Raw genomic sequence first — 48,517 nt, forward strand, 5'->3', positions numbered from 1 at the left:
ACGCTCCTCCAGCCGAAGAAGTAATGCCGAAGAAGTCATACGACACTGCCCATGCGGCATGCCGACGCGTCGAATGAAGCGTCCTTTCAGAAGATGATCCGGAAACAAAAAATGCACACGAACCCCGAGTCTCTTTGCAGCATGGAAATCCAGATAATCGATCTGGACGGTCAGACACTGCGTGTCGCAACCTGGCGCGGCAGCGATGCGTCGCCGCCGCTCCTTATCTTCAACGGCATCGGCGCCAACCTCGAACTGGTGGAGCCGTTTGTCACGGCGCTCGAAGACGTGAGCGTCATCATCTTCGACGTTCCCGGCGTCGGCGGTTCGCCCGCGCCGGTCGTGCCGTATCGCTTTTCGACGTTGTCCGTGCTGGCGGACAAGCTGCTGACGCGGCTCGGCTACGAGGGTGCCGTCGACGTGCTCGGCGTTTCGTGGGGCGGCGCGCTGGCGCAGCAGTTCGCGCATCTGTACCCGGAGCGCTGCCGCAGGCTCATTCTCGCGGCAACCTCACCCGGCGTCATCATGGTGCCGGGCAAGCTATCGGTCTTGTCGAAGCTGATCGGGCCGCGCCGCTATACCGATCCCACCTACCTGCAACGGGTGGGCGCGGATATCTACGGGGGCGCTTACCGGCGTGATCCGTCCTTGCTGAAGGCGCATAGCCAGCATATTCAGCCGCCGCGCGGCCGCGGCTACCTCTATCAGCTACTGGCGGCTACGGGCTGGAGCAGTCTGCTATGGCTCGGTGCATTGCGCCAGACGACCCTGGTCATGCACGGCAACGACGACCCGATCGTGCCGCTCACCAACGCGAAGATTCTCGCGGCCCGTATCCCCAATGCGACGCTCTATGTGATCGATGACGGTCACCTGTTTCTCATCTCGCGCGCGACTGAAGTCGCGCCGGTGGTGCGCAGGTTTCTCCGGCAGGAGGCGAGTTGAGTTTCTCTGCGCACGGTAGCGATGGCGAGCGGGCGGCCATTGCGAATGCACACGAAGACCGTAAGGCAAGCGGTTTGACGCGCATGCGGCGGACGGCGACCTGCCTGCTCGTCTGCATGATTGCGTTGCTGTTCGCGTGTGTTGCCTGGCAGGCGGAGCATGCATGGCTTGCGTGGCCGCGAGCGTTTGCTGAGGCCGGCACGGTCGGCGCGATCGCTGACTGGTACGCCGTCGTCGCGTTGTTCCGTCGTCCTTTAGGGCTGCGGATTCCACATACGGCGATCATTCCGCAAAACCAGCAGCGCATTGCCGAGAGCCTCGGCAAGTTCGTCGAAGAAAATTTTCTGACGCCGGAACTCATCGTCGACAGGCTTAGCGGCCACGATGCCGCGCAGGCGCTCGCCCGTTGGCTGGAGCAGCCGGCGAACAGCCGCGGGGTGGCCGATATCGTTGCGGATGCCGTGGCAGGATTGCTCGATGGCATTGACGAAGCGGATGCGCAGTGGTTTTTCGACCGTCTGGTGATACCGCAGTTGCGTACGTTCGATGTATCCCGAGTAGCCGGCGACGTCATCAAAGTACTGACTGAAAGCGAGCGGCATCAGCCGTGGCTGGTTCGCGGACTTGAAGTGCTGGAGAAATGGCTCACGGCGAACGTCGGCATGATCAAGGCCAAATTCAGCGAGGCCTCGAGATACACACCCGCGCAGCTTGACACGTATATCGTCAGTAAATTTATCGAGGGCATCGTCGCGCTCCTCCGTGAAGTGGCGGCGAATCCGGATCATGAACTGCGTCACCAGTTCGATGAGACCCTTGAGGGCCTGAGCGTGCAGTTGCAAACATCGGCCGTGCATCGACGTTTCGGCAAGTCGCTGATGCGTGACTGCATCCGTTATTTCAGGCATGCAGACCACCATCGCGTGCTGCTGGAGCGTTTGCGCATGCGTGTGATCGCCGATCTCAGTCACGAGCAATCGGCTGTGCGCGATGCGATGACAAGCATGCTGGCTTCGCTCGGCAAGCGGATCAGCCGTGAACCCGCGGTTCAACACAAACTGAACGCGTGGTGGCTCGCGCTTGCGCGCGAACTCGTCGTGCGCTATGGGCGCCAGCTCTCCGTGCTGATCACCGAGGTCGTAAAAGGCTGGAATGCGGATGAAGTGAGCCGGAAGATCGAGGCGGAAATCGGCCGTGATCTTCAGTACGTGCGGATCAACGGCACATTCGTGGGCGGCATGGTCGGCGTGCTGATTCATGCCGCCACACTTGTCGTCATGCGTTAAGACGTAAGTGCGCTAGCCGGTCGCGACCAGACCCAGTGCCTGCGCGCGCGCAACGGCGTGTGCGCGCTTGTCGACATCCAGTTTCACGAAGACGTTCTTGACATGAGTCTTGACGGTTTCAGGCGCAATCCCCAAGGTGCGCGCGATCTCCTTGTTCGACTGCCCTTGAGCAATCAGCTCGACGATGCTGCGCTCCCGCGCGCTCAACGGCTCCCGTTCCATGTCGCGCCTCGGCGTGACGGGCTCGTAGAGCGCTCGCCAGCCGTCCAGCAGACGATCGATATAGGCGACGATGTCTTTCGTCTGCGGGGTGGAGCGCGTGTCGTCGCGAACCGCCTGTAGGAGCGGCCCGATTTCGGGCCCCTGGTCGAGAATCGAGCGGTAGATACCGCTATTGGCGCTCAGGACTTCGCGAAAGATTTCGACGGCGCGGGTCTGGTTGTTCGCGCGCAACCAGATCAGCGCGATCACGGTGCGCAAACGCAGCGCGAGATAGTCGCCGTGCCGGCTTTCGACGCCCTGCAAAGCGGATGTCAACGCCTCAAGGGCTTCTTCGGTCTGGTTCCTGGCGATCGCCACCCAGGCCGCCGCGATCGCGCGGTAGGTTTCAATCTCCGGCGAAACGGCATGCTCAGCGGGACAATGGGCGTCTGCCAACTGGTCCAGTTGCACGACACAGGCCGACGCTTCCGTCACTCTGCCTTCAGCCAGATAGAGCCGTCCGCGCTCGACGAGAACACCAGCAATCAGCCGGTCCCAGCGGCGTGCGTAACCGAGGGCCTGCGCCTGATCCAGCAGCGCATAGGCTCGCTCGGCGTCGGAACGCGCGATAGCGATCCGGACCAGCACGCGGTAAGCGATCAAGGTGCTATCGAGCAGCACCGCCAGGTCGATCACCGGCATGAGATCGACCAGCAACGCCTCCGCCTCATCGAGCCGTCCCTGCTCGTACCAGATCTGCGCAATCATGGGCGCGCACAAAGCGGCCGAGATGGATTTCGGACCGGCATGGCGCTCGGCGAGCTGGATCGACTCGGTGAAATAGCGCTCGGCGAGCGTGAAGTGCATCTGCTGCATCTCCGCATGGCCGAGCAGGCATAGCCGGTAGACCGAGGCGAACACGTTGCGCTGGTCTTCCTCGAGCGAATAGGGGATCCACGGTGTCGCGTACAGTGCTTGCAGATTGCCTGATTTCCAATGCGCGAAGCGTACGACGTTGGAGACGACGTTGGTGGTCCAACTATCTGTCGACGACCGTTCAAGGCACGCCTGCGCGATCGCCAGCGCGCGCGGCGCGTCGTCCTGCAGCGCGGCCACCACTGAGCGGATCGCCTGGCACTCCCAGCGAATGTTGTCGGCGGTGTCGCTCGAACCCGGTCCCGTGTCGCGCTCGATCTCATCGAGGATCGCAAGCGCTTCGTCAAAACGCATCGCCAGCGCCATCCCCCATGCAATCGCGAGCGTGATCGTGACCTGACCGCGCATCAGATGCGCCGGGAACTGCCGTTGCCAGCCGAGCAGCGTGAGCAGGTCGCCCTTCGTGACGAGCGCCATTGCGCAGTGAGCCATCAGGGAGACAGCGTCTTCCGTATCGCCCGCGGCGATCGCGTGCTTGACGGCGTCTGTCCAGCGCGACTCTTTGGCGTACCACTGGCACGCACGACGATGCAGGCTTACCACCTGATCGGGATTCTGGGTTTCGAGCCGCTTATGCAGGTACTCGCCCATGAGATGGTGATAGCGGAACCAGCGTCCGTCGATATCGAGCGGTTCGAGCAGCAACTGGCGTGCGGAGATCGCATCCAGCATGCCTTGTGCCGCCGCCATGCCGGTTACCGCTTCGCATAGCGGTGCGGTCAGACGGTCGAGTATCGACGTGCGCTGCATGAACTCGACCATCTCGGCCGGCAAACGCTTGAGCATGTCTTCAAGGTACGCAGCGAACGGCCGGGACGCGCCGGACGGCGCGCTCACGTCCCAATCCGGTTTGCCTTCGTCACGCGATAGCACTGAGGCCGAAATGCGCAGCGCCGCCGCCCAGCCTTCCGTGCTCGCGAACAACGACTTGACGCGGGCAGCGCGCAGCTCGCCTGGGCATTCATGTTCGACAAAGCTGCGCGTTTCGTCGAAGTTGAAACGCAGTGTCGACGCGTCGATTTCCAGAAGCTCGTTGCCCGCTCTCAGATTGGCGAGCGGCAGCGGTGGATCGGTACGCGTGCAGACCACGACATGCACGTTCGAGGGTGCATTCACGATGAAGTACGACATGGCGTCGTGAATGGCGGGCAGGCTGATCAGGTGATAGTCGTCGACGAACAGATAGACCTCGTCGTCGACGTCGACGAGTTCGTTGATCAGTGTCGATACCACTGAATGCGCCGGTACGAGTGACGCCTCGGTAGTCAGGCTGACCGCGGACACGCCGACGCTTGTGCAGGCGTTGCGCAATGCCTGCGCCAGGTGATGGAAGAAGCGCGCGGGTTCGTCGTCTTCCGTGTCGAGCGAGAGCCACGCGACATAGGCGCCGCTTGCATTCAGGCCGTTGAGCCACGTGAGCGCGAGCGATGTCTTGCCAAAACCGGCGGGCGCCTTGATGACCGTGAGCCGTTTGTATTCCGCCTTCCCGGCAAGAGAGACGAGGCGCGGCCGGTCTATCAAACCGGCAGGCAGGCGCGGCGGAAACACCTTGGTTGCGAGAAAGAGAGGCGGCCTGATCGGGGACGGCGCTTCTATCACGTGCATTAGTTGCTCCGGGCGTTCGGGTTGACCCTGGCTGCCGTTCCCCCTCCATGCAATTGCGTTCCCCTGTACGGGGGATGTTGCATAGCGTCGCGCCGGGACACCATGGATTCCATAGAAATCATACGCCCAACCACCTCGCAGGAGGAGACATGTCAACCGCAACGAATCACATTGCAGCGCACAAACTTGGTCCGCTCGGCGCGCAGCCCGAACTCTCCGTGATGAACCAGATGGTCCAGCAGAGCGTGCATCGCTACGCAGAAGAAGTCATGCGTCCGATCGGCGTCAAGCTCGATCGCATGACACCCGAGGAGGTGATCGCCAAGGGCTCGCCCTATTGGGAGGCGCGCGAGAAGTTCGTCGGGCTCGGTTTCGGGGTTGATGGGCTGCTCGAGCTCGAACCCGCCGAACGGGCGACGACGATGAGCATCCTGTTCGAAGAACTCGGCTGGGGCGATTCGGGACTCGCGATCACCTACGGCGCAGGCTTGCTGCCCGCACTGATGAGCGCCGTGTCCGGCAACCCGTTTTGCCGTGCGCTCGCGCCGGACGAGAAGCTCGGCTGCTGGGCCATCACTGAACCCGATCACGGCTCCGACATGCTCGACGCCAACGGCATGATCTTTCATCCGCAGGGCTCGTACGGCCGGCCTAACTGCGTGGCGACGCTGCGCGGCGACGAGGTGATCATCAACGGGCAGAAGTCGGCGTGGGTGTCGAACGGTATCGCCGCCGACGTGTGCATTCTCTATTGCGCGGCGGACAGCGGCAACGGCGCCGACACGAAACGCGGCGCGGTGGTGATCGTGCCGCTCGACGCCAAAGGCGTCTCGCGCGGCAAGCCACTTGACAAGATCGGCCAGCGCGCGCTCAACCAGGGCGAACTGTTCTTTGAGAACGTTACGTTGTCGAAGGAGCATCTCCTCGCCGGTCCCGACCAGTACGTCGACGCGGTCTATGCGATTCACACGTTCGCCAACGCGATCATGGCCAACGTGTTTGCCGGCACTGCGCGCGCCGCGTTCGAGCTCGCACTCGCTTACGCGCATGAACGCAAGCAGGGTGGCCTGCCGATCATCCGCCATCAGTCGGTCGCGTCGCGGCTCTTTCATATGTTTCGCAAGGTCGAGGCCGCCCGTGCGCTCGCGCAGCGTGTCGTGCACTACAACTTCACCGCGGCGCAGCCTTCGCTGCACGCGGCGATGACGGCGAAGGTCACCGCGACCCAGACCGCGTTCGAAGTGGCCAACGACGCGCTGCAGATCTTCTGCGGCAATGGGCTCACCCGCGAGTATCCGATCGAAAAGATCTGGCGCGACGCACGCGCTTCGATGATCGAAGACGGCTGCAACGAAGTGCTGGCGATCAAGGGTGGCTACTACCTGATCGACCCCGAGCTGCTTTGAACGGCACGACGCGTCCACGCAATCCTATGACAACCTGAAGGAGACGACGAAATGGCAACGACATACGAAGTGGTCCTCTATGGAGCGAGTGGCTACACCGGGAAGCTCACGGCATGGAAGCTCGCTGAACGCGGCATTCCGTTCATTGCCGCCGGGCGCAGCAAGGAGCGGCTCGAAGAAGAACTCGCGAAGGTGCCCGAACTCGCGGGACACGACTATCAGTGCGTGGCGGTTCAGCACGAGACAGGCGCGCTCACCGAATTCTTCAAGGGCAAGAAGGTGGTGATCAATATCGTCGGGCCGTTCATGCAGCTCGGGCGCCCGGTGGTCGAGGCGAGTCTCGCGGCCGGTTGCAACTACTTCGACACCACCGGCGAAACCGACTGGATGTCGCTGTTGAAGCGCACGTATGGCGAGTCCTTCGCGGCCCGCGGTCTGGCGCTGTGCCCCGGCAATTCGTACATGTGGGCCGAAGGCAATCTCGCGGCGGAGATCGCCCTGGAAACTCCCGGAATCGACACGCTCGACGTGCTCTATCTCGGCGACTCGGAAGTGAGCGTCGCCTCGACGATGTCGTTTCTGCGGATGTGCACGCAGCCGCAGTACTACCTGCGCAACAAGCAACTGGTGCAGTGGCCGTGGGCCACGCCGTATCAGGTTCACGTGCCGGGTGAACACATGCTGCTGAATGCGTTGCCATGGAGCGGTGGCGGCGAGCCGGTCTGGTACCAGGATGACCCGCGCGCGCGCAACTGCCAGACGCTCGTGTCGTTCAGAAATCAGGAACGCTTTCTCGCGGTGGTCGGCCTGCTGAAGAAATTCGAGGAAGAGTGCCGCCACCTCGATCCCGCCAAACAGGAAGAGGTCACCAACGAGTGGGGCAAGGCCGTGACGCAGGTCGAGCCTCCGCGCGAAAACCCGGACGTGAATCGCTGCACGTTGTCGTGCCAGGGGCGCGGCAATACGAATTCCGTCAGCGTGATTCTGCGCGGCAACTCGCCTTATGCGCAAACCGGCGTGCTCGGAGCCGAGGCAGCGCGACGCGTGCTGCGCGGGCAATTGCACGCAGTGGGTTTCGTTTCGCCGGCGCAGGCGTTCGGCGCGCGCAACCTGGTCGCGGCGCAGGCCGAGGAAGGTTACCTCGCCTATGAGGTCAAGAGCGTTTGACGACGAATCGGAATGCTCGCGCCGGCGGCTTGCGGCGCGTTCCCCCTCGCGGTGGAGATCGATATGGGTAACGAAGTGTATATCGCGGGCGTCGGCATGACGCCCTTCGGCAAGCATCTGGAAACCAGCGTGAAGCAGCTCACGCGCGCGGCAGTGGAAGACGCCCTCGCGGATGCAGGCTGTGACAAGTCGCAGTTGCAGGGCGCGTTTTTCGGCAACTCCACGCAGGGGCACATGGAAGGCCAGCACATGATTCGCGGCCAGCTTGCGCTGCGGGCGATGGGCATCGACAAGGTCGCGGTGATCAACGTCGAGAACGCCTGCGCGAGCGCCAGCACCGCGTTTCATCTCGCGGTCAACTACGTGAAAGCCGGTGCCGCCGACATCGTGCTCGCGGTGGGCGCCGAGAAGATGTTTTCCACGGACAAGGCGCGCACCTTCAGCGCTTTCGACGGTGCGTGGGATGTGCATGACACGGAGAACGGCAAGCGCCGGTTGCTCGAGATGGGCGAGGGCATCGAGCCGCCAGAGGGCAGCGTCTCGACGAAACCGTACAGCGTGTTCATGGATATCTACGCGTCGATGGGCCGGATGCACATGCGCGAATACGGCACTACCCAGCGGCAGTTTGCCGCCGTGTCGGCCAAGAACCACGGACATTCGGTTCACAACCCGCTCGCGCAGTACCGGCAGGCTTACTCGATCGACGAGATTCTCGGCGCACCGCCGATCACCTATCCGCTCACCCTGCCGATGTGTTCGCCCGTCAGCGATGGCGCGGCCGCGGCGATCGTGTGCAGCGAAGCCGGCCTCGCGCTGTTGCGTGGACGGCGCTCGCGCGCCATTCGTGTGCTGGCGTCCGTGCTGCAAACGGGCAGCGACCGGCCGGCCACGGCACTCGACCGGCATCTGGTCCGGCAGGGCTCGTTGCGCGCGTATGAGCAGGCGGGCGTCGCGCCGCAGGATGTCTCGGTCGCCGAGGTCCACGACGCGACGGCGATCGGCGAAATCATCCAGTCCGAAGTGCTTGGGTTGTGCGAGCCGGGCATGGGCGGGGTGGCTGCCGAACGAGGCGAGACGACGATAGGCGGGCGGATTCCGATCAATCCGTCGGGCGGCCTCGAATCGAAGGGGCATCCGATCGGCGCGACAGGACTCGGCCAGATTTACGAACTGGTGACCCAGTTACGCGGTGAGACGGGCGCTCGCCAGGTGGAGGGCGCGCGCATCGCGATCGCGGAGAACGGCGGCGGACTGTGCGGCGTGGAAGAGGCCGTTGCCAGCATCACGATTCTCGGACGCTGAGGCTGCATCGTGAGGCCGCATTGTGAAACCGCGACAGATTCCGCGCACGCGCAAGACCGAACCGCATCTGCAAGGAGAGAGGGCGCCATGAGCACCACACCCGAAACCACGTTGGCCGCGTTGCTCGCCAACCGTGTCGAGACCATGCCGGATCTCGACGTGTTGACCGTCGAAGGCGCCGGCGTGCGGCCCGACGAGGTGCGCACTTACCGGCACCTATGGGAGAACGGCCAGCGGCTCGCACAGGTGTTGATCGAGCAGGGCCTGCAACCCGGTGAGCATTTCGCGCTGCTGATGGCCAATCACGCGGAATTTATCGACGCAATGGTCGCGGCCTCGATTTCGGGCACGGTGTTCGTGCCGATCGATCCGCGCGCACGCGGCGAGAAGCTCGCCTTCATGCTCGACAGCCCGGGCTGCCGCGGCGTTATCGCCGCTGACTACGCGCTCGACAACCTGCTTGCCGTGCGCGCTTCCCTCCCCAAACTGTCCTGGGTGATCGGGCTCGAAACGGACGAGGGCGCGAAGCCGCTCGCCGATTTCCCCGGTGTGTTGTCGTACTGTGCGTTGCTGCCGGAGCAGGTGCCCGAATTGCCGATCGTGGCCCGCAATCCCGACAGCGCGATGCAGTTGATTTTCACGTCCGGCACCACTGGCGATCCGAAGGGCATCGTCATGACGCATCGCCGCTATTGCGGCACCTCGGCGGCGGTGTCGGCGCTGTTTGGCTATGTGCCCGGCGACCGGCCGTATTCGGGGCTGTCGCTTACGCATGCCAACGCGCAGATCGTGACGCTGGGCGCCTCGCTCACCGCCGGCATGCGCGCCGTGCTGTCGCGCCGCTTTACGAAGTCGCGTCTGTGGGACATCACCCGCAAGTACCGCTGTACGACGTTCACGCTGCTCGGTGGCATGACCACGGCGGTCTACAGCGAACCAAACAAGCCTGATGACGCCGACAACCCCGTGCGCTTCGTGATTTCCGCGGGGATGCCCGCGGCGATCTGGAGGGACTTCGAGAAACGCTTCGGTATCCAGATCGTCGAATTCTACGGCGCGGCGGAAGGCGGCATCACGGTCAAGCCGCTCGGGGTCGGCCCGGTGGGCAGTATCGGCAAGCCTGCGCCGATTCTCAGGCACCGCATTGTCGACGACGACGGTAACGACTGCGCGCCCGGCGTGCCCGGCGAACTGCTGTTCCGTCCGGCCGACGGCTCGCCGTTCAAGGTCGAATACTTCGGCAATCCGGAAGCGTCGGCGAAGAAGTGCAGGGACGGCTGGCTGTACATGGGGGACGTCGTACGCGAAGACGAGAACGGTTGGCTCTTCTTCGAATACCGCAAAGGCGGCGGCATTCGCCACAACGGCGAGTTCATCAATCCGGCGCCGATCGAGAAAGTGATCGCCGAATCCGGTCTGGTCGAAGACGTCTACGTGTACGGCGTGAAGGCCGCGTCGGGCGCGCCCGGCGAAAAGGATGTGGTCGCGGCGGTGGTGCCCAAGGACGCAGCCCGTTTCGACCCGCAGCAGATATTCCGCGCATGCCGCGCGAAGCTGGAAGCGAGTTCGGTCGTCTCCTGGTTGCAGGTGGTGCCGGAGATCCCGAAGACAGCGTCGGAAAAACCGCTTGAACGCTATCTGGTCGACATGTTCGACGGCCAGCGTAACAGCGTGTTCGCCGAGACGCCGTGACGGTGTGACGGTGCGCGGCAAACCCTAAGCAATTTTCAAATGGAGTAGGCAATGAAAGTACTTGTTCCTGTCAAGCGCGTCGTCGACGCGAATGTGAGGGTCCGCGTCAAGGCCGACGGCAGCGCCGTCGACATTGCCAACGTGAAGCTCTCGATGAACCCCTTCGACGAAATCAGTGTTGAAGAGGCCGTGCGCCTCAAGGAAGCCGGCGTGGTGAGCGAAGTGATCGCGGTTTCGTGTGGCGTGCAGGCGTGCCAGGAAACGCTGCGCACCGCGCTGGCGACGGGCGCCGATCGCGCCATCCTCGTCGACACGGACGTGGAGTTACAGCCGCTTGCGGTCGCGAAGCTGCTGAAGGCGCTAGTGGATAAGCAGCAACCGCAACTGGTGCTGCTCGGCAAGCAGGCGATCGACGACGACTCGAACCAGGTCGGCCAGATGCTCGCGGCGCTGCTCGGCTGGCCGCAGGCGACCTTCGCCTCGAAGGTCGCGATCGAAGCGGGCAAGGCCACGGTCACGCGCGAGATCGACGGCGGCCTCGAAACGATCGAAGTCGATCTGCCGGCAGTCATTACCGCCGATCTCCGCTTGAACACGCCGCGCTACGCCACGCTGCCCAACATCATGAAGGCGAAGAAGAAACCGCTCGATGTGGTGACGCCGGACGCGCTCGGTGTCGACGTCAAGCCGCGGCTCACCACGCTCGGGCTCGCGGAGCCCGCCAAACGCGAGGCAGGCATTCGCGTCGCCGATGCAGCCGAACTGGTCGACAAGCTGCACAACGTCGCCCACGTCATCTAACACAAGGGGAGAAAAATGCCCGTACTCGTTATTGCTGAGCACGACAATCAGACGCTCAAGACAGCGACCCTGAACGCCGTTACCGCCGCCGCCCGACTCGGCGACGATATTCATGTTCTCGTGGCCGGCTCGCAAAGCGCGGCAGTCGCCGAACAGGCGGCCCGCATTGCCGGCGTCACGCGAGTTCGTTTCGCCGACGCCGCGCACTACGGCCATGCGCTGGCCGAGAATCTGGCGGCGCTCGTCGTGAAGATCGCGGCTGACTATAGCCACGTGATCGCACCCGCTACCACGACCGCGAAGAACGTGATGCCGCGTGTCGCTGCGTTGCTCGACGTGGCGCAGATCTCCGAGATCAGCGCCGTCGAATCCGCCGATACGTTCGTACGCCCCATCTACGCGGGCAACGTGCTGGCAAAGGTGCGAAGCGCCGACCCGATCAAGGTGATTACCGTTCGCACGACGGCCTTCGCGGCCGCGCCCGCCGAAGGGGGTGCCGCCGCGATCGACGCGTTGGAGCCGGCTGCCGAGGTTCCAGGCTCGCGCTTCGTGAGCCACCAGCTCACCCGCTCGGAACGCCCGGAATTGACGTCCGCGCAGCGCGTGATCTCCGGCGGCCGCGGCATGGGGTCCGGCGAAAACTTCGCGCTGATCGATGACATTGCTAACAAGCTTAACGCGGCGGTCGGCGCATCGCGCGCCGCGGTCGATGCCGGCTTCGCGCCCAACGATTATCAGGTGGGTCAGACCGGCAAGGTCATCGCCCCGCAGTTGTATATCGCGGTCGGCATCTCCGGCGCGATCCAGCATCTGGCCGGGATGAAGGACTCGAAGGTGATCGTCGCGATCAATAAGGACGAGGAGGCGCCGATTTTTCAGGTCGCCGATTACTGGATCGTGGGCGACCTCTTCAAGGTGTTGCCGGAGTTGTCCGGCGAACTGGACAAATTACAACAGGCTTAATGCGGGAGCACATGATGAGCACTTATATTGCGCCGCTGCGCGACATGCGTTTCGTGATGACGGAACTGGCGGAACTCGGCGAGTTGTCTTCGCTGCCGGGCTACGAGGAGGCGACCCCGGAACTCGCCGAGGCGGTACTCGAGGAGGCCGCAAGACTTGCGACGGAAGTGCTTGCGTCGCTCAACAAGCCGGGCGACGAACAGGGCGCGCGGCTGACGCCTGACGGCGTGGTGGCCGCCGACGGTTTCTCTGCTGCCTACGGGCAGTTCGTTGCCGGCGGTTGGAGCGGCCTGAGCGGCGACCCCGAGTTCGGTGGCCAGGGCCTGCCCGAACTCCTGCAGGCGGCAACCGTGGAGATGTGGAACTCGTCGAACATGGCGTTTGCGCTGTGTCCTCTGTTGACCGCTGGCGCCACCGAAGCGTTGCGGCAACATGGTTCGGACGAGTTGAAAGCACGCTATCTGCCGAAGATGGTCAGCGGCGAGTGGACCGGCACGATGAACCTGACCGAACCGCAAGCCGGTTCGGACCTCGCCGCCGTGCGCACCAAGGCCGTACCTGACGGCGATCACTATCGCCTCGCCGGCCAGAAGATCTTCATCACGTGGGGCGATCACGACATGACGGATAACGTGATTCACCTCGTGCTGGCGCGCACGCCCGACGCGCCCGAAGGCGTGCGCGGCATCTCGCTGTTCCTCGTGCCGAAATTCCTGCTCAACGCCGATGATTCGCCGGGTGCGCGCAACGACGTGCACTGCGTGTCTCTCGAACACAAACTCGGCATTCACGCGAGTCCGACCTGTGTGATGAGCTTCGGCGATCAGGGCGGGGCGATTGGCTATCTGGTGGGGCAGGAGAACAAAGGCCTCGCGCATATGTTCACGATGATGAACGAGGCGCGTCAGAAGGTGGGTATCCAGGGGCTCGCGATCGCGGAACGTGCTTATCAGCAGGCCCGTGAATACGCGAAGGAACGCGTCCAGGGACGGCTCGCGTCCAGCAAATCGGGTGGCGCGGTGGCCATCATTCATCACCCGGATGTGCGGCGCATGTTGATGACGATGAAGTCCCAGATCGAAGCGATGCGTGCCTTCGCATACGTGATGGCGGCGGACATGGACCGCGCGCACCGTGACCCGGATGCCGCTGAGCGCGCACGTCGCCAAGTGCGTGTCGATCTTCTGATTCCCGTGTTGAAGGCATGGTGCACGGAGCTGGGCGTCGAGATCGCATCGACGGGCGTGCAGGTGCATGGCGGCATGGGTTACATCGAAGAGACGGGCGCGTGCCAGTTCCTGCGCGACGCACGGATCGCGCCGATCTACGAAGGCACCACAGGCATTCAGGCGGCGGACCTTGCCGGTCGCAAGCTCGCATCAGATCAGGGCGCGGGGATGGCCGACCTGGTTGCGGAGATACGTGAGGCTGCGCTGGAGCTCACGCGCAGCACGGATACGCAAGTGGCGTCCGTGGGCGCGGCGCTCGCGGCCGGTGTACAGGCGCTTGAAGACGCCACCGCCTGGATGCTGCAAGCCCTGGTGACCCAGCCCGATGCCGCGCTTGCCAGTTCCGTCGATTACCTGATGCTCACCGGCTACGTGTGCGGCGGCTGGCAGATGGGGCGCGCAGCGCTCGTAGCAGCAGCGAAAAGCGCAGCGAATGAGGATCCGGACTTTCATCGCACCAAGCTCGCCACCGCGCGCTTCTACGCCGACAAGATCCTGCCCAAAGCGAATGCGCTTCTGGAAGCGATCCGCAACGGGGCGTCGGGCGGGGCGAGCCTCCCAATCGAGCAGTTCTGAGCGGCGCTACACGAGGTGCTGCGAGAACCGGCGTCGATGAAAAACTATTGATACGCAATACGAAATAAAGTGGAGGGGATATGTTTAAAAAACTTGCATGCCTTGCATTAATACCAGGCGCGATATGTACCAGCAACGCGATGGCGCAGAGCGCCGGCAGTCTCATCACCAGCGCGGGTGGCGTTTGGCTCGACTTTGCCCCGTCGTCCGCCACCTCGCTGCAGAGCAGTTCGGCTTTGGGCACCTTCACGTCAACGGGCACGGGTGGTCAGATACATAACACGTTCACCCTGGAGCTCTCGAACACGTATTTCGTCACGGACAACATTGCCGTTGACCTGGCGGCGGGCATACCACCCAAGCTCCAGCTCTTTGCGCAGGGCAACGCCGCACCATTCGGTGCTGGCGGGCCCAAGCTCAATCTGGGGAATCTGCAGCCGCTTGCTACCACCCGGTCGTGGTCGCCCATTCTGTTCCTGAAGTATTTCTTCTTCGACGCGCAGGCGAAGCTGCGTCCGTTCGTCGGCGTCGGCGTGAACTACACCTGGTTCTCGCATACCAATCTCAACTCGACATTCGGTGGCGCGTTGCAGCAGATTGCGGGGCCGGGGGGGCAGGTGACGGCATCGCTCAGTCCGTCGTGGAATCCCGCGTTCGTCGCGGGTGCGTCTTACAACATCAGCAAGAACTGGTACGCGACCGCGTCGGTGACCTATCTGTCTCTCAAGACAAATGCGACGGTCAATGCCGTGGCTGCCAACGGTCAGACGGTGTTGTCGAACAAGACGCGCATCACGGCGGATCCGGTGATCGTGTTTCTTGGACTGGGATACCGGTTTTAGCGGGATTGGCGGGCAGATGTTCTGGTTGCGGCCGCCCTGCGCGGTCTTCGGGACGAGCGCGGACAGGTGCGCTTTTGCCAGAACCGGTTTGGTTCCGGTCGAGCCCGCGTCGGAGATGAGTTGAAGTCACGGAAGAGGGCGCTGCGGCGCCCTTTTTTCGTGTGCCGGGCATGCTCAAAAGCCTGGGCATTTCGCTGCGTCGGGCAGTGCTTCCAGCGTCCTGAGCGATTCCACGTTGTCATCGATACTGTATGAATGTACAGTATCGTGCGTGGACGGCACAGTGAGTGCAAGTTCATTGGGCGTGAACGGGCGCGGGATGCGGGGGTGTGCTGAATCTCGCCTCGCCCCATCGAGTCGTGAAAAATTTTCCGATGCGTGAGCTAGCCCGCATCGATGCGAGGAGTTTCATCGAAATGTCTGCGTCACCCATTCAGGCGCGCCATGCCTGAGCAACTCTGGCTGCCCGGACTCGAGGCGCCGCCTGTGCCGACCGACGGCCTGTTCTTCGCCGTCTTTCCGGATATGCGCACGGCAACTGGAATCGCGAAGCTGGCACAACAGCTTTGCTCAGAGACACGCTCGAAGAGCAAACCGCTCGCGGCCAACCGTTTGCATGTCACGTTGCTACACCTCGGGAATTTCGCGGGCGGCTTGCCGCCGGCGCGGGTGAATGCAGCCATGAACGCGGCAGCGTCGATCAGCATGGAGCCCTTTAGTGTAGAGTTCGACAGTGCGGTCAGTTTTGCAATTAAGCCGCGGCCGGGGCCGCTGGTGTTGGGTGGGGGCGAGGGCGTCATTGGACTCCACGCGCTTCACGATGCACTTGGACTGGCATTGCAGAACGCTGGATTTGGGGATCGTGCGGTCTCGCCGAATACGCCGTACACCCCGCACGTGACCCTTGCTTACGGCATGCCCCCGATCGCGACACGTCCTGTCGAAGCCGTCAGTTGGAACGTGCGTGAGTTTGCGCTGGTGCACAGCCTGCTCGGCCGTACCCGGCATGTCGTTCTGGCGCGTTGGGCATTGGCAGCCGGGTGAATGTACGGGTTCGCGTCGGCCTTCGGGATGCGTGGCGATGCAGGAGCGGCTCGTTCACGATGAATCGCGGAGACGTTGCGCCGGACTAGAACCGCACGCCGGTTGCGCAGCCGCCGGCAAAGCCGCCGCCGCTTCCACCTGCGCCTCCGCAGAACACGCCGCAGCCTGATAGCGTGACCGCCATGGCAATAGCGATCATTGTCGTGCGTAGATATCGTGTGAAGGCATGCTTTCGAAGCCGCGCTGTCAATGCGCTCAGGCGCGGATCGCAGCGTGCGGCGCAAGTGGGAAGTGCTGGATCGAAGTGATGGTCGGTGATTCCGGATTGCATAACGTAAGTAGACTCCATGAACGCGGCAATGGCAGGGCCGAGTGGCCGTTTTTGCGGTGCAGGCCGAAAGATATTCGTAAGTTTTTCGGTGCGAAGCAGCGGCGCCGGCAACCCTCCACCCTAATTCACACCATGCGCCCCTCAAATACGCAGAATCTGAAAACCAGGGGGATTCGTCGGTCAGACAGTCAAAACCGTCGCGCGCTCCCTGATAGAATGCTTGGGCCGCAACGTAGTGGACTGCAGATGAAATTGCTTGATGCGTTAGTCGAACAGCGTATTGCCGCCGCAGCCGCGCGCGGTGAGTTCGATGATTTGCCGGGCGCGGGCGCGCCGCTGCCTTTCGAGGACGATGCACTGGTCCCGGAGGAAGTGCGCGTCGCCAACCGGATTGTGAAGAATGCGGGCTTCGTGCCGCCGGCTGTCGAGCAGCTGCGCGCCTTGCGCGACCTGCAGGCGGAGCTCAATGCTGTGAGCGACCAGACCACCCGCTGCCGTCTCCAGGCGCGCATGCTGGCGCTCGATATGGCGCTTGAATCGCTGCGCGGCGGCCCGCTGGTCCTGCCGCGCGAGTATTGCCGCCGCATTGCCGAGCGGCTCTCGGAGCGCGTCGGCAACCTCACTATGGCCGATGCGGGTTCGCAGTGAGCGAGCCGCTTGCCCGCTGCGCCTCGCGAGATCCGGGGTCTGTCGAGTCCCGCGAATCGGCTGAGGCGGCAACACTGCCGGCTGGCCACGCCGGGTCCGTTGATTCCGATGCGCCAGCGTCCGCGGCGGCCGCCACGATGCTGATCGATACCCCCACACCTGACGAATCACCCGCACCGCCTGTGTCGGAGCGTGATCGTCGCTTCATGGCGCTCGCCCAGGCCGCAGCCGAAGAGGCTCGCGCAGCGGGCGAAGTGCCGGTCGGCGCGGTGCTCGTGCGGGGCGACGAAGTCATCGCCAAAGGATTCAATCATCCGATCGGTGCGCACGACCCGTCGGCGCATGCGGAAATGATCGCCTTGCGCGCCGCCGCGCAAGCTGTCGAAAACTATCGTCTGCCGGGCTGCGAGCTCTATGTGACGCTGGAACCTTGCCTGATGTGCGCCGGTGCGATCATGCACGCGCGGATCGCACGCGTTGTGTTCGGAGCGCGCGATCCGAAAACCGGCGCGTGCGGCAGTGTCGTCGACGCATTTGCGAATCCGCAGTTGAACCACCACACCACGGTGACTGGCGGCGTGCTCGAAACCGAATGCGGTGCAGCGCTGAAATCGTTCTTCGCCGAGCGGCGGCGCGCAAGCCGTGAAGCACGCGCGGCGGCACGGGGCGGAGCGCACGTCGTTGCAAGCGGCGAAGCACGCCCGGACGCGCACACCGAAACGCACACCACAGCATGCAGCGAAGCACACGCTGAAGCCCATCCCGACGCAGGCATCGACGCACGCGCCGAAGCAGGCAACGAACCGGGGCCGCCTGAGCCGCTCTAAAACAACAACGTCCAACAGGTCTTGCCAATGACCGTCCATCGCACCATTGAGTTGATCGCGCCGTCCGGATATCCGCATGATGCCGAGGTGTTGCACCGCGCGTTGCACCGCCTGCATGCGCAGGGGCATCGCGTCGAAGGTGTGGAGGCGACGAAGCGCCGTTACCAGCGCTTCGCCGGCACCGACGGCGAGCGTGCCGCCGATCTGAACCGGCTGGCGGACCCCTCGCGTGCGTTGCCCGACATCGTGCTCGCCGTGCGTGGTGGCTACGGCGCAGCGCGCATCCTTCATGGACTCGACTACGAAGGGCTGCAACGGCGGCTGACCGATCAGCCGGTCGCGCTAGTGGGGCATAGCGATTTCACCGCGGTGCAGCTTGCTTTGCTGGCACGCGCCGGTTTGAAAACTTTCGGCGGGCCGATGCTGATGAGCGACTTCGGTGCGGAAGATCTGAGCGAGTTCACCATGCAGCACTTCTGGTCCGCGCTGACCCGGCCGACCATGACGGTGACGAGCAATGTGCCGCAAGCGCAGACTGCCGATGTGACGGGCATGTTGTGGGGCGGCAATCTGGCGGTGGTGACATCGCTGATCGGCACACCGTACATGCCGCCGGTGCAGGGCGGCATTTTGTTCCTCGAAGACATCAACGAGCAGCCGTTCCGGCTCGAGCGGATGCTTTATCAATTACACCTCTCGGGCATCCTCGCGCAGCAGCAGGCGCTTGTGCTCGGCGATTTCTCCGGCGGCAAATCGTACGAGTACGACAATGGCTACGATCTGCATGCAATGATCGAGCAGGTGCGCTCGGTAATCGGGATTCCGGTCATTACCGGTCTGCAATTCGGCCATGTTCCCAACATGCTGACGCTGCCGGTCGGCGCGGACGCGCACCTCGTCGCCAATGCGCATGGGTTCAAACTGTCACTATCGGGCTATCCGACCCTTGCCTGAACGGCGCGGAGTAGGGAGGCGGGCGTTTGCCCGCTTTCTTTTTGAGCCTGCAACGCAACTAACGGTCAATTATTCAGGGCGACTCTCAACAGAACGGCCCCATGGAGGTCCCTCACTTTGTTGACAAAAACCGTCTCCAATAGACGACCATCCCATACATTAATTAAACTGGTAGTGAAGCTGAGTAAGGCCTGTGCGGGCTGTCCGCCAAGCCACGCTATGGCCCGGGCGTCTGGATTGTCGAAATTCAAGACAAAAATTGTTGACAATCTTTATGTCCATCCTATGATGACAACCATACCGAGACGCACATCATGTCCGACACAGATTCCGCCGCCGCGAATGGTCCGAAAGCCGAAACGATCGCCGAGCGCATCCGCGCTGCGATCCTCGAGCATCGGCTCGCGCCTGGCGCCAAGCTGACAGAAGCACAGTTATGCGAAGTATTCGGCGTGAAGCGCGGCCCGATCCGGCAGGCGCTCGCGCAACTGGCCACCGACCACCTCGTTGACCTCGAACCGAATCGAGGTGCGTTTGTTGCCAGCCCGTCGCTGCAGGAAGTGCATGAAGTGTTCGAAATGCGCCGGATCATCGAACTGGCCGTGGTTGAAAAGATTTGCGGCGGTCATGGCCTGCGCCGTTTGAAGAGCATCGGCAGCATGATCGGCCGTGAACGCAAAGCGTTCGAAACACGTGATTTTCCGGCGTGGATTCGCCTGTCGGGCGAGTTCCATACCGAGTTGGCCGGGCTCACCGGCAACGCCGTGCTGTGCGATTGCCTGAACGGATTGGTGGCGCGCTCCACGCTGATTTCAGCACTGTACGAGTCGCTCGGACGCAGCCCTTGCTCGTTCGAAGATCATGAAGCGATTCTCGCCGCGCTCGACGCCGGCGATGCCAAAGAGGCGGCGGCATTGATGTCGCGCCATTTGCAAAGCGTCGAGTTGAAGATGCTGGAGCGCCCCGCACGTGGCGCGGCCGATCTGCATGAAGTGTTTGGCGCCCTTGGCGGCGCGTCGAAGGAAGCAGCTAGACCCAAGTCCGCGCCAGGCTGAGGCAAGCGGCCGGTGTGCGCCCGTTGCTGGTGCGCGCCGCACTGAATTGAACTGAACCGAATCAGGCGTTGCAAGGCGGCTCTGCGTGAGCGCTGCCGGCTTGCGCACGCGTGGCCGTCACGGGATGACAGCCTTGGAGTAGTAGCGCATCGCCGGGAATTCGCGGCGACAGGCGGTGCGATAACCACAAGTACATCAAGTACGGAGACATCCGCGGCACGGTTAATCAGTCGGCTCGAAGCTCCCGTTTTCCAATCGGGGAGAAGAGGGTCGCTGGCATGGCCGATGCAACGTCCTTCGATTCGCTATCGATGGTCCCTATCCCAAGGAGGAATCATGGCCCAGTTCAGTGCAGCGCCCGGCAATCCCGCAATTCCCAGTTACGCAGACGGCGGCGCGCCCAGCGATCCGTCGATGCCAGCAGGCTACAGCGAAAGGCTGTACAACGAAGATCTGGCGCCGCTGCGTCATCAGACCTGGGGTGCGTACAACATCTTCGCGTTCTGGATGTCGGACGTGCACAGCGTAGGCGGCTATGTGTTCGCGGGCAGTCTGTTCGCGCTTGGGCTGACGAGCTGGCAGGTGCTGATCGCGCTGCTGGTCGGCATTACGATTGTCAACCTGCTCTGCAACCTGATTGCCAAACCGAGTCAGGCGAACGGCGTGCCTTATCCGGTGGCCTGCCGCGCAACGTTCGGCGTGCTTGGCGCGAATATTCCTGCGGTGATTCGCGGCTTGATTGCGGTGGCATGGTACGGAATCCAAACTTATTTGGCTTCGAGCGCACTGGTAATCGTGGTGTTGAAATTCGTCCCGCAGTTGTTGCCGTACGCGGACCTGCATCACCATGGTTTTATGGGCCTATCGACACTTGGCTGGGCCGGTTTCATGTTGCTGTGGGTTCTTCAGGCACTGGTGTTCTGGCACGGCATGGAGACCATCAAGAAGTTTATCGACTTCGCAGGTCCCGCGGTCTATGTGGTGATGTTCATTCTCGCGGGCTACATGGTGTATCGCGCAGGATGGCGAAACATCGGCATCAACCTGGGCGGTGTCAAATATCATGGAATGGAAGTGGTGCCGGTGATGATCACGGCAACCTCGCTGGTGGTCTCGTACTTCTCCGGACCGATGCTGAATTTCGGCGACTTCTCCCGCTACGCCAAGAGTTTTCGCAGCGTGCGCCGCGGTAATTTCTGGGGCTTGCCGGTCAACTTCCTCGCCTTCTCGCTGGTGACGGTGGTTACAACCGCGGCGACGCTGCCGGTGTTTGGCCAACTGATCACGGACCCGGTCGAAACGGTGGGTCGTATCGACTATCCGACCGCGGTGATTCTTGGTGCATTGACCTTCACGATTGCGACCATCGGCATCAACATCGTCGCTAACTTCGTGTCGCCGGCCTTCGACTTCTCGAACGTCGCGCCGCGTTTGATCAGCTGGCGTGCGGGCGGCATGCTCGCGGCGGTGGCGTCGATTTTCATCACGCCGTGGAACCTGTTTAACAATCCGGCCGTGATTCACTATACGCTCGACGTACTGGGCAGCTTCATTGGGCCGCTGTATGGCGTCCTGATCGTCGATTATTTCCTCGTGAAGCGTCAGAAGATCGTACTCGACGATCTTTACTCGGTCTCGCCGAGCGGGTCGTACTGGTACAAAAACGGTGTCAACTACCGCGCGGTGGCTGCCTTGTTGCCGGCTGCGGTCATCGCCGTGATCTGCGTGATGGTGCCGACGCTCGACGGGCTGGCCAATTTCTCGTGGTTCATCGGAGCTGGATTGGGTGCTGTGTTCTATCGCATGCTGGCTCGCTGAGTCAGTGCCGCAACAGGAGTCGCTATGCGCATCAAACTGATCAATCCGAATACGACGCAACGCATGACCGAAGCGATGGGCCGCTGCGCGCGTGATGTCGCCGCACCCGGCACCGAAGTGCTTGCGGTCAATCCGACGATGGGGCCGCCATCAATCGAAGGTTACTACGACGAGGCTCTGGCGACCCCTGGTTTGCTGGCCGAGGTCATCGCCGGCGAACGTGAGGGTTGCGACGGGTATGTGATCGCCTGCTTCGGCGACCCCGGTTTATACGCGGCACGCGAGTTGGCGCGCGGTCCGGTGATCGGCATCGCCGAAGCGGCGATGCACGCCGCAAGCGTGCTGGCGCCCGGGTTTTCGGTGGTGACCACGCTGGCGCGCACGTGCGGCATGGCGTGGCATCTCGCCGAGCGCTACGGCATGAAGCGCTTTTGCCGCAACGTCCGCGCGACCGACGTCGCGGTGCTCGATCTCGACAAGCCGGGCTCGGCGGCGCGCCGCATCATCCTCGACGAGTGCCGGCGCGCGCTGGAGGAGGACGGCTCGGACGCAATCGTGCTCGGTTGCGCCGGCATGGCCGAATTGTGCGCGGAGATCGAAGATGCGCTGGGCGCGCCGGTGATCGAGGGCGTGACCGCGGCGGTCAAATGGACCGAGGCGCTGGTCGCGCTGCGGCTTTCGACAGCCAAGCGGGGCGACTATGCGCGGCCGCTGGCCAAGCGTTACGACGGCGCACTGGAAGCCTTCAGTCCGACCGATGCGGACCCAAATCCGCAGCCACCGCGCGGTTCGGCCGCAAGCGCCACGGAAAGTGCAAATTCGGGTGGTTTACTGCGGGTAAACACCACGGAACGCCCGGTGGGGCCGGCTTCGCACATACATCCAGTCTGACACGCACTATCTGCCCGGGTGTATGGGCGCACCCGGGTGTTTTCGCTACACTGGTCCCACTCGGCGCTGGTACCCGAAGGCTATTTTATTGTTGCTTCTGGTGCCGCTTTTTCAGGGTTGTTTCCGCCCGCGCCGGCCTGCTTGCGAAGCAACAACAGCAGGCAAACGCACGCAAACCCTCGTGCATGTCACGCGAGTGCCGCGCGAATTTTACGGTCCGTCTCCACGCTTTCGTCAAACCATGCCACTCGACTCGAACTATCCACGCGATCTGATCGGCTACGGCCGCCACCCGGTGCAGGCGAACTGGCCGGGTCGAGCGCGCGTCGCGGTGCAATTCGTCCTGAACTACGAAGAGGGCGGCGAAAACTGCGTGCTGCACGGCGATCCGGGCTCGGAGCAGTTTCTGTCGGAGATCGTCGGCGCGGCCTCGTATCCGTCCCGTCACATGAGCATGGAGTCGATCTACGAATACGGCTCGCGAGCAGGCGTGTGGCGCATCCTGCGCGAATTCGAAAAGCGCGGCCTGCCGCTCACGGTGTTCGGCGTCGGCATGGCGATCGAACGGCATCCGGATCTGGGCCGCGCTTTCGTCGAGCTCGGTCACGAGATCGCTTGTCACGGCTATCGCTGGATCCACTATCAGGACGTGTCGCCGGAAAAAGAGGCGGAGCACATGCGCCTCGGCATGGAAGCGATCGAGCGCATCACCGGCGAGCGGCCGCTTGGCTGGTACACCGGCCGCGACAGTCCCAACACGCGTCGGCTCGTCGCCGAATACGGCGGCTTCCTGTACGACTCGGATTACTACGGCGACGATCTGCCGTTCTGGATGGACGTAGACGTGACGGGGGGCGCCAAGACCCCGCAACTGATCGTGCCGTACACGCTCGACACCAACGATATGCGCTTTGCAAGCCCGCAAGGCTTCAACACCGCGGACCATTTCTTCACGTACCTGCGCGACGCATTCGACGTGCTCTACGAAGAAGGCGATGAAGCACCGAAGATGCTGTCGATCGGCATGCACTGCCGTCTGCTCGGCCGTCCGGGGCGCTTCCGCGCGCTGCAACGTTTCCTCGACCATATCGAACAGCACGATCGCGTGTGGGTGACGCGGCGCGTCGATATCGCGCGTCACTGGCGCGAACATCACCCTTACCAACAAAACAACCGCGGGGCAGCGGCATGAAGGCGATGCAATACACTCTGGATCAACTCAACAGCACCTCGACCGACGCGTTCGTCGCAGCGCTGTCGGGCATTTTCGAGCACTCGCCGTGGGTCGCGGAAATTGCCGCGCAGCAACGGCCGTTTGCCAGCATGGACGAACTGCACAGCAAGATGTCGAACATCGTCGAGACTGCGGGCGAAGAGAAGCAACTGGCGTTGATCAACGCCCACCCGGAGCTCGCCGGCAAGGCTGCCGTGCGCGGCGAGCTGACGGCCGAATCCACGCGAGAGCAGAGCGGCGCGGGCCTTGCCCAGTGCACGCAGGAAGAATTCGACAGGCTGCTGGCGTTGAACAGCGCCTATCGCGAGAAGTTCGGCTTTCCGTTCATCCTCGCGGTGCGCGGCTACGACCGCCACGGCATCATCGCGAACTTCGAGGCGCGCGTGAACAATAGCCGCGCCGACGAATTGCGCGCGAGCCTCGATCAGATCTACCGCATCGCACGTTTCCGGCTCGACGACCTGATCGACGCGTAAGGCTGCAACTACGCGTCGCGGACCTCGAACGGAAACGTTTTTTCAGTACCAACAAACATTAAGGAAGACAAAGATGGCACTCCCGATTCTCGACCCCAACGCACCGGAATTCACGCGCCGCTATGTGAACCTGGCGGACCCGCGTCTGGGCGCGCAGGCGCTCGAGGCCAGCGACGATTTCTTCGCACCGAAGGAACGCATGCTGAATCCGGAGCCGGCCGTCTTCATTCCGGGCAAGTACGACGACAACGGCAAGTGGATGGACGGCTGGGAAACGCGCCGCAAGCGCGCCAACGGTTACGACTGGTGCGTCGTAAAGCTCGCGCGTCCGGGCGTGATCAAGGGTCTCGACCTCGACACCAGCCACTTCACGGGCAACTTCCCGCCCGCGGCTTCGGTTGAGGCTGCGCGCGTTGTGGACGGCGTGCCGAACCAGTCGACGCAATGGACCGAAATCGTCCCGTCGACCACGCTGCAAGGCAACAGCCACCACTATCACGAAGTCAGCGACGCGAACGCTTATACACACCTGCGCGTGAACATCTACCCGGACGGCGGTATTGCGCGTCTGCGTGTGTATGGCCAGCCGCAAGTCGACTGGGCAGGCGCGAGCCGCACGGAGCAGTTCGATCTGGCCGCGATGGAAAACGGCGCGTATCTGGTCGCGGCGAACAACCAGCACTTCGGCGCTGCATCGACGATTCTGATGCCGGGCCGTGGCGTGAACATGGGCGACGGCTGGGAAACGCGCCGCCGCCGTGAACCGGGCAACGACTGGGCGATCGTCGCGCTGGCGCAACCGGGCGTGATCAAAAAGATCGAAGTCGATACGGCTCACTTCAAGGGCAACTATCCGGACCGTTGCTCGATCCAGGCCGCATATGTGACGGGCGGTACGGACAGCTCGCTGATTACACAAGCCATGTTCTGGCCGGTGCTGCTGGGCGAGCAGAAGCTGAAGATGGACAACCAGCACTATTTCGAAAGCGAAATCGCTGCATTGGGTCCAGTCACGCACGTGCGCTTCAACATCATTCCGGACGGCGGCGTGTCGCGTCTGCGTCTGTGGGGCACGCTCGCATCATGAAAACGCTGGCGATCGAACCGTTGACGAAGGAAGCGTTCGCCGCATTCGGCGACGTGATCGAACTCGAAGGCGCGAAGCAGATTCCGATCAACCTCGGCACCACGATCCGCTATCACGATCTCGCGAAGGTGGACGTGGCCGACGAGAACGGCCGCACGCTGGTGAACCTGTTTCGGGGTCAGCCGCGCACGTTGCCGTTCGAAGTGAAGATGCTCGAACGTCATCCGCTGGGCAGCCAGGCCTTCGTGCCGCTGAACGACAAGCCGTATCTGGTCGTCGTGGCGCCGGCTGGCGAGTTGGACCCGAAGCAGATTCGTGCGTTCGTGACGAGCGGCTGGCAGGGTGTGAACTACGCGAAGGGTGTCTGGCACCATCCATTGATCGCATTGGGCGACGTGAGCGACTTTATCGTCGTCGATCGTGGCGGAGATGGACTGAACCTGAACGAACAGGATCTGGCCGAGTCGCTCTGGCTTACCGAAGATGCGTTGAGTGCGGTGACCGTTTGAGGTCGTTGCCTTAGCGTCGTACGTTGAGTAAGTTGGTTATAAAAAAGCCCACAGCGCGCATGCTGTGGGCTTTTTTCATTTGCGGACTATCGCACTGCGGGGCGCAATCTCGTACATCGAGTCTCATGAGTCCGCGTCCGGCATGCGTTGTTCAGCCAGAATATCTTCGAGCGTTCGCCCGTGACCGTGGGCGACGAACTTGAGGTCATAGCCGGCCGCTTCGAGCAGGCGCACCAGCACCGACACGCTCATATCGTTTTTTGGCCAGCGTTTCCATACGCGCGACGGTGGTACGAGCGACGCCCGCGCGGCGCGCCAGTTCCTCTTGAGAACGATCAACAAAAAAGCGGGCTTCCCGCTCACGCGAAAAGCCCGCTTCATGTTCTGCCAAGGTTTTGCAAAGCCGGGTGCAACACCCGGCCAGCGCCTTACTTCACCGCACCGCCTTCGAACCACGCGGCGATCTTCATCCGCTCGTCGTCGGTCATGTGCGTGACGTTGCCCAGCGGCATCGCCTTCAAGGTCACGGCCTGCTGGTAGATCCGCTGCGCGTTCTGCGAGATCTCGTCCGGCGTATCCAGCAACACGCCAGCTGGGGCGCTGCCCATCATCGTCGGATGGGCGGAGTGGCATGCCACGCAGCGTTGTTGCAGCACCGGCGCGATATCGGCCACCTTGATGCTCGGCGCATTCGCAGCTTGTGCTTGCGGCACGACCGGCTTGGGCATCGTCGAGAAGAGGGCGGCGAACATCAGCACGATACCCACCAGCGGCAAGTACCACAGCACCTGGCCACGGTGACGCATCACGAAGAACTGGCGAATCAGCGCGCCGGCCAGCATGATCATCAGCAACACGATCCAGTTGTACTGATTCGTGTACGTCATCGCGTAGTGATTCGACAGCATCGCGAACACCACCGGCAGCGTGAAATACGTGTTATGCACCGAACGTTGCTTGCCGCGCTTGCCGTAGATCGGGTTCGGCGTTTCGCCCTTGAGCATCGCGGCAACCATCTTGCGCTGACCCGGGATGATCACGAAGAACACGTTCGCCGACATGATCGTTGCCAGCATCGCGCCCATGATCAGGTAAGCCGCACGGCCCGCGAAGATATGGCACGCCAGGTACGCCGCGATCACCACATAAATGCCGACGCAGATGCCGAGCACTTTGTCTTTGTTACCGAGCAGGCGGCACAGCGAGTCATACACGATCCAGCCTGCAGCGAGGAAGCCGAGTGCCGAAGCAACCGCGACCACCGGGCCCATGTCGAGCACGTTCTTGTCGATCAGGTACGTGGACGGGGAGAGCAGATACAGCACCGTGAAGAGGCTCGCGCCCGACAGCCACGTGGTGTACGACGGCCACTTGGACCAGTGCAGGTCGTCCGGCATTTCCGGCGGTGCGACGGTGTACTTCTGCATGTTGTAGAAGCCGCCGCCGTGCACGTGCCACAGCTCGCCGAACACGCCGCGCTTGCGCTGATTCGGGTCCGTAGGCGGTTTCAGGCTGTTGTCGAGCGCGACGAAATAGAACGATTCGCCGATCCACGCGATGGCGACGATGACGTGGAACCAGCGCAATGCCAGGTTCAGCCAGTCGGTGATAAAGCCTTCCATGAAACTCCTCCACTTCTGATTCGTTGTACGCGCAACGACGCTTGTGCCCTGGTTACGCCTTCGGTGACCCGGCTGACGGGTCGTCGGCATGCACGGTGTCGCTGCGCAGACTGCGGGGTGAGAGACGCGGTGCGCTCAGTTCGCACAGCGCCGTTTTTTATTGGAACTTCGGGTCGAGTCGCTCGCGTTCGATTGCGCTTCGCGGGTGTCTCCAAAGATCCGCACAGTGCAATCGGGCGCGCTCGCAAATACCGCGCGACTTCAACCTCGTCTTCCTCCAACGCCTATCGATACGCTCAGTTCAGCTCAGCTGCCCCGATAGGTGCTGTACGACCACGGCGACACCAGTAGCGGCACGTGATAGTGCGCACCGGCATCGGCCACGCCGAAGCGCAACACGACGCGATCGACAAAACGCGGCTCCGGCACCTTCGTGCCGATCGATGCAAAGTAGTCGCCGGCGCCGAACACGAGTTCGTATTCGCCCGGGACCAATGCGTCGCCTTCGAGCAGCGGCTGGTCGCAGCGGCCGTCGTCATTGGTGGTGGTGGTTTTGAGCGCGCGGCGGGTGTCGCCGGAGAGCGCGAAGAGTTCGACCTTGATGCCCGCGCCGGGACGGCCGTTCGCGGTGTCGAGCACGTGGGTAGTGAGCTTTCCCATTCGCAATTTTCCTTATGTGAATGCGAGGTTTCGGCGGCGGCCCGATCCAGAATACGTTGCGGCGGATCGAGGCTCCACGTCAGTGGCTACATACCCGTCGGCGAATTGAAGCGAGCGCCGTGGCAGCCATTGTAAAAAGGATGTTCACGTCAGCGCGCGCGAGATAGGAAAGATAATACCTGGCGCATGACAGACAGCCTGTTGAAAGCCAATTTGAGTCGATTTGTTCGACTATTGCCATGCATTTCATCCACCGGCGGATCGTACCGGCGCCAAAAAAGGCCCACTATATCGGCTGCGTGAGGTTGGGTATCGCACCGGCGTGAGTTGTCAGCATTATTTTGACCGTCGAAGGTTACACCTGTGCGCCGCAGCAAACACAAGCGAAGCGCGGCACACCCCGAAGACGGCGGAAACACGCTGGGTAACCGGGCCAACGGCGTTCGACGGGACGCGGCGGCACGGTTGGCGTGCCGTCACATCGCGTTCGAACGGCTTTGCACGGAAGCAATGACGCGGAGAAACGAATGACGATGGAGCAGGCGGCTATCAAGCCGAAGAAAACGATGTTGGTGAAGCACGCGGACGTGCTGGTCACGATGGACGGCGCCCGGCGCGAACTGCGCGACGGCGGCATGTATATCGAGGACAACCGCATCGTCGCGGTCGGGCCGACGGCGGAATTGCCGCAAACGGCCGACGAAGTGCTGGACATGCGCGGCCACCTGGTGATTCCGGGGCTGGTGAACACGCACCACCATATGTATCAGAGCCTGACGCGCGCGATTCCGGCCGCGCAGAACGCCGAGCTATTCGGCTGGCTGACCAACCTCTACAAGGTGTGGGCGAACCTCACACCGGAGATGATCGAAGTCTCGACCTTGACGGCGATGGCCGAGCTGTTGCTGTCCGGTTGCACGACCTCGAGCGACCATTTGTATATCTACCCGAACGGCAGCCGCCTCGACGACAGCATCGTCGCGGCGCAACGGATCGGCATGCGTTTTCATGCGGCGCGCGGCAGCATGAGCGTGGGGCAGAAGGACGGCGGGTTGCCGCCGGATTCGGTGGTCGAGCGTGAAGCGGACATCCTGAAGGACACGCAGCGGCTGATCGAGACGTACAACGACGAAGGACGCTACGCGATGTTGCGTGTTGTGGTCGCGCCGTGCTCGCCGTTTTCGGTGAGTCGCGATCTGATGCGCGAATCTGCGGTGATGGCGCGGCATTACGGTGTGTCGCTGCACACGCACCTGGCGGAGAACGTCAACGACATCGCGTACAGCCGCGAGAAGTTCGGCATGACGCCGGCCGAGTATGCGGAAGACCTCGGCTGGGTTGGCCACGACGTATGGCATGCGCACTGTGTGCAACTCGACGATGCGGGCATCGAGCTGTTTGCTCGCACAGGTACCGGCGTTGCACATTGCCCGTGCTCGAATATGCGGTTGGCGTCGGGAATTGCGCCGGTCAAGCGGATGCGCCTCGCCGGTGTGCCGGTGGGTCTGGGCGTCGACGGTTCGGCCTCGAACGACGGCGCGCATATGGTCGCCGAAGTGCGCCAGGCGCTGCTGTTGCAGCGAGTCGGCTTCGGACCGGACGCGATGACCGCGCGTGAAGCGTTGGAGATTGCGACGCTAGGCGGCGCGAAGGTGCTGAACCGCGACGACATCGGCGCACTGGCGCCGGGCATGGCAGCGGATTTCGTGTCCTTCGATCTGCGTCAGCCGCTGTTTGCGGGCGCGTTGCACGATCCGGTCGCGGCACTGGTGTTCTGCGCGCCGTCGCAGGTGAGCCATAGCGTGATCGGCGGCAAGGTGGTGGTGAAGAATGGTCAGTTGACGACGCTGGAACTCGGACCGGTCATCGAGCAGCACAACCGGTTGGCGAAGACGCTGTACGAAGCGGCCGCCTGATGATGGTGTAAGGGCGAAGTAGAAGAAGCAACTCTATCGGCATCCGCAAAGATGCCGATAGAGCGCAGAGAAAAGATTAAGGCTTGTCGATCAAGGTCTTGGTCGCCTCGGCAACCAGACTGCGCAGCCAGCGCACTTCGTCGGAGTAATGCACGCGTTCGTGCCAAAGCTGGTAGTACTGCATCGGCGGGAAATCGAGCGGTGCGGGCACCACGGTCAGCGGCAGGAACTTGGCGTAGTAGTCGGCAAACAGGCGCGTGGTCGTGAAGATCAGATCGGACTTGATCAGCACGTAAGGCGCCAGATTGAAGTACGGCAACGTGACGACCACGTGACGCTTTAACCGCTCGCGCGCGAGATGCACGTCGATCGCACCGCGTTGGCCCACCGAGTAAGGAGTAGGCGCAAGATGCGGCGCATTCAGGTACTGGTCGAGCGTCAAGCCGCCGCGTTTGGCGAACGGATGCGCATTGCTCATCAGGCAGACGATCTGATCGACGAACAGGTTCGACAGGTGCAATTGCTCCGGCGGTTCCGGCCAGTTGCCGACCACGATGTCGAGCTTGCCGTCCTCGAGCGCGAGTTCGTAGTCGAACGCCGGCCCGAGCGAGTGAAACTCGAGCGTCGCGTTCGGCGCGGCCTGACGAAAGCGTTCCACCACCGTCGGCACGAACAGCACGTTCAGGTAGTCCGGGCAGCCGATCCGGTAGCAACGAATGGACGTGGCGGGATCGAAGTTGTGCTGCTGGAACTTGATGCGTTCAATTTCGCGCAGCGCGTTTTGCACCGGTTCGAGGAGGCGCAGGCCGTACTCGGTCGGCACCATGCCGGATTTGCCGCGCACCAGCAGCGGGTCGCCGGTGATGTCGCGCAAACGGCGCAGGGCCGCGCTGATGGCGGGTTGCGATTGATTCAGTTTGACGGCCGCGCGCGTGACGCTGCGTTCCATCAACAGGGTGTGCAAGACGCGTAATAGATACGTATCGATCGCCTCGCGTTGCTGACTCATGACTTCTCCGAAATATATGTTCTGGCTGATCGAACGGGCGTGGGTGTATATGGCTTTTAATATGAACACAAAGCCACGTCAAGAGTGGGATACCCGCAGAGCACGCTGCGACGGGGGTTTGCGGGGAATTTTGACGGCTCGACTGAGCCGGTCGATTTAGGTATTGTCATCCGGTTGTGGTGACGGATCGTCTGCTGACAGGGCGGGCGGACGCGCTGCAACCGGCAGTCTCTGACGTACTACGGAATCACATGAGCGACTCTTCTTATAGCGACGGCGCCGCCGCGCAGCCGGCAAACAGGCCGGAACAGGCGGCGCCCCGGTTGATGCTTCAGGGCATCACCAAACAGTACCCGGCCGTACGCGCCAACGACGACGTCACGTTGATCGTCGCGCCGGGTGAAATCCATGCCGTGCTCGGCGAAAACGGCGCCGGCAAAAGCACGTTGATGAAAATCATCTACGGCGCGGTGCGGCCCGACGCTGGCGAGATCCAATGGGAAGGCCAGCCGGTCGAGATCGCGAGCCCAGCGGCCGCGCGCAAGCTCGGCATCGGCATGGTGTTCCAGCATTTTTCGCTGTTCGAGACGCTCACGGTCGGCGAAAACATCGCGCTCGCGCTCGACGAACCCTTCGATCTGAAGACTCTCTCTAAACGCATCCGCGAAGTCTCCGCCGACTATGGCCTCGACATCGACCCGCAACGTCATGTGCATAGCCTGACAGTGGGCGAGCGGCAGCGCGTCGAGATCGTGCGCTGCCTGCTGCAGAATCCGCGTCTCCTGATCATGGACGAACCGACTTCGGTGCTCACGCCGCAAGCGGTCCGCAAGCTCTTCGAGACGTTGCGGCGGCTCGCTGCGGAAGGTTGCAGCATCCTCTACATCAGCCACAAGCTCGACGAAATCCAGGAGCTGTGCGACACCGCCACGGTGATGCGCGGCGGCCGCGTGACCGGTCACGTGAAGCCGAAAGAAGAAACGCATGCGTCGCTCGCGCAGTTGATGGTCGGCCATTCGCTGCCGGATTACACGCGCCGTGAACACACGCCGGGTGCGGTGTTGCTAGACGTGAAGCAGTTGTCGGTGGAAAGCGACGATCCGTTCGGCACGTCGCTCAATAACGTGTCGTTCGGCGTGCATGCGGGTGAGATCTTCGGCATTGCGGGTGTGTCGGGCAACGGCCAGGCCGAATTGCTGTCGGCGCTCTCCGGTGAAAAGCGCGGCGTGCGCGCCGATGCGGTCACGATCTGCGGCAAGGCGGCGGGGCGCCTCGGCGCAGGCGGCCGGCGCGCGCTCGGTTTTGGTTTCGTGCCGGAAGAGCGTCTGGGTCGAGGCGCAGTGCCGGCGATGACCTTGTCGGAAAACGCGCTGCTCACCGCGCATCGACAGCAGATGGTGAACTCCGGCTGGATCAAGGCGGGCGCAATGCGCGCCTTCGCCAAGCGTTGCATCGAAGCCTTCGACGTGCGTTGCGGCGGCTCGGAAGCGTTGGCACAAAGCCTCTCCGGCGGCAACCTGCAGAAATACATCATGGGCCGCGAGATTCTGCAGGCGCCCAAGGTGCTGGTGGTCGCACAGCCGACCTGGGGCGTCGACGTCGGCGCGTCAGCGTTTATTCGTCAGCAGTTGCTGGACCTGTCCGCCCGCGGCGTGGCGATTCTGGTGATCTCCGAAGAACTGGAGGAGTTGTTCGACATCTGCGATCGCATCGCGGTGCTGGCCGGTGGCAGACTCTCGCCGGTGCGTGCCACGGGGGCGACCAATGCCGAGGAAATCGGCCGCTGGATGGCGGGCCTGTTCGGCGACCGCGAGGGCGCGGCGCCGTCGGCGGAACAGCCGGCGCATGCCTGAACGGATCGATGCGCGATCGGATAGCTGACCGACGCTAAAGCTCCATAAGCACCAGAACCAGATACAAGCACTCACATAAGCACACGCTCCCATGATTCTTCCGTATCGACTCGAAGCACGCACGACGCCCTCGCGCACGATGCAGATCGCCGTGCCGCTGATCGCCGCGTTGCTCACGCTCGTGATCGGCTTCCTGATCTTCAGCCTGGTCGGCCGTGATCCGCTCGCAGCCATGCACGCGTTTTTCATCGAACCGCTCTCCAGCGTGAACGGCTGGTCCGAACTGCTGCTGAAGGCTTCGCCCTTGTGCCTGATCGGCCTCGGCCTCGCGATCGGTTATCGCGCCAACGTCTGGAACATCGGCGCTGAAGGGCAGATGCTGCTTGGCGGTATTGCCGCCAGCGGTGTCGCGATCTATTTCGATCAGGCCACCGGCTGGTGGATTCTGCCAACCATGATGGTCGCCGGCGTGCTCGGCGGCATGGTGTGGGCCGCGATTCCCGCGCTCCTGAAAAGCCGCTTCAATACCAACGAGATTCTCGTCAGCCTGATGCTCACGTATGTGGCCACGCAGCTGCTGATCTATCTGGTGAGCGGCCCGTGGCGCGATCCGCAGGGCATGAACTTCCCGCTTTCGGAGATGTTCAGCGGCGACGCGCTGTACCCGACTTTTTCCGGCGACTGGCACTGGAAATGGCTGCGCGGCACGCGGCTGAACGCATCCGTGTTCATCACCTTGATTGCAATTCCGTGTGTGTGGCTTTTCATGCGCAAGAGTTTCGCGGGCTACCGGATGAACGTCGGCGGTCTCGCGCCGCTTGCCGCGCGCTACGCCGGGTTCTCCGACAAGAAAACCATCTGGACGTCGTTGCTGATCAGCGGCGGTCTGGCGGGCCTCGCCGGCATGGGCGAGATCGCCGGTCCGATTGGTCAGTTGCAGGCGACATGGTCGCCGGGCTACGGCTTTACCGCGATCATCGTCGTGTTCGTCGGACGGCTGCATCCGGTCGGCATCGTGCTCGCGAGCTTGCTGATGGCGCTGCTGTACCTCGGCGGCGAAGCGGTGCAGACCTCGATGCAATTGCCGCAGGCGCTCTCCGGCGTGTTCCAGGGGCTGCTGCTGTTCTGCCTGCTGGGCGCCGACCTGTTCGTGAACTACCGCGTGCGCCGGCGCTCCGCCGCCGCGCAGGCCCACTGATTTTCCCGGCGGATCTCCATGGATATTCAACAAGCCAGCGCGCTCACCTCGAGCGCCGTCACCGCCGCAATCCCGCTGATGTTCGCGGGCGCGGGCGAACTCGTCACCGAGAAATCGGGCGTTCTCAATCTCGGCGTTGAAGGCATGATGCTGATGGGCGCCGTGACCGGCTACGCGGTCACCGCCATTACCGGCAACCCGTGGCTCGGCGTGGTCGCCGCGATCGGCGCGGGTCTCGCGATGTCGCTGCTGTTCGCGTTCCTCACGCTGACCATGCTCGCCAACCAGGTCGCCACCGGCCTGTCGCTGACGATCTTCGGCATCGGCCTGTCGGCCTATGTCGGCAAGCCGTACACGTCGGCCGCGGTGCGCGCCACGATCGACACGTGGACCATTCCGGGTCTCTCGAAGATCCCGGTGCTCGGCCCCGCGCTCTTCAGCCTCACGCCGCTCGATTACCTCGCGTTTCTGATGTTCGCGGTGATCTGGTGGTTCCTGTACCGCACGCGTGCAGGCCTCGTGCTGCGTTCGGTCGGCGAATCGCCGCAAGTGGCGCACTCGGTCGGCTTTCCGGTGGTCGGCGTGCGTTACGGTGCGGTGGCCTTCGGCGGCGGCATGGCGGGTCTCGCCGGCGGCTATTACTCGATCGTCAACCTGCACTTGTGGCAGGAGCAGCTTACGTCGGGCCGCGGCTGGATCGCGCTCGCGCTGGTGGTGTTCGCGACATGGCGCCCGGGGCGTCTGCTGATCGGCGCGCTGCTGTTCGGCGCCGTGACGGGTCTGCAGTTTTACGCTCAGGCCATCGGCGTGCCGGTGCCGACACAGTTTCTGGCGATGCTGCCGTACGTCGCGACCGTCGTCGTGCTCGTGCTGATTTCGCGTAACCCGAACACAATTCGTCTGAATGCGCCCGCGTCGCTTGGCAAGCCGTTTTTCTCGGCGGGATGACACGCTTGTCGCTTCAAATGACCGACCACACGTTTCAAATCAATCGACAAACACGACAGGAGAAAACATGAAGAGAAGAAATCTGCTGACCGCCTTCGCATGGGGCGCAGCTTCCCTGGTGCTTGCCGCGCCGCTCGCGCAAACCGCGCAGGCGGCCGACGCACCGGGCGTCGCGTTCGTCTACCTCGGCAATCCGGGCGACGCCGGCTGGACCTTCGCGCACGATCAGGGCTCGAAGGAAGCCGAAGCGAAGTTCGGCAACAAGATCAAGATCACCCGCATCGAGAACGTGCCGGAATCGGCCGACTCGGAACGGGTGTTCCGCGATCTGGCGAACAAGGGCAACAAGATCATCATCGGTTCGAGCTTCGGCTACCAGGACTTCGAACTGAAGGTCGCAAAGGACTTCCCGGATACGGTGTTCCTGCACGCAACCGGCTACAAGAAGGCGCCGAACTTCGGCACCTATGACGTGCGCATGTACCAGGGCGCCTACCTGGCCGGCGTCGCTGCGGGCTATGTGACGAAGACCAACACGCTGGGCTTTGTCGCATCGGTGCCGATTCCTGAGGTGATCCGCAACATCAACGCATACACGCTCGGCGCGCGTTCGGTAAATCCGAAGATCCACACCAAGGTCATCTGGATCAACAGCTGGTTCGATCCGGGCAAGGAAAAGCAGGCCGCTGAAACACTGATCGGCCAGGGCGCCGACGTGCTGCTGCAAAACACCGATTCGAGCGCGACGCTCGCGACCGCCTCGGAAAAGCACGTGCATGCGTTCGGCTGGGATTCGGACATGAAGAAGTTCGGTCCTGATGCGCACCTCGGTTCGGTGGTCGCGCACTGGGGCGTGTATTACAACGCGGCTATTCAGCAGGTGCTGGACGGCAAGTGGAAGAACGATCCGGTGTGGTGGGGCATTCCGCAGAAGGCCGTCAATCTTGAAGACCTGAATACGTCGGCGATTCCGGCTGATGCGCAGAAGCAGGTGGCGGCGAAGCGCGACGACCTGGCTGGCGGCAAGTGGGACGTCTTCACCGGTCCGATCAAGGATCAGTCCGGCGCGGTGAAGGTGCCGGCAGGCAAGACGCTGACCGATCCGGAACTGCAACGCTTGAACTGGTATGTGGAAGGCGTAGACGGTTCGCTGCCGAAGTAATCCGGCTCGCGCGATCGTCTAGAACGAATCGCGTAAGGATCGACCGGGTCGCGAATGACCGGGTAACAATCGACCAGGCGGCGGTCTCAGCAACCGCTGCTTTAAGACGCTGCGTCCAGTACGGACGCAGCTTTTTTTTTGCTTCGGATTATGTGTTGAAGATGTTTCGGGCGAAGCGCTAGTCGATGCGCAGACCGACCTTGATGGTCACCTGCCAGTAGGCGACCTTGTCGTTCTCGATCTGGCCCCGCGTTTCCGTCACTTCGAACCAGTGCAGATTGCGCAGCGTCTTCGACGCTTTTTTAATCGCGGTGCTGATTGCGTCGTCGATCGATTTGGTCGATGAGCCGGTCAGTTCGATTTGTTTGTAAACATGTTCTGACATGAACTTCCTCCTTTGACCTTCGTTGGTGTGCAAAAAAAGTATAGGCAATGGATTGCTGTCGACGTCCTCCATGTCTGCCCCTGTGCCGCACATGAGCGGGTCATTCCGCACATCGCGTGCCCGATATGCCGCGGTGAGGCGAGGCCGTTATGATGTTCGCGCAACTCAATCTGAAACCTGACGAGGCTTGAAAGTGGAAATTGGTTTTTGCGGTCCTGGTCTGATGGGCGCGCCGATGATCCGGCATCTGCTGCGCGCGGGGCATACGGTGCATGTCTGGAATCGCACGCGGGCCAAGGCGGAAGCGTTGCTGGCGGATGGGGCCAAGGTGGTCGATACGCCACGCGAACTGGCCTCGCGGTGCGAAGTGGTGCTGCTGTGCGTCGCGGATGCGGCGGCGGTTGAAGAAACGGTGTTCGGTGCCGAGGGACTGTTGAGCGCGGATGCCACCGTGCCGAGACGCGTGCGCTGGATCGTCGATCACTCGAGCATTCCGCCGGCCGCGACGCGCACGTTCGCGCAGCGCGCGGCGGCGGAAGGTCCGATTGCTGCTACGGGTGAGGGCGGACAAGACCTCAAGCCTGCGGGCGCAGGCACTGCAAGCGTCGGCTGGATCGACGCGCCGGTATCCGGTGGCGTAGCGGGCGCGACGGCGGGCACGCTGGCGATCATGGCGGGCGGCGCCGCAGCGGACGTCGAGGCGGTCACGCCGTTCCTTGGCGCGTATTCGTCCCGTGTCACGCACATGGGCGACGTTGGGGCGGGGCAAACCACCAAGCTGTGCAATCAGACCATCGTCACCGCGACCCTGGCAGCGATCGCCGAGGCCGTGAGCCTTGCGCAGCGCAGCGGCATCGACGCCTCAAAACTGACGGAAGGTCTCGCTGGCGGTTGGGCCGATTCAGTGCTGCTGCAGATTTTCGTGCCGCGCATGACACAAAGCGGCCTCGCGCCGATCGGCGCATTCCGTACGTTCCAGAAGGACATCGACACGGTCGCCGCGACGGCGTACGAGACCGGCACGCCGATGCCGGTTTCGTCGACGGTCCAGCAACTGCTGCGGCTCGGCGCGGCGATGGGGCTGGGCGCGGCCGATCTGTCGGCCTTCATCGACGTTTTGCAGACGCCGCGCGGCGGCTAGAAGGCAGGCGGGGAGGCGCAAATCGGGCGCAAACGGGGCGCAAACCGACCGTAAAAGCGGCGTCGAAACGCGCGAGCACGGCGCTCGCGTGGGTTGAATTCGCGATAACCTGCTAAAATATTGGGTTGTTCGCCGATATCACCTTTAAGGACGCGCCGTGCTGTCTACCGCCAATATCACCATGCAATTCGGGCCAAAGCCCCTCTTCGAGAACATCTCGGTCAAATTCGGGGAAGGGAACCGCTACGGCCTGATCGGTGCGAACGGCTGCGGCAAGTCTACCTTCATGAAGATCCTGGGTAGTGATCTGGAACCGAGCTCCGGCAACGTGATGCTCGAACCGAACGTGCGCCTCGGCAAGCTGCGCCAGGATCAGTTCGCGTACGAAGACGTGCGCGTGCTCGACGTCGTGATGATGGGCCACACGGAAATGTGGGCTGCCATGACCGAGCGCGACGCGATCTACGCAAACCCCGACGCCACCGACGACGACTACATGCACGCCGCCGAACTCGAAGCGAAGTTCGCCGAGTACGACGGTTACACCGCCGAAGCGCGCGCGGGCGAGTTGCTGCTCGGCATCGGCATCGCGATCGAAGACCACAATGGCCCGATGAGCAACGTCGCACCGGGCTGGAAACTGCGCGTGCTGCTCGCGCAGGCGCTGTTCTCGAAGCCGGACGTGCTGCTGCTGGACGAACCGACCAACAACCTGGACATCAACTCGATCCGTTGGCTGGAAGACGTGCTCAACCAGTACAACTCGACGATGATCATCATCTCGCACGATCGTCACTTTTTGAACCAGGTTTGCACACACATGGCCGACATGGATTTCGGCACGCTGAAGGTCTATCCGGGCAATTACGACGACTACATGCTGGCCAGCACGCAGGCGCGCGAGCGTCAGCAGAACGCCAACGCCAAGGCGAAGGAACGCGTCGCCGATCTGCAGGACTTCGTGCGCCGCTTCTCGGCGAACAAGTCGAAGGCGCGTCAGGCCACCAGCCGTCTGAAGATGATCGACAAGATCAAGATCGAGGAATTCAAGCCGTCGTCGCGCCAGAACCCGTTCATCCGCTTCGAGTACGAGAAGAAGCTGCACAACATCGCGGTGGTGGCGGACAAGATCTCGAAGAAGTACGAGCGTCAGATTTTCAACGACTTCAGTGTCAGCGTGCAGCCGGGCGAGCGTATCGCGATCATCGGCGAGAACGGCGCGGGTAAGACCACGCTGTTGCGTTCGCTGCTCGGCAAGCTCACGCTCGATCACGGTACCGTGAAGTGGGCGGAAAACGCGAACGTCGGCTACATGCCGCAGGATACGTATGAAGAGTTTCCGACCGACGTCACGCTGATGGACTGGATCGACGGCTACCGTCAGGAAGGCGACGACGAGCAGATGGTGCGCGGCACGCTCGGCCGTCTGCTGTTCAATGCCGACGACATCCGCAAGTCGGTCAAGGTGCTCTCTGGTGGTGAGAAGGGCCGCATGATCTGGGGCAAGTTGATGCTGGGCCGTCACAACGTGTTGCTGATGGACGAGCCGACCAACCACATGGACATGGAGTCGATCGAATCGCTGCAGATCGCGCTCGACAAGTACGAAGGCACGCTGATTTTCGTCTCGCACGACCGTGAGTTCGTGAGCGGTCTTGCGAACCGGATCATCGAAGTGCGTACCGATGGCACGCTGAACGACTTCGGCGGCAACTATGAAGACTTCCTGCTGAGTCAGGGCGTGCAGTAAGCGCTTTCTGCTTTACGGTGTAGTGCAAGAAAAAGCCCGCTTCGAAAGAAGCGGGCTTTTTTCATGGTGGGCGTTCTGCACACGGCCCCTGGTTGCTCCGTCCGCACGAATCAATCTCACCGTGAAGTGACCAACGTCAATCAACCGGTCTTAAAAACAAACCAGCAAACAGCCTTATTGACCCAAAGCAACGCACGCCCCGCCCGACAATCGATGATCACCGCTTCGATAGTCCACCCATCGGGTCGTCAATGCATACCTTTCACTCTTTCCCGCCACTTGTTATCCGCGGTCGCTCGCTGCTTCCAATCGTGCAAGGCGGCATGGGCGTCGGCATCTCGGCCCACCGCCTCGCCGGCAGCGTCGCCCGCGAAGGCGCACTCGGCACCATCGCCAGCATCGACCTGCGCCATCACCATCCCGATCTGATCGAACGCTGCCGGCAATCTCCCGACAGGGCTATGCTCGAACAGGCGAACCTCACCGCGCTGGCGCGTGAAATCCACGCCGCCAAAGCGCTCAGCGAAGGCCGCGGCATGATCGCCGTCAACGTGATGAAAGCGGTCAACGCGCAAGCGGAGTACGTGCGCGTCGCTTGCGAAAACGGCGCCGATACAATTGTCATGGGCGCCGGCTTACCGCTCGATTTGCCGGACATGACCCAAAGCCACGACATCGCGCTGATTCCCATTCTGTCGGATAGTCGCGGCGTCGCGCTGGTGCTGAAGAAGTGGATGAAAAAGGGTCGTCTGCCGGACGCCGTCGTGATCGAACATCCGGCCCACGCAGGCGGCCATCTCGGCGTGAGCAATCTCTCTGACATGCGTGACCCACGCTTCGAATTCTTGCGTGTGCTTGAGGAACTCGATGCGGTATTCACGTCGCTTGGTTTGCGTCGGGAAGACGTGCCCTTGATCGTCGCGGGCGGCATTAATAGTCACGAAGCTGTGCGCGAGTTGCTGAGCGCCGGTGCCAGCGGCGTGCAGCTCGGCACGCCGTTCGCCGTCACCGAAGAAGGTGATGCGCATCCGAACTTCAAACGCGTACTGGCCGAAGCGACACCCGACGACATTGTCGAATTCGTCAGCGTGACGGGGTTGCCTGCGCGCGCCGTGAAAACACCGTGGCTGATGCGCTATCTGCGCCACGAGACGAAGATCCGCGAGAAGATCGGCGCGCTCAAACACGTCTGTCCGACCGCGCTCGAATGCCTCAGCGTGTGTGGTTGGCGCGACGGTGTCGAAAAGTTCGGCCACTTCTGTATCGACACGCGACTCGCCGCGGCATTGCGCGGTGACGTGGCTAACGGCCTGTTCTTTCGCGGCCGCGAAGCCTTGCCGTTCGGCACGGCCATCCGCAGCGTCCACGACCTGATCGAACTGCTCCTGACCGGTGCGACGCGACCCGCTGTCGCAGGTCGTTGGGCGTTCTCGCTGGGTTGATGCGGGTCAACGTGAAACCTGACAAGACCTTCGACAATCCCCGCACGCAAACAACACTCGGGGAAGCACATGAAGCACTTGCTCAGGAACAGAATCAAGGCCGCTGCTGTCGCGACGTGCCTACTAGGCGCGGGCGCGCTGGCCTTGCCGGCACAGGCTGCCGGCGACGACCAGATGAGCGGCATTCACGCCGGCGACGTACTGGTGCGTCTGCGCGCAATCAGCATCATGCCGAACGTGGGGACCAGCCAGTCGCTGTCGGCGCTTAATGTAGACGTCAACAATGCCATCGTGCCGGAGCTGGATCTGACCTACATGATCCGTGATTACCTCGGCGTCGAGCTGATTCTCGGCACGTCGCGGCATCAGTTGACGTCGAGTCTCGGCAATCTCGGCGGTGTGAACGTGTTGCCGCCCACGCTGCTGCTGCAATATCACTTCAACCACGCGGGGCGCATCCGTCCGTACATTGGGGCGGGTCTGAACTACACGTTGTTCTATAACAACGGCCTGAACGCAGGCGGTCAGCCGATCTCGATCACAAACCACAGCTTCGGTCCCGCGTTGCAGGCAGGTGTGGACGTGCAGGTGACCAAGTCGCTGTTCGTCAATGCGGACATCAAGAAGATCTGGATGCACACCGATGCAACGCTTGGCGGTCAGTCGCTCGGGCGGCTGAATATCGACCCGGTGGTGGTCGGTTTGGGTGTCGGTATGCGGTTCTGATTGCCGCGCTCGAGAAGCCGCGTTCGTCACGCAAAAAACGCCGGAATGTCCGGCGTTTTTTATTGCAATTGCTATGTCGATCGGGAGACGGGTTTTCCGGCAGGAGGGCCGATGCGGCCGGCCACAGTGCTGCAAGAGGCTACAGCTTGTCGTTCTTGAAACGCATGGCAGTGCCGTCCTGCTCGATGCGTACCCACACCGCGCGTTTTTCCTCGTCGCTCAGGAACACCCAGTTGGACACTTCGGTGGCGGTGCGGCCGCAGCCTTTGCAGACCTCGTCGAAAAGCGTGGAACAGACACCGATGCACGGGCTGTCGGGAAGATCGTGAAGATTCGAAGCCATCGGAAACCTTGGGGCGGAGAAGCGAAGTTCCGCTATGTTATCCGATGCGGCGGCCACGCCCCCGAAGCGGCCAGGAACCCTGCACGATTGGCAGCATCCGGCGGTGTTCTGGCTTGAACCCGGCAGCTTCAAAACCATCAACGCCTAACCCCCGACCTTCCTCAGCGCGCGATGCTGTACCCGACCCGTGCCATCCAGTGCTGCCGATTGTTGTAATCGAGCAGATCCTCGCCGTAGCCGTTGAAGTATCCGACCCAGATATACCCGCCCCACTTGCTGCCGAGCAGCTTGGCGAGAGGATAGGTGAATTGCGAATCGACACTGCCGTACCAGTGCTTGGTACCTTTGCGCAGCGTGGTTGCGAGTTGCCAGCCGTCCGGGCTGCCATATTTGACCAACAGGTCGACGTAGCCGCGATAGTCGGCGATATCGGGGTTGTTGCTCGTGCCAAGGTAGTAATAGATCTTTGGCGAGACGGTCAGATGGTTGCCCGTCAGATCGCCGAATGCCCATGTCGGGCGGATAAAGGGCATGTTGATGCTGCGCGAGTCGGAACCCGCCTTGCCGTTCGATTCATGCGCGATACCTGCTGCAAAACCCATGCGCGTGAAAAACGGGCTGTGCCAACCGGTGTCCGGCACGTAGTAGAACAACTGCGGGGAGTAGGTCGTATCGCGGAACGGCCGTGAGTCTGCGGACAGATCCCAGATCGAGGTCTGCGTGTAGGCGAAGTACAGGTTGTCGAGGAACGCCTTCGAGTGCAGATCATCCGGCATCAGGATGCGGTATTTGAAGCTCAGTTGCAGCCGGGCGTTCGTGTCGCCATTGTGGCCGAAGGCGATGTACATCGGCTCGTAGTAGGAGACGTGCGCGAGCACGCCACGTCCGGTGGTGGAGAGCGAGTCGCCTGGCGGCGACATCGCGTCGCCTGTCGGGCCGCCCACGGCCGCGGCCGTTTCGGCGGCTTGGGCCGCCTGGGCAGGCGTGCTCGCTTCGCTTTCCGCGCGTTCTGCCTGGGCGATGGCGTCCTGCTGCGGGCCACGATTGATCGCGACGAGCGCCGGCGACGCGTCGAAGCCCACTGGATCGATACGCACTTCGCCGCGTGCCGACTGCGGCCAGGGTGCCGAGAAACGCACTTTGCGGAATTGACCTGGCCGCAGATGCAGCGTGTCGGGCACGCCAGGTTCGCGCTGCAGGTCGAGCGGCTGCGGCGACTCCTCGGCACCGGTCAAGGTGACGCGGATCGTCGGCGGGACGGTGACGGTGAGGGCGCGGGAGTCGTCGGCGGAATAGAGCAGCGTGATTTGCAATGGCTCGTTGGCAGCGGCGACGCGCGCCGGCTGCAGCATCGCGACCGTCGCGCGGGCCTCGCCGCAGAAGGCGCCGATGGTGACGATGGCGAGGAGGGTGGACAGCAAGACGGTGCGTGAATTGCGCTGGACGGCGCGCTGACTTTGAAGTGACGTATCGGGGGCGAGGCGGGCAAGCGAAGCGAAAAAGCGCATGGGCTGTCGTCCAGAGAACAGGGGAGCGTGAGCGAGGCGGCAAGACGGCGAGGCGGCACCGCGGCAAGACAGCGGCATCGCAGGTCGTCAGGAATTTCTAAGAGAATACTTACAAACCGGCTTCATTCGCAAACACAATGCGGGGAGTAACCGGCCCACCACTTCATCCGCCGAATGCCAATTGCCACAGCAGCGCCATATTCAGCAGGATGATGAACGCCGCCGACAGCCAGGCCAGCCGGTCTGCCGTCCGGCAGACGCCGACGGCGGTTCGGTCGCAACGCGGACGGATTCGTGTTGATCGACATCTGGAGATTTGAGACTTCGCTCGTGCGCAAGTGATGTGCCCGCAGCGAACCCGGCACGCGACGCAGCGAGGCCAGAGAGCCAAGGCCCGAAGGTAGGTCCGCGTGGTTCGCGCCGTACCGTCTACAAGGCTCTCTACGGTATTGTGCACCGTGGCGCGACGGGTGGCTTACGCTCGCATCGAGGTTAGCTGTAAGGCATAAGATTCGCGGGAAACGGCCTCTGGCTGCTGCCTTGATGCGAACCCGATGGGGCGCGGCGGCCGTAACTTGACAACGAGATAACACCAAGGCCGTCACTGGTGTTTTTTTCGGGTAGACACGCGCCGATAACCCGCTAAAATTGCGCCCATTTTGTAGCGGCGCGGCTTACGCTGTACCGTTTGCGCGACAGCCCAGCATTTTTTTTGGTGCGCGCAATAATTAATGGTAGTTTTCGGATTTTTCAGGGGAGCCGCGTGCGGTGTGCCGCGGCGTGGTTGAAGACAGCCGGATCGGGCCGGCCAGGATCGGAGAACGGGATGAAAAGACGGGTAGTGGGACAAGTGGCGGCACTGGTTCTGTGCGCAACACCGTGGTTGACGGCTGCTGCGAAAGACACGCAGCTCAACGTGTATAACTGGTCCGATTACATCGCCAAGGACACCATTCCGAACTTCACCAAGCAGTCCGGTGTCCAGGTCAAATACGACAACTACGACAGCGACGACACGCTGCAAGCCAAGCTCCTTACCGGCAGTTCCGGTTACGACATCGTCGTGCCGACCAGCAACTACGCCGGCAAGCAGATCGCCGCGGGCATCTTCGCGCCGCTCGACAAATCGAAGCTGCCGAACCTGAAGTACCTCGATCCCTCGCTGATGGCCCTCGTGGCCGGCGCCGATCCGGGCAACAAGTACACGGTACCCTGGGCATACGGCACGACCGGCCTCGGCTACAACGTCACCAAGGCGCAGCAGATCCTCGGCAAGAACGTGCCGCTCGACAGCTGGGACGTCCTCTTCAAGCCGGAAAACATTTCGAAGCTGAAGACCTGCGGCGTGTCCGTGCTCGACGCACCGGACCAGATGTTCGCCGCTGCGCTGCACTACATCGGCAAGGATCCGATGAGCACGAACCCGGCCGACTACCGCGCCGCGCTCGAGATGATGAAGAAGATCCGTCCGTACATCACACAGTTCAACTCGTCGGGCTACATCAATGACCTGGTCGGCGGCGACGTGTGCTTCGCGTACGGCTGGTCGGGCGACGTCGTGATCGCCAAGCATCGCGCGATCGAGGCGAAGAAAGCCTTCAAGATCGAGTACTACATTCCGAAGGGCGGCGCCCCGGTGTGGTTCGACGTGATGGCGATTCCGAAGGACGCGAAGAACAAGGAAGCCGCGCTCGAGTGGATCAACTACATCGAAACGCCGCAGGTTCACGCCGCGATCACCAATGCCGTCTACTATCCGAGCGCCAACCTCGAAGCGCGCAAGTATGTGGACAAGGACGTGGCGAACGATCCGGCCGTGTACCCCTCGCCTGAAGTCATCAAGACGCTGTTCCTGCTGAAGCCGCTGCCGCCGGAAATCCAGCGTCTGCAAACGCGGCTGTGGACTGAATTCAAGTCCGGCCGCTGATTCGCCGTCGGAGTGAGCGGGTAAGTATCATCAAGAAGCCCTCGGTGTCCACCGGGGGCTTTGTTCGTCAAACGCCGGAGTAAAGCATTGTGATGAGTAGTGACCAGTCGGGCGCGATGGCAGGGACCGCCGTGCCATCCCCGGGCCTGAACGCCGCAGCAGGCGATGCCGCAGAAAATTTCGTCCAGATTGTCGACATCGTGAAGAAGTTCGGCGAGACCGCAGCGGTCAAAGGGGTCAACCTGTCGGTGAAAAAGGGCGAGCTGTTCGCGCTGCTCGGCAGTTCCGGTTGTGGCAAATCCACCTTGTTACGCATGCTGGCCGGCCTCGAATCGATCACATCGGGCAAGATCCTGATCGATGGCGAAGACCTCGCGCAATTGCCGCCTTATCGCCGGCCGGTCAACATGATGTTCCAGTCATACGCGCTGTTTCCGCACATGACGGTCGAGGCCAACGTCGCCTTCGGCCTGAAACAGGAAGGCGTGCCGAAGTCTGAGCTGAAAGACCGCGTGCAGACCGCGCTCGATCTCGTGCAGATGGGCCGGTTTGCGAAGCGCAAGCCGCATCAGCTCTCCGGCGGTCAGCAGCAGCGTGTGGCGCTCGCGCGCTCGCTCGTCAAACGGCCGAAGCTGCTGCTGCTCGACGAACCGATGTCCGCGCTCGACAAGCAGATCCGTCAGCGCACGCAGATCGAACTGGTCAACATTCTCGACAAGGTCGGTGTGACCTGCATGATGGTGACGCACGACCAGGAAGAGGCGATGACGATGGCGGACCGTCTTGCCGTGATGAGCGAAGGCGAGATCGTCCAGCTCGGCACACCGCATGAAGTGTACGAATATCCGAATAGCCGTTTTTCAGCCGAGTTCATCGGTTCGACCAATCTGTTCGACGGCAACGTCGTCGAAGACGAACCCGATCACGTGTTCATCGAAACGCCCGACTTGCCGGTCCGCCTCTACGTGAGCCACGGCATCACCGGGCCGCTCGGTATGCCGGTGACGATTTCCGTGCGGCCCGAGCGCATCGCGCTCACGCGCAAACCGCCTGAGGGTGCGTACAACTGGGGCAAGGGCGTGGTCACGAATATCGCCTACATGGGCGGCTATTCGCTGTATCACGTGAAACTCGACGCCGGCAAAACGGTGATCGCCAACGTGACGAGCCTTGCCTTGACCGAGATCGATCCGCCCACTTGGGGCGACGAGGTGTATGTGCGCTGGAGCGCATCGGCTGGCGTGGTGCTGACGTCATGAAACGCTCGATCAGTTCTCTGGCGTCGTGGCCGGCGCGCCGTTTCAACCTGACTGCACGCACCGCGGTGGTGGCCGGGCCGTTCATCTGGCTGCTGCTGTTTTTCCTCGTGCCGTTCCTGCTGGTCGTGAAGATCAGCTTTGCCGATTTGCAGCTTGGCATTCCGCCTTATACCGAACTCGCCAAGTACACCGACGGTGTGGTTCATGTCGCGCTGGACCTGTCGCACTATGCGTTTCTGCTGACCGACAGCCTTTATTTCGCGACCTATGTGAATTCGGTGGTGGTGGCGGCGATATCCACGTTGCTGTGTTTGCTGATCGGTTATCCGATGGCGTATTACATTGCCCGATCGAATCCGGCGAGCCGCAATCTGCTGATGATGGCGGTGATGCTGCCGTTCTGGACGTCGTTTCTGATTCGCGTGTATGCATGGATCGGGATCCTGAAGAACAACGGCCTGCTGAACAACTTCCTGATGTCGACCGGGCTGATCCATACGCCGATCGAGCTGTATCACACGAACACCGCGGTTTATATCGGCATGGTGTATTCGTACCTGCCGTTCCTCGTGATGCCGTTGTACGCGCATCTGGTGAAGATGGACATGACCTTGCTGGAAGCTGCCTACGACCTCGGTGCGAAGCCGTGGCGGGCGTTCTGGCAGATCACCTTGCCGTTGTCGAAGAACGGCATTATTGCCGGGTGTTTGCTGGTGTTCATTCCGGCGGTAGGCGAGTACGTGATACCGGAATTGCTGGGCGGCGCGAACACGTTGATGATTGGCCGCGTGATGTGGAATGAGTTTTTCGACAATGCCGATTGGCCGATGGCGTCTGCCGTGACGTGCGCGATGGTGTTGTTGTTATTGGTGCCGATGGCGTTTTTCCAGTACGCGCAGGCGAAGGCGATGGAGGAAAGACGCTGATGAAGCCGAACCGGATTTTTCAGTTCATTGCTTTGGGGATCGGCTTTCTCTTCCTCTACGTTCCGATCGTGAGTCTGGTTGTGTATTCGTTCAACGAATCGCAACTGGTCACGGTGTGGACGCGGTTTTCGACGCGCTGGTATGCGGCGTTGTTGCAGGACGACGAGTTGATCGCGGCGGCGTGGTTGTCGTTGCGGGTGGCGTTGCTGACGGCGTTTGCTTCGGTGATTATCGGCACGTGGGCCGGGTTTGTGTTGGCCCGCATGGGGCGGTTTCGGGGCTTTACCCTTTACACCGGGATGATCAATGCGCCGCTGGTGATTCCCGAGGTGATTCAGGGGATTTCGCTGCTGCTGCTGTTCATCGAAATGGCCAAGTGGTTGGGGTGGCCTGCTGGGCGCGGTATTTTCACGATCTGGATCGGGCACGTGATGTTGTGTATTTCGTATGTGGCCATCATCGTGCAGTCGCGGGTGAAGGAGTTGAATCCTTCGCTTGAGGAAGCTGCGCTGGATCTTGGGGCTACGCCGCTGAAGGTGTTTTTCTTCATTACGTTGCCGTTGATTTCGCAGGCGCTTATTTCTGGGTGGTTGTTGTCGTTTACATTGTCTATCGACGATCTGGTTTTGTCGGCGTTTTTGTCGGGGCCTGGGTCGACGACGTTGCCACTGGTTGTTTTTTCTCGTGTTCGGCTTGGATTGAATCCTGAGATGAATGCGTTGGCTACCTTGTTTATTGCTGTGGTTACTGTTGGGGTTGTTTTGGGGAATTATTTTATGCAGCGGGCGGAGAGGAAGAGGGCAGTGATGGCCGTATAGGGGTTTTTCTTGCGTAGCGCTTGTTTGGCCGTGTTCTTAGGGCTTTGGCCTTTCCTTGTTTTGTTAGTGGTCTATTAGCGTTCCCCCTGTGCGGGG

The 48,517-nt window shown here is 62.2% G+C and carries 42 protein-coding genes and 1 pseudogene (1 of these 43 only partly in view); 35 read left to right on the plus strand and 8 right to left on the minus strand.

Going from position 1 to position 48,517, the window contains the following annotated elements:
- From M0D68_RS08315 to M0D68_RS08325, 3 genes are all read left to right on the plus strand, one after another.
- On the plus strand, positions 1-24 hold the final stretch of the coding sequence (locus tag M0D68_RS08315) for a phasin family protein (protein ID WP_093640219.1). 399 nt of this gene lie to the left of the window's left edge; only the last 24 of its 423 coding nucleotides appear in the window; its start codon lies off the left edge, out of view; the stop codon is at positions 22-24.
- Positions 25-111: 87 nt separating this feature from the next.
- Complete coding sequence (gene phaZ / locus M0D68_RS08320) at positions 112-945, plus strand: poly(3-hydroxyalkanoate) depolymerase (protein ID WP_266224167.1); 834 nt, start codon at positions 112-114, stop codon at positions 943-945.
- Positions 942-2,231, plus strand: coding sequence for a DUF445 domain-containing protein (locus M0D68_RS08325; protein WP_266224168.1), 1,290 nt, complete (start codon positions 942-944; stop codon positions 2,229-2,231). The genes phaZ and M0D68_RS08325 overlap by 4 nt, the downstream gene beginning before the upstream one ends.
- Before the next feature lie 12 nt (positions 2,232-2,243).
- On the opposite strand, the gene M0D68_RS08330 is transcribed toward M0D68_RS08325, so the two are convergent.
- Positions 2,244-4,973, minus strand: coding sequence for a LuxR C-terminal-related transcriptional regulator (locus tag M0D68_RS08330; protein ID WP_266224169.1), 2,730 nt, complete (start codon positions 4,971-4,973; stop codon positions 2,244-2,246).
- 149 nt (positions 4,974-5,122) lie between these two features.
- Here M0D68_RS08330 and M0D68_RS08335 point away from each other — a divergent pair, with 149 nt between their 5' ends.
- From M0D68_RS08335 to M0D68_RS08425, 19 genes are all read left to right on the plus strand, one after another.
- Positions 5,123-6,379 carry an acyl-CoA dehydrogenase family protein gene (locus M0D68_RS08335; RefSeq protein WP_266224170.1) on the plus strand — a complete coding sequence of 419 codons (1,257 nt, stop codon included), beginning with the start codon at positions 5,123-5,125 and terminating at the stop codon, positions 6,377-6,379.
- Between the two features lie 51 nt (positions 6,380-6,430).
- Entirely contained in the window at positions 6,431-7,546 is a 1,116-nt protein-coding gene (locus M0D68_RS08340) for a trans-acting enoyl reductase family protein (protein ID WP_266224171.1), read from the plus strand.
- Between the two features lie 63 nt (positions 7,547-7,609).
- Positions 7,610-8,851 carry a thiolase family protein gene (locus M0D68_RS08345; RefSeq protein ID WP_211705408.1) on the plus strand — a complete coding sequence of 414 codons (1,242 nt, stop codon included), beginning with the start codon at positions 7,610-7,612 and terminating at the stop codon, positions 8,849-8,851.
- Between the two features lie 87 nt (positions 8,852-8,938).
- Positions 8,939-10,543, plus strand: a complete 1,605-nt coding sequence (locus M0D68_RS08350; protein WP_266224172.1) for an AMP-binding protein — start codon at positions 8,939-8,941, stop codon at positions 10,541-10,543.
- A gap of 51 nt (positions 10,544-10,594) precedes the next feature.
- The gene (locus tag M0D68_RS08355) at positions 10,595-11,344 is read left to right on the plus strand and encodes an electron transfer flavoprotein subunit beta/FixA family protein (protein ID WP_266224173.1); all 750 of its coding nucleotides are present in this window, start codon (positions 10,595-10,597) and stop codon (positions 11,342-11,344) included.
- 15 nt (positions 11,345-11,359) lie between these two features.
- Positions 11,360-12,307: an electron transfer flavoprotein subunit alpha/FixB family protein gene (locus M0D68_RS08360; protein WP_266224174.1), complete on the plus strand. Its 948-nt coding sequence runs from the start codon at positions 11,360-11,362 to the stop codon at positions 12,305-12,307.
- 14 nt (positions 12,308-12,321) lie between these two features.
- The gene (locus M0D68_RS08365) at positions 12,322-14,112 is read left to right on the plus strand and encodes an acyl-CoA dehydrogenase C-terminal domain-containing protein (protein WP_266224188.1); all 1,791 of its coding nucleotides are present in this window, start codon (positions 12,322-12,324) and stop codon (positions 14,110-14,112) included.
- A gap of 140 nt (positions 14,113-14,252) precedes the next feature.
- Entirely contained in the window at positions 14,253-14,954 is a 702-nt protein-coding gene (locus M0D68_RS08370) for an OmpW family protein (RefSeq protein WP_234488057.1), read from the plus strand.
- Positions 14,955-15,398: 444 nt separating this feature from the next.
- The gene (locus M0D68_RS08375; RefSeq protein WP_266224175.1) at positions 15,399-15,998 is read left to right on the plus strand and encodes a 2'-5' RNA ligase family protein; all 600 of its coding nucleotides are present in this window, start codon (positions 15,399-15,401) and stop codon (positions 15,996-15,998) included.
- Positions 15,999-16,575: 577 nt separating this feature from the next.
- Complete coding sequence (locus M0D68_RS08380; RefSeq protein WP_266224176.1) at positions 16,576-16,977, plus strand: DUF1992 domain-containing protein; 402 nt, start codon at positions 16,576-16,578, stop codon at positions 16,975-16,977.
- A 137-nt stretch (positions 16,978-17,114) separates the two neighbouring features.
- Positions 17,115-17,804 carry a tRNA adenosine(34) deaminase TadA gene (gene tadA, locus M0D68_RS08385; RefSeq protein ID WP_234488003.1) on the plus strand — a complete coding sequence of 230 codons (690 nt, stop codon included), beginning with the start codon at positions 17,115-17,117 and terminating at the stop codon, positions 17,802-17,804.
- 27 nt (positions 17,805-17,831) lie between these two features.
- On the plus strand, positions 17,832-18,758 hold the full coding sequence (gene ldcA, locus M0D68_RS08390; RefSeq protein ID WP_093639831.1) for a muramoyltetrapeptide carboxypeptidase: 927 nt from the start codon (positions 17,832-17,834) through the stop codon (positions 18,756-18,758).
- Between the two features lie 314 nt (positions 18,759-19,072).
- Positions 19,073-19,813, plus strand: coding sequence for a GntR family transcriptional regulator (locus M0D68_RS08395; protein WP_054035315.1), 741 nt, complete (start codon positions 19,073-19,075; stop codon positions 19,811-19,813).
- A gap of 336 nt (positions 19,814-20,149) precedes the next feature.
- On the plus strand, positions 20,150-21,631 hold the full coding sequence (locus M0D68_RS08400) for an NCS1 family nucleobase:cation symporter-1 (protein ID WP_266224177.1): 1,482 nt from the start codon (positions 20,150-20,152) through the stop codon (positions 21,629-21,631).
- Between the two features lie 24 nt (positions 21,632-21,655).
- Positions 21,656-22,522, plus strand: coding sequence for an aspartate/glutamate racemase family protein (locus tag M0D68_RS08405; RefSeq protein WP_200621819.1), 867 nt, complete (start codon positions 21,656-21,658; stop codon positions 22,520-22,522).
- A 241-nt stretch (positions 22,523-22,763) separates the two neighbouring features.
- A complete protein-coding gene (gene puuE / locus M0D68_RS08410) occupies positions 22,764-23,714 on the plus strand; it encodes an allantoinase PuuE (RefSeq protein WP_093639823.1) in 951 nt (316 codons plus the stop codon).
- A complete protein-coding gene (gene uraD, locus M0D68_RS08415) occupies positions 23,711-24,232 on the plus strand; it encodes a 2-oxo-4-hydroxy-4-carboxy-5-ureidoimidazoline decarboxylase (protein ID WP_266224178.1) in 522 nt (173 codons plus the stop codon). Before puuE ends, uraD begins: the two co-directional genes overlap by 4 nt.
- Positions 24,233-24,305: 73 nt before the next feature.
- Positions 24,306-25,319 (plus strand): allantoicase, encoded by a 1,014-nt coding sequence (gene alc / locus M0D68_RS08420; RefSeq protein ID WP_093639817.1) that lies wholly within the window; start codon positions 24,306-24,308, stop codon positions 25,317-25,319.
- Entirely contained in the window at positions 25,316-25,828 is a 513-nt protein-coding gene (locus M0D68_RS08425; RefSeq protein ID WP_211701297.1) for an ureidoglycolate lyase, read from the plus strand. Before alc ends, M0D68_RS08425 begins: the two co-directional genes overlap by 4 nt.
- Positions 25,829-25,951: 123 nt before the next feature.
- On the opposite strand, the pseudogene M0D68_RS08430 reads toward M0D68_RS08425, so the two are convergent.
- The 3 genes and pseudogenes from M0D68_RS08430 to uraH form a co-directional block, all read right to left on the minus strand.
- Positions 25,952-26,219, minus strand: a pseudogene (locus M0D68_RS08430) (helix-turn-helix transcriptional regulator).
- A gap of 37 nt (positions 26,220-26,256) precedes the next feature.
- A complete protein-coding gene (locus tag M0D68_RS08435) occupies positions 26,257-27,450 on the minus strand; it encodes a urate hydroxylase PuuD (protein WP_211705401.1) in 1,194 nt (397 codons plus the stop codon).
- A 306-nt stretch (positions 27,451-27,756) separates the two neighbouring features.
- Positions 27,757-28,110: a hydroxyisourate hydrolase gene (gene uraH, locus M0D68_RS08440; protein WP_074283346.1), complete on the minus strand. Its 354-nt coding sequence runs from the start codon at positions 28,108-28,110 to the stop codon at positions 27,757-27,759.
- Positions 28,111-28,637: 527 nt separating this feature from the next.
- Between uraH and M0D68_RS08445 the strand changes: the two genes are divergently transcribed.
- A complete protein-coding gene (locus M0D68_RS08445) occupies positions 28,638-30,026 on the plus strand; it encodes an 8-oxoguanine deaminase (RefSeq protein ID WP_093639808.1) in 1,389 nt (462 codons plus the stop codon).
- A gap of 76 nt (positions 30,027-30,102) precedes the next feature.
- Here M0D68_RS08445 and M0D68_RS08450 read toward each other — a convergent pair whose 3' ends face one another.
- Entirely contained in the window at positions 30,103-31,035 is a 933-nt protein-coding gene (locus M0D68_RS08450) for a LysR substrate-binding domain-containing protein (protein WP_012433318.1), read from the minus strand.
- A 251-nt stretch (positions 31,036-31,286) separates the two neighbouring features.
- On the opposite strand from M0D68_RS08450, the gene M0D68_RS08455 reads away from it, so the two are divergent.
- The 4 genes from M0D68_RS08455 to M0D68_RS08470 all read left to right on the plus strand — a co-directional run bounded on the left by M0D68_RS08455 (position 31,287) and on the right by M0D68_RS08470 (position 36,196).
- Positions 31,287-32,888 carry an ABC transporter ATP-binding protein gene (locus M0D68_RS08455; protein ID WP_266211067.1) on the plus strand — a complete coding sequence of 534 codons (1,602 nt, stop codon included), beginning with the start codon at positions 31,287-31,289 and terminating at the stop codon, positions 32,886-32,888.
- A 91-nt stretch (positions 32,889-32,979) separates the two neighbouring features.
- On the plus strand, positions 32,980-34,086 hold the full coding sequence (locus tag M0D68_RS08460) for an ABC transporter permease (protein ID WP_200621823.1): 1,107 nt from the start codon (positions 32,980-32,982) through the stop codon (positions 34,084-34,086).
- An 18-nt stretch (positions 34,087-34,104) separates the two neighbouring features.
- Positions 34,105-35,034, plus strand: a complete 930-nt coding sequence (locus tag M0D68_RS08465) for an ABC transporter permease (protein ID WP_200566083.1) — start codon at positions 34,105-34,107, stop codon at positions 35,032-35,034.
- A gap of 67 nt (positions 35,035-35,101) precedes the next feature.
- Entirely contained in the window at positions 35,102-36,196 is a 1,095-nt protein-coding gene (locus M0D68_RS08470; protein WP_256455098.1) for a BMP family ABC transporter substrate-binding protein, read from the plus strand.
- 178 nt (positions 36,197-36,374) lie between these two features.
- Here the strand turns inward: M0D68_RS08470 and M0D68_RS08475 are convergent, their stop codons facing one another.
- On the minus strand, positions 36,375-36,581 hold the full coding sequence (locus M0D68_RS08475; RefSeq protein ID WP_054035325.1) for a dodecin: 207 nt from the start codon (positions 36,579-36,581) through the stop codon (positions 36,375-36,377).
- A 193-nt stretch (positions 36,582-36,774) separates the two neighbouring features.
- Between M0D68_RS08475 and M0D68_RS08480 the strand changes: the two genes are divergently transcribed.
- The 4 genes from M0D68_RS08480 (at position 36,775) to M0D68_RS08495 (ending at position 41,640) form a co-directional block, all read left to right on the plus strand.
- Positions 36,775-37,722, plus strand: a complete 948-nt coding sequence (locus M0D68_RS08480) for an NAD(P)-dependent oxidoreductase (protein WP_266224179.1) — start codon at positions 36,775-36,777, stop codon at positions 37,720-37,722.
- 157 nt (positions 37,723-37,879) lie between these two features.
- Entirely contained in the window at positions 37,880-39,472 is a 1,593-nt protein-coding gene (locus tag M0D68_RS08485; protein WP_093639789.1) for an ABC-F family ATPase, read from the plus strand.
- Positions 39,473-39,723: 251 nt separating this feature from the next.
- On the plus strand, positions 39,724-40,914 hold the full coding sequence (locus M0D68_RS08490; protein ID WP_266224180.1) for a nitronate monooxygenase family protein: 1,191 nt from the start codon (positions 39,724-39,726) through the stop codon (positions 40,912-40,914).
- A gap of 69 nt (positions 40,915-40,983) precedes the next feature.
- Complete coding sequence (locus tag M0D68_RS08495; protein ID WP_266224181.1) at positions 40,984-41,640, plus strand: OmpW family protein; 657 nt, start codon at positions 40,984-40,986, stop codon at positions 41,638-41,640.
- A gap of 139 nt (positions 41,641-41,779) precedes the next feature.
- Here the strand turns inward: M0D68_RS08495 and M0D68_RS08500 are convergent, their stop codons facing one another.
- Together M0D68_RS08500 and M0D68_RS08505 are read right to left on the minus strand one after the other, a co-directional pair.
- Positions 41,780-41,983, minus strand: a complete 204-nt coding sequence (locus M0D68_RS08500; RefSeq protein WP_028199276.1) for a DUF1289 domain-containing protein — start codon at positions 41,981-41,983, stop codon at positions 41,780-41,782.
- Positions 41,984-42,144: 161 nt separating this feature from the next.
- Positions 42,145-43,491: a phospholipase A gene (locus tag M0D68_RS08505; RefSeq protein WP_266224182.1), complete on the minus strand. Its 1,347-nt coding sequence runs from the start codon at positions 43,489-43,491 to the stop codon at positions 42,145-42,147.
- 826 nt (positions 43,492-44,317) lie between these two features.
- Between M0D68_RS08505 and M0D68_RS08510 the strand changes: the two genes are divergently transcribed.
- From M0D68_RS08510 to M0D68_RS08525, 4 genes are all read left to right on the plus strand, one after another.
- Complete coding sequence (locus M0D68_RS08510) at positions 44,318-45,418, plus strand: polyamine ABC transporter substrate-binding protein (RefSeq protein WP_093647677.1); 1,101 nt, start codon at positions 44,318-44,320, stop codon at positions 45,416-45,418.
- A 92-nt stretch (positions 45,419-45,510) separates the two neighbouring features.
- The gene (locus tag M0D68_RS08515; protein WP_200566076.1) at positions 45,511-46,677 is read left to right on the plus strand and encodes an ABC transporter ATP-binding protein; all 1,167 of its coding nucleotides are present in this window, start codon (positions 45,511-45,513) and stop codon (positions 46,675-46,677) included.
- Positions 46,674-47,603, plus strand: coding sequence for an ABC transporter permease subunit (locus M0D68_RS08520; RefSeq protein WP_093647680.1), 930 nt, complete (start codon positions 46,674-46,676; stop codon positions 47,601-47,603). The genes M0D68_RS08515 and M0D68_RS08520 overlap by 4 nt, the downstream gene beginning before the upstream one ends.
- A complete protein-coding gene (locus M0D68_RS08525) occupies positions 47,603-48,421 on the plus strand; it encodes an ABC transporter permease subunit (protein WP_093647682.1) in 819 nt (272 codons plus the stop codon). The genes M0D68_RS08520 and M0D68_RS08525 overlap by 1 nt, the downstream gene beginning before the upstream one ends.
- Positions 48,422-48,517: the final 96 nt, after the last annotated feature.

The sequence above is a fragment of the Paraburkholderia sp. SEWSISQ10-3 4 genome (assembly GCF_030464785.1).
GTDB classification, from domain to species: Bacteria; Pseudomonadota; Gammaproteobacteria; order Burkholderiales; family Burkholderiaceae; genus Paraburkholderia; species Paraburkholderia aspalathi.

What these genes read in the sequence shown, in the direction of transcription:
- M0D68_RS08360 (WP_266224174.1), top strand. Translation starts at nt 11,360, where the DNA reads ATGCCCGTACTCGTTATTGCTGAGCACGACAATCAGACGCTCAAGACA.
- M0D68_RS08460 (WP_200621823.1), top strand. Translation starts at nt 32,980, where the DNA reads ATGATTCTTCCGTATCGACTCGAAGCACGCACGACGCCCTCGCGCACG.
- M0D68_RS08515 (WP_200566076.1), top strand. Translation starts at nt 45,511, where the DNA reads ATGAGTAGTGACCAGTCGGGCGCGATGGCAGGGACCGCCGTGCCATCC.
- M0D68_RS08490 (WP_266224180.1), top strand. Translation starts at nt 39,724, where the DNA reads ATGCATACCTTTCACTCTTTCCCGCCACTTGTTATCCGCGGTCGCTCG.
- M0D68_RS08495 (WP_266224181.1), top strand. Translation starts at nt 40,984, where the DNA reads ATGAAGCACTTGCTCAGGAACAGAATCAAGGCCGCTGCTGTCGCGACG.
- M0D68_RS08355 (WP_266224173.1), top strand. Translation starts at nt 10,595, where the DNA reads ATGAAAGTACTTGTTCCTGTCAAGCGCGTCGTCGACGCGAATGTGAGG.
- M0D68_RS08455 (WP_266211067.1), top strand. Translation starts at nt 31,287, where the DNA reads ATGAGCGACTCTTCTTATAGCGACGGCGCCGCCGCGCAGCCGGCAAAC.
- M0D68_RS08425 (WP_211701297.1), top strand. Translation starts at nt 25,316, where the DNA reads ATGAAAACGCTGGCGATCGAACCGTTGACGAAGGAAGCGTTCGCCGCA.
- M0D68_RS08505 (WP_266224182.1), bottom strand. Translation starts at nt 43,491, where the DNA reads ATGCGCTTTTTCGCTTCGCTTGCCCGCCTCGCCCCCGATACGTCACTT.
- M0D68_RS08450 (WP_012433318.1), bottom strand. Translation starts at nt 31,035, where the DNA reads ATGAGTCAGCAACGCGAGGCGATCGATACGTATCTATTACGCGTCTTG.
- M0D68_RS08340 (WP_266224171.1), top strand. Translation starts at nt 6,431, where the DNA reads ATGGCAACGACATACGAAGTGGTCCTCTATGGAGCGAGTGGCTACACC.
- ldcA (WP_093639831.1), top strand. Translation starts at nt 17,832, where the DNA reads ATGACCGTCCATCGCACCATTGAGTTGATCGCGCCGTCCGGATATCCG.
- M0D68_RS08365 (WP_266224188.1), top strand. Translation starts at nt 12,322, where the DNA reads ATGAGCACTTATATTGCGCCGCTGCGCGACATGCGTTTCGTGATGACG.
- puuE (WP_093639823.1), top strand. Translation starts at nt 22,764, where the DNA reads ATGCCACTCGACTCGAACTATCCACGCGATCTGATCGGCTACGGCCGC.
- M0D68_RS08520 (WP_093647680.1), top strand. Translation starts at nt 46,674, where the DNA reads ATGAAACGCTCGATCAGTTCTCTGGCGTCGTGGCCGGCGCGCCGTTTC.
- M0D68_RS08335 (WP_266224170.1), top strand. Translation starts at nt 5,123, where the DNA reads ATGTCAACCGCAACGAATCACATTGCAGCGCACAAACTTGGTCCGCTC.
- M0D68_RS08465 (WP_200566083.1), top strand. Translation starts at nt 34,105, where the DNA reads ATGGATATTCAACAAGCCAGCGCGCTCACCTCGAGCGCCGTCACCGCC.
- M0D68_RS08510 (WP_093647677.1), top strand. Translation starts at nt 44,318, where the DNA reads ATGAAAAGACGGGTAGTGGGACAAGTGGCGGCACTGGTTCTGTGCGCA.
- uraH (WP_074283346.1), bottom strand. Translation starts at nt 28,110, where the DNA reads ATGGGAAAGCTCACTACCCACGTGCTCGACACCGCGAACGGCCGTCCC.
- M0D68_RS08370 (WP_234488057.1), top strand. Translation starts at nt 14,253, where the DNA reads ATGGCGCAGAGCGCCGGCAGTCTCATCACCAGCGCGGGTGGCGTTTGG.
- M0D68_RS08400 (WP_266224177.1), top strand. Translation starts at nt 20,150, where the DNA reads ATGGCCCAGTTCAGTGCAGCGCCCGGCAATCCCGCAATTCCCAGTTAC.
- M0D68_RS08330 (WP_266224169.1), bottom strand. Translation starts at nt 4,973, where the DNA reads ATGCACGTGATAGAAGCGCCGTCCCCGATCAGGCCGCCTCTCTTTCTC.
- M0D68_RS08470 (WP_256455098.1), top strand. Translation starts at nt 35,102, where the DNA reads ATGAAGAGAAGAAATCTGCTGACCGCCTTCGCATGGGGCGCAGCTTCC.
- M0D68_RS08345 (WP_211705408.1), top strand. Translation starts at nt 7,610, where the DNA reads ATGGGTAACGAAGTGTATATCGCGGGCGTCGGCATGACGCCCTTCGGC.
- M0D68_RS08375 (WP_266224175.1), top strand. Translation starts at nt 15,399, where the DNA reads ATGCCTGAGCAACTCTGGCTGCCCGGACTCGAGGCGCCGCCTGTGCCG.
- M0D68_RS08350 (WP_266224172.1), top strand. Translation starts at nt 8,939, where the DNA reads ATGAGCACCACACCCGAAACCACGTTGGCCGCGTTGCTCGCCAACCGT.
- M0D68_RS08445 (WP_093639808.1), top strand. Translation starts at nt 28,638, where the DNA reads ATGACGATGGAGCAGGCGGCTATCAAGCCGAAGAAAACGATGTTGGTG.
- M0D68_RS08475 (WP_054035325.1), bottom strand. Translation starts at nt 36,581, where the DNA reads ATGTCAGAACATGTTTACAAACAAATCGAACTGACCGGCTCATCGACC.
- M0D68_RS08435 (WP_211705401.1), bottom strand. Translation starts at nt 27,450, where the DNA reads ATGGAAGGCTTTATCACCGACTGGCTGAACCTGGCATTGCGCTGGTTC.
- M0D68_RS08405 (WP_200621819.1), top strand. Translation starts at nt 21,656, where the DNA reads ATGCGCATCAAACTGATCAATCCGAATACGACGCAACGCATGACCGAA.
- M0D68_RS08500 (WP_028199276.1), bottom strand. Translation starts at nt 41,983, where the DNA reads ATGGCTTCGAATCTTCACGATCTTCCCGACAGCCCGTGCATCGGTGTC.
- M0D68_RS08395 (WP_054035315.1), top strand. Translation starts at nt 19,073, where the DNA reads ATGTCCGACACAGATTCCGCCGCCGCGAATGGTCCGAAAGCCGAAACG.
- M0D68_RS08380 (WP_266224176.1), top strand. Translation starts at nt 16,576, where the DNA reads ATGAAATTGCTTGATGCGTTAGTCGAACAGCGTATTGCCGCCGCAGCC.
- M0D68_RS08525 (WP_093647682.1), top strand. Translation starts at nt 47,603, where the DNA reads ATGAAGCCGAACCGGATTTTTCAGTTCATTGCTTTGGGGATCGGCTTT.
- uraD (WP_266224178.1), top strand. Translation starts at nt 23,711, where the DNA reads ATGAAGGCGATGCAATACACTCTGGATCAACTCAACAGCACCTCGACC.
- tadA (WP_234488003.1), top strand. Translation starts at nt 17,115, where the DNA reads ATGCTGATCGATACCCCCACACCTGACGAATCACCCGCACCGCCTGTG.
- phaZ (WP_266224167.1), top strand. Translation starts at nt 112, where the DNA reads ATGCACACGAACCCCGAGTCTCTTTGCAGCATGGAAATCCAGATAATC.
- alc (WP_093639817.1), top strand. Translation starts at nt 24,306, where the DNA reads ATGGCACTCCCGATTCTCGACCCCAACGCACCGGAATTCACGCGCCGC.